This is a genomic window from Flavobacterium tyrosinilyticum, from assembly GCF_023656565.1.
Classification (GTDB): domain Bacteria; phylum Bacteroidota; class Bacteroidia; order Flavobacteriales; family Flavobacteriaceae; genus Flavobacterium; species Flavobacterium tyrosinilyticum.
This window is the reverse complement of the sequence record NZ_JAMOKG010000002.1, coordinates 426,633-484,303: the sequence shown is the minus strand read 5'-3', so window position 1 is coordinate 484,303 and position 57,671 is coordinate 426,633. Positions and strand designations below refer to the sequence as shown.

Sequence of the window (57,671 nt, the reverse complement as noted above, 5' to 3'; positions counted from 1 at the left end):
CCTTTTTCTTTAAGACCGCTTTGCAATGCATTTACGTTTTCCCAAAGTTTGTCTTTAATTGCAGAAGATTTACGCAATAACTCTAAACGCTTTAAAGAACCAATTGTTTGAATCATTGGTAAAGCTTTAGCAAACATTTGAGAACGTAAATTATATTTCAAGTAATCAATAACTGTTTTATCAGCCGCTACGAAAGCACCAATGTTAGCCATAGATTTTGCAAAAGTAGAGAAGTAAACATCAATTTGATCTTGAACTCCTTGCTCCTCACCTGCTCCAGCACCAGTTTTACCTAAAGTACCAAAACCGTGAGCATCATCTACTAATAATCTGAAATTGTATTTTTTCTTTAATTCAGCAATTTCTTTTAATTTTCCTTGCTGTCCGCGCATTCCGAAAACACCTTCAGTAATAAATAAAATACCTCCGCCTGTTTCTTCTGCCATTTTAGTAGCACGCTGCAGGTTTTTCTCCATACTTTCCAAATCATTGTGTTTGTATGTGAAACGTTTACCCATATGCAAACGAACACCATCAATGATACAAGCATGTGAATCTACATCATAAACAATAATGTCATTTTTAGTAACCAAAGCATCAATGATAGACACCATTCCTTGGTAACCAAAATTTAATAAATAAGCAGATTCTTTCATTACGAACTCTGCTAATTCATTCTCTAATTGTTCGTGGTACGTAGTGTGTCCAGACATCATACGAGCTCCCATCGGATACGCTGCACCAAATTGAATTGCTGCATCAGTATCTGCCTGACGAACTTCTGGATGATTAGCTAAACCTAAATAATCATTTAAACTCCAGTTTAAAATATTTTTTCCGTGAAATTGCATTCTAGGACCCAACTCTCCTTCTAACTTTGGGAAAACATAATAACCTTCTGCTTGAGAAGCCCATTTTCCTAAAGGTCCTTTATTGTCCTGAATTCTTTCGAATAAATCTTTTACCATAATATATGTAGTAATTTTTTTTACTTAATCAGCGAGCAAAAATAATCATTATTAATTTAAAATGAAGAGCCTCAATTATTTTTATTAAAAAATATTCTGCTAGAAAAGAAATATAAGATTTTACATCTATTTATTTAATCTCCAAAAAGCTCTTTAGCTCTGTAATTATGTAAAAACATGATTAATATCATAATAAAGGACAAAGAAGTCTTTTATTTTTGTTTAGAAATTTAAAGCAAAACTAAATCTAAATATATTATGAAAAGAACTAACAAAACCTGGATTAAAACGAGCTTTCTTATCTGCTCTTTATTTACGCTGCTAATTTTAGGAAGCTGCAAAAAAAATGAAGACAAGTCGTATGCAAATATTATGACTGAAGGCGAAATGGATGCCGAACTTACAGCTCCTCCTCATGTTCCTAAACCAGTCGGAAGCAGAACAGCGATGAAACTGAAACTAAACATGGAAATTAAAGAACAAGAAGGAACAATGACTGACGGTGTAAAATATACCTATTGGACATTTGGAGGTTCTGTTCCAGGAAGCTTTATTAGAACTCGCGTTGGCGACGAAGTAGAATTTCACTTAAAAAACCATCCCGATAACAAACTGCCTCACAATATCGATTTACACGCTGTAACTGGCCCGGGAGGTGGAGCAACCTCATCTCTTGTAGCTCCAGGACACGAAAAAGTATTCAGCTTTAAAGTTATAAATCCTGGATTGTATGTTTATCACTGTGCTACTGCTCCTGTGGGAATGCACATTGCAAATGGTATGTACGGATTAATTTTGGTTGAACCAGAAGGCGGACTTCCTCCTGTTGATAAAGAATACTATGTAATGCAGGGTGATTTTTATACTCAAGGCGAATATGGTGCAAAAGGTCTTCAGCCGTTTGACATGAATAAGGCGGTTAAAGAAACTCCTGATTATGTTGTATTTAATGGAAAAGTTGGTGCTTTAACAAATGGTGGTGAATTAACCGCAAAAGTTGGCGAAACTGTTCGTTTGTTTGTTGGAAATGGCGGACCAAATTTAGTTTCTTCTTTTCACGTTATTGGAGAAATATTTGACAATGTGCATGTTGAAGGTGGAAGTACAGTAAATAAAAATGTTCAGACTACTTTAATTCCTGCTGGTGGTGCGGCAATTGTCGATTTTAAAGTAGAAACTCCGGGAACTTTTATTCTGGTTGATCACTCTATTTTTAGAGCATTTAATAAAGGGGCTTTGGGAATGCTTAAAGTTGAAGGAAAAGAAAATAAAAACATTTACTCAGGAACCATTCAAGAGGGTATTTACTTGCCTGAGGGCGGAACAATACAAAAAATGCCTGGAACGGCAGCAACAAAAGTTACTGTTCCGAAACGTACTGCTGAAGAGAAAGTTAAAATTGGTAAAGAAATCTTTGGAACAACATGTTTCGCTTGCCACCAATCTGAAGGACAAGGAATTCCAAGTACTTTTCCTCCTCTAGCAAAATCAGATTATTTAAATGCCGATTCTAAACGTGCAATTAAAACAATTCTTCATGGTTTGACTGGAGAAGTAACCGTTAATGGTAAAAAATACAACAACGTAATGCCTGCTCAGAATTTATCTGATGATGAAATTGCAAATGTATTGACTTACATTTATAATAGCTGGGGTAACAACAAAACAGAAGTCACACCAGAAATGGTTAAAGCTTTAAGATAACAGCAAAACTCCTAGAATGAAAAAATACATTTTCATACTTACAATTTTCTTTTTCTCTGCGGTTAGTGTCATGAAGGCTCAGGAAAAAGGGATGGCATTCATAAAAGAGGGATCTTATGTCCCTCTTTATGGAGCTGTTTCTCAAAAACCTGTTATAGTAAAACCTTTTTACATAGACATTTATCCTGTAACCAATAGTGAGTTTTTAGAATTCGTCAAAAAAAATCCTTCTTATCAAAAATCTAAGATTAAAGGAATTTTCGCTGATAAAAGCTATTTGTCTTATTGGACAACTGATTTTGATTTTGGAAATGCCAATCCTAAATCGCCAGTAACAAGTGTATCTTGGTTTGCAGCAAAAAAGTACTGTGAATGTCAAGGAAAACGATTAGCGACAATGGATGAATGGGAATATGTAGCAATGGCCGACACCAGAAAAGTCGATGCACGGACCAAAAAAGAATTCAACGAATATATTTTGTCTTGGTATGAGAAATCGAGAACGTATGAAAATGAAATTGGAAAAACTTTTAAAAATTATTGGGGAGTTTATGACATGCATGGTTTAGTTTGGGAATGGACTTCTGATTTCAACAGTATCTTTTTATCAGGAGAGTCGAGAAAAGATAAAAGCACCGATAAAAACCTCTTCTGCGGAAGCGGATCTGTAAATGCATCCGATTTAATGGATTATGCCGCATTTATGCGATATGCGTTCAGAGGAAGCTTGAAAGCACAGTATTCTACAAGAAATCTTGGATTTAGATGTGCCAGCACGACAAAACCGAAAATCTAATTTAAAATTATTTTATAATGAAAAAAATAGCATTTGCTTTTCTTCTCTTATTCTCGCTTTACAGTTGCAAAGAGTCTGATAAAAAAGAAGTAAAAGCAGAAACAAAAAAGGAAATCAGCGATTTATCAATTTACAACCTACCTTCTAAATGGACAACACAAGATGGAAAAGATATTGAATTAAAATCACTTAGAGGAAATGTTTTGGTAATGGTGATGATTTATACCAGTTGCAAATCGGCTTGCCCTAGATTAGTTGCCGATATGCGGGATATAGAATCAAAACTGGAGAAAAAGACCAAACAACATGTCAAATTGATTTTGGTTAGTATTGATCCTAATACAGATACGCCCGAAAGATTAAAATCGTTTGCAATTGAAAATAAAATGAATCAAGATCCTTGGATTTTCCTTCGTTCAACTGAAGAAAACACTCGTGAATTTGCAGCAGTTTTAGCTGTCAATTATAAAAAAATCTCTCCGATAGATTTCTCACATTCGAACATTATTAGCGTTTTCAATCCTGAAGGCGAATTAATTTTTCAACAAGAAGGTTTAGGTGTAAATAATGAAAAAACAATTGAAGCAATAAATTTGGAAGCAGGAAAGATATAGATATTTAAATAGGTTAATTAGTAAAAACAAGAGTAGGTTTAGAAATAAATTGACTCTTGTTTTTTATTTAAATCGAACTTCTATCATTAAATTTATGATTTAGAAAAGTTTGACTTCCTGCAAGGTTTCAAAAACCTTGTAGGTATCTAAACATTCAAAAGATAAAGCCTACAAGGTTTTTGAAACCTTGCAGGAAAGAAAATTTATTTTAGATATCATAATCAAAACCAATCCCAAAACCAAAAGAATACTAAAAATCAAAATACTTTGAAAATATCCTAGAATACTTCCTTTTCCAAAAAAGAAAAACCAGCCTTGCAGAAACAATAAAACTTCGGTTGAAATATATCCAAAAATAAAGCACTTCACTCCTATTTTCAATATTGAAGAATCAGCAGAAAGCATTTTATTCTGCAATAGAATTCCAAACAAAAATCCTGTTATAATTCCTAAAGTGGTCAAATGAATAAATCCGATTACAAAATTTCTGATTTGATGTGAAACTTCTGCCAGATTAGGAAAAAGAGTTAGCAATTGAATTCCTACTTTCAAAAACAAAGAACATAATGCCAAACCATAAACTATTTTAGTCGATTTATCTAAAGTACTTTTGAAATGATTTATTTGTGGTTGTAGCATTTTATAGAAATAAATAAAAGCTCCTAATTGCATTAAAACTCCCAAACCATTGATATAACTCAAAATATCATTTTCTATAAACCAGCGAACTGGAAAACAAACTGTCAATAGCGTAGAAACAACCATTAGAAAATAAAACTTCTTAAACTTTACCTCATCAATTTTATTTTGAAATTGTTTTAAAAACAAAGCTAAAATTGCCAGTATAAACCAGCCATTAAATTGAAAATGGAGAAAAAACTGAATCGCAATTTGATAAAAAGCGCTTTGTTTTCCTAACGTGCTTACAGCTGGTCCGAGGCACCAAACTCCACAAGTTGACAAAATCATAAATAGAATCGAAACCGACAAAAGTCTTTGCGATGGAGATTTATCTCTTAAACTATCTTTCCAAACCAAACGGCAAAAAACATAACTGAGTAAAATATGCATTGTCGAAAAAATAATGGAAAACAAAGCATAGCCCTGAATTGGAAAAGCGATCATCATTCCAATAACAGAAAATTCTGTCAGCCAAAATAAACGATTATAAATAGGTTTCTGCCTTTTTTCTTTCGGAATAAAAAAATGAACAATTAAAAAATAAACGATCAAATAAACCCAGCCTAACATGGCAACATGCGAATGTGCATGAAGCAGAAAACTATAGTTTAGAAAATCTAAAGAAAACAAATACATAAACCGCATTAACAATCCGAACACGCAAGCAATCAGAAAATTAAAAAAACAGCACAGTATCCACGTTTTTTGAGAATTCATATTGCAACTTTTTAAAAATAAAAACATCGATAATTATCATATTAGGAGATTATTACCGATGTTTTTTCAACTATTAAAATTAACCTTTTATTCTACTTCAACAAAGTCTTTTTCTAAAGCCACAGCTTTTGGAAACAAAATATTATTTTCCAAATGAATGTGTTTATGCAAATCTGCTTCAAACTCTTTTAGCATTGCAAAAGTTACTCTGTAAGTTGTGCAAGCATCTGCTGGTGGAGTGTAATTATCTGTCAACGCAGCTATTTCTCTAAATCGCTCGCCTTCATTATCGTGTTCGTGCATCATCATAGCAATCGGATTTGAAACTGTCCCGAAAGATGGCTGAGATAAAATTCCGTCAGACTCTTTTGTTTTCACCATTCTTTTTACAAATGGAAACAAAACCAATTCTTCTTTTTTCATGTGCTGAGATAATTCTCCTGCACAGCCAATAAACAGTTCGTTTATTTTAAATAATTCTGGATGATTTGCGCCGTGCACTTTGCATAATTTATCTAAAAACAGAAGTAAAACGTTAGTTTTTTCTTCTACATAACGGTGATGCGTTTTCTCAATATAATCTGCCAATAAATCTAAGGGCCATGAATTAAAATCAATTGTTCCGCTGTTTTCTGATTGCACAACTTGCAATACATTTTCTAATAAAGTATCGGCATCAATATTTTGTTTTTCGCATACTTCAGTAACTGTTCGGTTTCCTTTGCAGCAAAAATCTATTCTATATTTTGAAAATACTGCAGCCGTTCTAAAATCTTCAGCTACAAACGATCCTATTGTTTTGTTTTTTAAATTTTCCATGATAATCAATATTATATTTTGTGTGTTTTATTTTTTGTTTTTTAATGTCAGTTCAAATACAAACCAAGCCATTGTAATAAATCCGATTCCGAAAATAGAATCTCCAATTGCACGAAGCCATTTTAAAGTAATCATTGTAGGCTGCTGCATTAATTCTGATGAACGAGCGTACCACATTCCGTGATTAATGCTCTCAATTGCCTGCCAAACTCCAATTGGCAATAAGCTCAAAATTGCCATTAGGAATAAACCAATATTCAAAGACCAAAAAGTAATTTTTAGCAGTTTAGTATTCCAGCTTACATTTCGGTATAAACTTCTTAATACAAATAGTACCAAACCTATTCCCAACATTCCGTACACTCCAAACAATGCGGTATGTCCGTGTAAAGGCGTTGTATTTAAACCTTGCACATAATACAATGCAATTGGCGGATTAATGATGAACCCGAAGATTCCGGCGCCAAGGAAATTCCAAAAGGCCACAGAAATCATAAAGTAAATTGGCCATTTGTAATCGGCAATCCATTGCGTTGATTTTGAGATTTTATAGTTTTGATAGGCCTCAAATCCGATTAAAGTCAGCGGAACCACTTCTAAAGCACTAAATGTTGCTCCCAAAGCCATAATTGCTGTTGGCGTTCCTGAGAAATACAAGTGATGGAATGTTCCTAAAATACCTCCAGACATGAAAATAATGGTTGCAAAAAGTACATTTAAAGTAGCAGTTTTCGTTTTTAATAATCCCAAACGAACAAACAGAAACGCAATTACAACTGTTGCAAATACTTCAAAGAATCCTTCAACCCAAAGGTGAACTACCCACCATCTCCAATATTCGGCAATTGCTAAATTGGTTTGTCTTCCCCACATTAATCCTGCTCCGTAGAACATGGCAATTGCAGTACAAGAAACTAAGAACAATATGATTAGGTTTTTCTCTTCTGTTTTTTTCTTTAAAACTGGAAGTAACGGACGAATCATTAAAGCCAACCATAAAAACAGTCCAACTAAAAGGAAAATCTGCCAGAAACGACCTAAATCAACATATTCGTAACCTTGATGTCCGAACCAGAAATTCTGAACCAAATTCAGTTTTTGCATAACACCAAACCATTGTCCAGCCATTGAGCCTAAAACAATAATCAAAAGCGCAATAAACAGAAAGTTGATACCAAAACACTGAAATTTAGGATCTTTACCCGAAACTGCTGGAGCAATATATAATCCTGTTGCTAGCCAAGCTGTTGCAATCCAGAAAATTGCCAATTGCGTGTGCCATGTACGTGTTACGGCATAAGGCAGGATTTTATCTATCGGGAATCCATACAAACCATTCCCTTCCACTCCATAATGCGCTGTTATAATTCCGAAAACCATTTGTAAAACCATCAGCAGACTCACAATCCAGAAATACTTGGTCACCAAGCCCATAGATTTTGTTTTGCCTTGCTTAATAAGCGGATCTTCTTTTGGAAGCGGAAATTCTTCCTCTTCACCAGATTTTGCATGATAGAAAACTAAGATTCCAACACTTAAAATCAATAAAATAATACTTACTCCAGACCAAGCTAAAAGCTCTGTAGTGGCAGTATTCCCAACCAATTCATCTGACGGCCAATTGTGTGTATACGAAATATCTCCATCAGGACGGTTGGTAACGGTTGCCCAAGTTGCCCAGAAGAAAAAAGCATTCATTTTATGCATTCTTTCAACATCTTTAATCGAGTTTTTCGGAATCGCATATTCTTCTCTCAACTTATCAAATTGAGGATCATTTGTAAAAAGACCTTTATAATACCCGCTTAAATACTCAATCGCAGCCAAACGGTTTTCAGAAATGGTAAGCACTCCTGTTTCAGCATCATATCTATTGGTTCTTAAATCTTTCTGAAGACGAACCTTTAGAGCCGATTGTTTTTCGGCATCCAATTCATCATATTTTTGATTAAAATCTTTCTTTGCGTAGATACCCAATATAAAAACAGCCTCTCTATGAAGCCAATCTGCGGTCCAGTCTGGGGCCACATAGGCGCCGTGTCCCCAGATAGATCCCACTTCCTGGCCACCTATACTTTGCCAGATATTTTGTCCGTCTTTAATTTCGCTTTCGCTAAAGACAACTTTACCAGAATCGGTTACTATTTCTTTTGGAACTGGCGGTGCCTGCTGATAGATCTCGTAACCGTAATAACCTAGCACGGCAAATGAAATACTCATTACCAATGCAAAAACTATCCATAATTTTTTTTCTCTTTTCATTTCTTTTGGGGGGAAATTGATCAATAAAAGACAAAATTATCTTTTATTTGTTTTTAAAAAAACTCCAAACCTATTTACAGCATTTGGAGTTTATGTTATTTACTCAACAATTAATACACCTTTCATCATGGCTACGTGACCAGGGAAAGAGCAAATAAATGGGTATGATCCTTTTTTATCAATTGTAAACTCGATTGTGTCTTCTTCTCCACCACCAATTAATTTAGTGTGTGCAATGATTGAAGCTTTTTCAGATTCAGGAATATAATCAGTCGCTTTGGCATCATTAGCTTTTAAAGCAAAAGCAGCTTGATCTGTTCCTTCTTGTAAAATCACTAAATTGTGTCCCATTGCTTCTTTTGGAATTTTACCAACGTGTTTCAAAGTCAATTTGATTGGTTTTCCAGCAACAGCTTTCAATTCACTTGTATTAAACTGCATTTGGTCATTTCCTTCAATAACTAAAACATTTTCCTCTGTCGGAGCAGCTGTTGGAGCTGGTTCACCTTCAGTAGATGTTTCGGTTGTTACTGTTGATTCAGCTGGAGCTGTTTCTTTTTTACCACAAGAAGTAACTGCTAAAAATCCCATCAGGATTAATACTGAAATTTTGGTTTTTGTATTCATTTTTAAGATATTTAATAATATTAATTGTTCGCATTTGTCGCTTTGAGAAAGAAATCTCCCGATTTTACATCAGAAGCTAGCTGCTCTAAAGTTGTATTTTTAAGCATTTCTAACAGCAGTCCTCGTATTTTCTTGAACTCGTGGTGAACTGGGCACGGATGTTCTTCGGAGCATTCTTTTAACCCAATTCCGCAGCCACTATAAATTTTGTTTCCATCAATAGCATCTACAATCTGAATTAATTTAATCGATTTTGCTGCCTCTGGCGAAACTTCAAATCCGCCTCCTACTCCTTTTGTCGAATTAATTATGCCGTTTTTGGTTAAAATCTGCATAATCTTGGCTGTAAAGGGTTCTGGCGAATCAATCTCTTTCGCAACGTCTTTTATCCCAACTCTAATCCCTTTAGAAGATTTGGTTGCAATAAATATTGAAGCTCTTATTCCATATTCACACGCTTTTGAAAACATACATCCTTAATTAATTCCTGACAAAGATAGAAAGGTTTTATATAAAAGACAAATTTATCTTTAATTAATTTTCCACCTATTAAATATTATTTATAATGAAACTAATTAGTACTAATAATTACACATATTCATCATTGAATTCTTATAAAACCCAATTTTAATTTTAACTTTGAGAGTATTAAATTTTAAATATTTAACAAATGCCTTTAAGCAATTCAAAAGATTTAAAACTGGCAGTCCTTATTGATGCAGACAATGTGCCATACAGCAATGTAAAAGGCATGATGGAAGAAATTGCAAAATTGGGAACGCCCACTACGAAAAGGATTTATGCCGACTGGACAAAACCAAATGCAAATGGTTGGAAAGGCGTTTTATTAGAACATGCCATTACCCCTATTCAGCAATATAGTTACACGGTTGGAAAAAATTCATCCGATTCTGCATTAATTATTGACGCAATGGATTTGCTATACTCTGGAAAATTAGACGGATTCTGTATTGTTTCCAGCGACAGTGATTTTACACGTCTTGCCATTCGGCTTCGAGAGTCTGGCATGAAAGTAATTGGCATAGGCGAAAAGAAGACACCGAGTTCATTTATTGTAGCCTGCGACCGATTTATTTACATTGAAGTTTTAGATGGCGCCATTCAAAAGAAAAAACCAAAAACAGTTGCCACTGACACCAAAAAACCTGCTGAAAAACCTGCTGAAAAAGCACTTCATAAAATTGACAAACAGACTATTGAGCTCATTGAAGCTACCATCGAAGATATTGAAGATGATGATGGCTGGGCATTTTTGGGAGATGTCGGAAATCTGATTGTGAAGAAAAAACCAGAATTTGACCCTCGAAATTATGGTTTCTCTAAATTGACACCAATGCTTAAATCATTGACTGATATTTTGGAAATCGATGAAAGAGAGTCAGACAAAAAAGGAATCAAACACGTTTATGTACGTTTAAGATTCAACTAATTATCGCATTTATTCCCTATTTAATTTTTTAAAAACATGAGAAAAAAATTCTTTATTTACGGATTCTTATTGTTTCTAATTGTTGCTGCAATTTATTATTACACTGGACGAGGTTATTTACTCGTATTTATTATTCCGCTTTTGCTAATTGTCGGAGCTTACAATGCCTCTCAGGAAAAACATGCTATTTTAAGAAACTTTCCTGTTTTGGGTTATTTCAGATATTTATTTGAAATGATCGCGCCTGAGATTCAGCAATATTTTATCGAAAGATCTACAGACGGAAAACCTTTTTCTAGAAACCAGCGTTCATTAGTTTATCAAAGAGCAAAAAACATTGATTCGAGTACTCCGTTCGGAACGCAATTAAACTTAAATACAGAAAGTTACGAAGGAATAAAACATTCTATTTTCCCGGCAAAAGTAAACGAAGAATTACCTCGTGTTTTGGTTGGAGGAAAAGATTGTAAACAGCCTTATTCTGCTTCTTTATTTAATGTTTCCGCAATGAGTTTTGGTTCGTTGAGCGAACATGCAGTTCGCGCCATCAATATTGGAGCAAAAAAGGGAAATTTCTACCAAAATACGGGAGAAGGTGGATTAACTGAGTTTCACCTTGAAGGTGGCGGAGATATTACCTGGCAGATTGGAACAGGTTATTTTGGCTGTCGAGATGCCGAAGGTAATTTCAGTCCCGAAAACTTCTCAGAAAAAGCAAATCTTCCAAACGTAAAAATGATCGAGATTAAGCTTTCTCAAGGTGCAAAACCAGGTCACGGAGGTGTTCTTCCAGCTAAGAAAAACACAGAACAGATTGCTAAAATTAGAGGTGTTGTACCGCACACTATGATTCTTTCTCCTCCTGGACATCACGCTTTTTCTGATGCTAACGGATTAATTCAGTTTATTAAACAATTACGTGATCTATCTAATGGCAAACCAATCGGATTTAAATTATGCATTGGAAATACAGCCGAATTTGAAGCTATTTGTCAGGAAATGATCAATGAAGACACCTATCCAGATTTTATAACTGTTGACGGTGCAGAAGGCGGAACAGGTGCTGCTCCTCTTGAATTTGCAGATGGTGTCGGAATGCCTTTTGAGCCTGCATTGATTTTTGTGAATAAAACTTTGGTGCGTTTAGGTATTCGCGATAAAATGCGCATTATTGGAAGCGGAAAAATTATTTCTGGCTATTCCATTTTACACGCGATTGCTTTGGGTGCAGATATGTGTAATAGTGCGAGAGGATTTATGTTTTCTTTAGGTTGCATTCAGGCCTTACGCTGTCATAATAATGAATGCCCAACAGGAGTGGCAACTCAAAATAAAATGCTGATGAAAGGTTTGGTTGTTACCGATAAATCAGAAAGGGTATTTCACTTTCATAAAAATACACTTCACTCTGCAAATGAACTTTTAGCTGCTGCTGGAAAAACGTCATTTGCTGATGTTGATATCAACATTTTTATGCGTGGAGATGAGTTTACCAATTTATCTGAACTCTATTTCCCTGATAATTTGAAAAACGTTACCCAGTTCTCATAAAAAAATCCTCTTCAATTGAAGAGGATTTTTTTTCTATACTATTTGGGTTATAATTTCGCTGTTTCTTTACCTGCGCTGGTATTTCCTTCTAAAGCCGCTAATTCTTCTTTATCTACTACTTCTTGTGCCAAAATAGCATTATTATAAGCTAAGAAATAGACGTCGAACTTTACTCCTTCAGCAATAAGAGAAGATGAAATTTGGTCATTCTTGATCATCTCTTTTAACAAATCTGGAAAAGATTCTTTGTAGGCTAATTTGTTTGCATCGTTTTCTTCCAAATTTGTTTCAATTCTAATTTCGATTTTATTATCATTTAGAAAAGCTTTTGCCGATGTGCTCGTAATTCCACTTCCCTTTATAGAAGAAGAATTATTGTAATTACTTACATGTTCCTGAATTTTCTGCTTGGTATTTTTACAGCTTACTAAAAATAATGCAAAAGCAATTGCAAATGCGATTTGGGTAATTTTTTTCATAATTTTTTGGTTTAATATTTATTTTTTAACTCAAACATAATTAATTTATAACATAAAACCAATATGAATTTATAAAAAAGACATATGTAATTCTTTGAATGCAAACCGTTTATACTCGTAAAATGCAAATATTTGTAAGAATAAAAAAGCTATTTTAAATTTTAATTTTTAGCTGTAAATACAAAAAAGTCTCTTTAAATAAACTTTAAAGAGACTTTCAATATGTAAGAATTTAAAAATATTTTATTTTTTTTAATCGATCTATTATTTCAAAATATATTTAAGAGATTCTCCTGTGAGCACCTCTTTATCTAAAACAGTATTATCATTTGCTAAAAAGTAAACATCAAATTGAACTCCCTCTTCTATTAATTGTCTTGGAATCTGATCTTTTTCAATCATTGATCTTATCAATCTTACAAATGATATAGAAGAAGCTAATTTATTGCCTTCATTTTGGTCTAAACCAGTTTCAAATCGCAATTCAATTTTATTATCATTAATATAACCTCTTGCGGTAGTAAGCGTTACATTTTCGGCTCTAAAACTTGGAGCAATGCTTTTGTTGTACGTAACAACATATTCTTGAAGTTTCTGTTTGGTATTTTTACAGCTCGCAAGCATTAATACCATCATTATTGCGAAAGCAATTTGGCTTATTTTCTTTAGCATAATATTCTATTTTAATTTTTGAAGTCTTAATAATGCCTCAAGATAGTAATAATCTGCGTAATTTATAGAACAATCTATTTCGCTGTTTGCAGGTTTATGTCCCGTCGAATGCAGTAAAAATGCCGAATTAACATCATTACTCTGATAATCGTTTGAAAGCGACACAATCATCTTTTTTGCTTTTGTCAAATATTCAGCTTTTAAATTCTTGTCTTTTGTGTACGAACTTAATTCTAAAAGCGCTGAAGAAACAATAGCCGCCGCCGAAGCGTCACGAGGTTCGTTAGGAATATTTGGCGCATTAAAATCCCAATACGGAACTAAATCTTCTGTAGTTAATTTATCCAGATAAACACGAGCTAATTTATGGGCAAAATCTAAAAACTTAACGTCTTTTGTTTCTCTGTACGTCATTGTAAAACCATAAATCGCCCAAGCCTGACCTCGCGCCCACATACTGTCATCGCTATATCCTTGTGCTGTTCTTCCTTTTATCTTTTTTCCAGTTTCGAAATCGTAAATTACAACATGATACGAAGTGTTATCTGGTCTAAAATGATTGGCCATTGTGGTTTCAGCATGTTTAACTGCTATATCGTATAATTTTTTACTTCCTCCATTTTTTGAAGCCCAAAACAAAAGCTCCAAATTCATCATATTATCAATAATCGTATTATGCCCTCCCATTTTGTTATGAGGCCAAGATTGAATGGTTCCCACTTTCGGATTAAAAAGCGTTGCCAATGTATCTGCTGTCCTTAATATAATTTGTTTGTATTCTGGATTTTTAGTCAATCTATATCCGTTTCCAAAACTATTAAAAACCTGAAAACCTAAATCATGATCACCCGCTTTGCTGACAGATAATGGCGTTAAAAAACGACTGAATTTATCGGCTTCTTTTTCCCATTTTTTATCTTTAGTTGCTTCATACAAAAACCATAATTCTCCAGGCCAGAATCCGCTTGTCCAGTCTTTATAGCCAACAAATTTCCATTCTTTGCTTCCGTTTGGAACTGTTCTCGGAGAAGTTCCATCATCTGGAATCACTTTTAAGGTTTTTGAAGCTTGCTCTGTGCAATAATCCAATTGTTTTTTAATATTAAACGTTTTGTCTTTCTGAGAATAACATTGATTTCCTAGAAGCAACAAAGCTAAAATCAGAGTAAAAAATTTTGCATTCATGTGGTTGATAGTTTGTTTAATCGATAAATTTAGGAAATAAAGTGAATCTAATTGGGTTTTGTATTTTTGTTCGACCTAATATGTACAATTAATACCGTAATTTCTATTTTGAACAAAACCAGAATTACCTATTTCCTAGTTTTTCTAAGCATCATTTTCCTTGGAATCCTTTCTAGAAAAATTTCTTTTATCCCCTTATGGATTGGCGATTTTCTATACGCTGTCATGATTTATTTTCTGGTTCGGATATTTCTTCCCTTCAAAAATGCTTTCGCGATTGCGTTCCTTTCTCTTTTGATTTGTTATGGAATTGAATTTCTACAATTATATCAAGCCGATTGGATTGTAGCACTTAGAAAAACACTTTTTGGAAGATATGTTTTAGGCCAAGGGTTTCTTTGGGAAGATATTCTGGCTTATACTTTTGGAATTCTTGCAGTTTTTGTTTTTGAAACAATAACTTTGAATTATTTCAATCAAAAGTCTGTGTAATTTTTTCAATGTTTAAACTGTTCGCCATTGCCATGAATATTTGATGATACGTTCCTTTATTATCATACAATTCGTCATGAGTTCCTTTTTCTACGCATCTACCTTTTTCTAAAACGATAATATTAGAAGCGTCGATAATCTGAGAAATACTATGCGATATTATAATTACGGTTCTATCTTTTTTGATAGCATCCAGAGACTTTTTAATTTGTTCTGTTGCAATAGCATCCAAACTTGCTGTTGGCTCATCAAGGAAAATAATTGGCGGATTTTTGAGAAATAATCTAGCAATCGCAATACGTTGTTGTTGGCCACCTGAAAGCAAATGCGCATCAGAATCGTAACCTTTGGGCAATTGAATAACCTGGTCGTGAATATAGGCTTGCTTTGCAGCTTCTATAACTTCATCTTTTGAAGCTTCTGGTTTTCCATATAAAATATTCTCTAAAATTGTACCTTTAAAAATGTGATTTTTTTGAAGCACCAAACCAATATTTTTACGCAGAAAATCGGTATTATATTCAACTAAATCCACTCCATCCAAAAATATCTGACCAGTTGAAGGCAAGTAAAATTTATCCAATAAATTAATAATGGTACTTTTTCCAGCACCGCTTAATCCGACCAAAGCAGTGGTTTCATTTGGCTTTACAGTGAAATTAATATCATAAAGCGCCTGAGTTCCGTTTGGATATACAAAATCTACATTTTTCACTTCTATTAATCCAACAATTTTTTCCGGGATGTAATTACCGCTAGTTTCTGTCTCATGCTCTGCTTCTAAAATATCAAAGAACCCTTCAGAATAAATTAATGCATCATTTACCTCGTCATAAATTCGGTGTAATTGTCTAATTGGCGATGAAACATTATTAAAGAGCATAATATGAAACATAATCGCACCAATTGTCATTTGATTATTCAAAACAAAATAAGCCGTTAGAATAATGATAATTACTACTCCTATCTGTTCAACAAAGCTTTTTATACTTTCAAAAATAAAACTGGTTTTTCTGGTTTGCAGCTGATTTTCGGTCATTTCAAATTGTATCCTTTCATGACGATCGGCTTCTGTAGATTCGCGTACAAAAGACTTAATCACCGTTATCGATTCAATTAAACTGATGATTCCATTATTTTTAGTTTCGCGATACTTACGCATTCTTCGTCGGAATCCGCTCAATCTCGTTGCCTGCAATTGACTGATATAAAAATAAATCGGAATAATACATAAACTTACCAAACCCACATAAACATTGGCATAAAACATAATTACCAAAGCCACAAAAGCGTTTGCAAATAATGGTAAAATATCAATAAAGAAGTTTTGCACCAATCTGGTTAAACTGCTTATTCCAGCATCAATTCTAGTCTGCAGTTTTCCACTTTCATTTTCATCTGAAGTATAGAACTCCATTCTGTAACTTAGAATTTTTTCTACTATGGTCTGAGAAATATCACGCGTAATAAAAATACGGAGTTTTTCACCATAGAATTTCTGTCCAAATTGAACTACAGAATTAACCAATTCTTTAGTTAACAAAACAATACTAATTATACCAAGTAAATGAAATCCTTTGGATAATGGTTCGTGAGCTACCATCAAATTATTTATAGTATCGACAGTATATTTTAAAATTACAGCATTTACCTGTGCTGCAAACGAACCTAAGAAAGTTAATAGTAAAGTTGCAATTACCATTTTTCTGTACGGCTTTACAAAAGGCAGGATTTTTTTATAAAGTACTGATAATTGCATTTATTTGAATTTTAGCTAACATATCAAATATAAGAATTCTAAATTTGTGTTGAAAATCATTTAAACACATAATGCTATGAAACTCGTTTTCGCCTCAAACAACAAAAATAAAATCGCCGAAATTCAAAGTATGCTTCCTGAAAGCATCAAAATATTAAGTTTAGAAGAGATTAATTGTTTAGAGGACATTCCTGAAACGGCAGATACCATTGAAGGAAACGCAATTTTAAAAGCAGATTATGTAACCCAGAAATATGGTTATGATTGTTTTGCAGATGATACAGGTCTCGAAGTAAATGCTTTAAATGGAGAACCTGGCGTATATTCTGCACGATATGCAGGAGAGCAAAAAAATGCAGACGACAACATGAACAAGCTTTTAGACGCTTTAAAAAATGAAGAAAATCGTGACGCCCAATTCAAAACTGTTATAACTTTAAACCTAAATGGAAAACAATTTTTATTTACCGGAATTGCAAAAGGAGAAATTACTTTAGCCAAAACAGGTACAAATGGTTTTGGATACGACCCCATTTTTAAACCAGAAAATTTTAACGAGACCTTTGCAGAACTGCCTTTGGAAACCAAAAATACGATTGGTCACCGCGGAAAAGCAGTTCAGCAACTAATTGATTTCCTGACTACCACAAAATAATTGTTTCAAATACAACATTTTAAAGCTCAAATTTTACATTTTCAGACGTGTTTTTAGGGCAAATTCTGGATTTTTTGCAAAAAATCATTTTACCAAAATCGTAACTTTTTGATAATCAAATCATAACAAATACATAATTCTTGAAATTGCATTAGTTTATCTGAATAATTAACAGTAATTTTGCACCCTATTTTAAATACATATATGAATAAATTTGAACAATTAGGATTGAATGAATCGTTACTGAAGGCGATTTTAGATCTAGGATTTGAAAATCCGTCAGAGGTACAGGAAAAGGCGATTCCCCTATTATTGGAAAAAGACACAGATATGGTTGCGTTGGCTCAGACAGGGACAGGGAAAACGGCAGCTTTCGGTTTTCCGCTAATTCAAAAAATTGATGCTGACAATAGAAACACACAAGCATTAGTTTTATCGCCAACACGAGAACTTTGTTTACAGATTACCAACGAACTTAAAAACTACTCAAAATACGAAAAAGGTATTAATGTGGTAGCAGTTTACGGCGGGGCTAGTATTACAGAGCAAGCTAGAGAGATTAAAAGAGGCGCACAAATTATTGTGGCTACTCCAGGAAGAATGCAAGACATGATTAACAGAGGTTTAGTTAACATTAAAAATATAGATTACTGTATTCTTGATGAAGCGGATGAGATGTTGAACATGGGATTCTATGAAGACATCGTATCTATTTTATCAGATACTCCAGATGAAAAAAGCACATGGTTGTTCTCTGCAACGATGCCACAAGAGGTTGCTAGAATTGCAAAACAATTTATGAGCGAACCAGTTGAGATTACAGTTGGAGCTAAAAATTCAGGTTCATCAACAGTTTCTCACGAATTTTATTTAGTAAATGCTCGTGACCGTTACGAAGCTTTAAAACGTTTAGCTGATGCTAATCCAGACATTTTCTCTGTAGTTTTCTGTCGTACAAAAAGAGACACGCAAGCTATCGCTGAGAAATTAATTGAAGATGGATATAGCGCCGCTGCGTTACACGGAGACTTATCTCAAGCACAACGTGATGGTGTAATGAAATCGTTCCGTGGAAGACAAATTCAGATGCTTGTTGCTACTGATGTTGCTGCACGTGGTATTGACGTTGATAACGTAACTCACGTTGTTAACTATCAATTGCCTGACGAAATTGAAACATACAACCACCGTTCGGGCCGTACTGGTAGAGCTGGAAAATTAGGTACTTCTATTGTAATTGTTACAAAAAGCGAGTTACGTAAAATTTCTTCTATCGAGAGAATCATCAAACAGAAATTCGAAGAAAAAACGATTCCATCTGGAATTGAAATCTGCGAAATTCAGTTGTTACACTTAGCAAACAAAATTAAAGATACTGAAGTTGATCACGAAATTGACAACTATTTACCAGCAATCAATAATGTTCTTGAAGATTTATCTAAAGAAGAATTGATCAAAAAAATGGTTTCAGTAGAATTTAACCGTTTCATCGCATACTACAAAAAGAACAGAGATATTTCTACTCAATCTTCAGACAGACGCGAAAGAGGTGATTCTGAACCAAGAGAATTCAGCAATAATGGAGCAGTTCGTTATTTCGTGAACATTGGCTCTAGAGACAACTTCGACTGGATGTCATTAAAAGATTACTTGAAAGAAACATTAGACTTAGGTCGTGATGATATCTTTAAAGTTGACGTAAAAGAAGGATTCTCATTCTTTAATACTGATCCTCAATTTACTGATAAAGTAATGGATGTTTTAAACAACGTTCAATTAGAAGGTCGTCGTATCAATGTTGAGATTTCTAAAAATGATGGTGGTGGAAGACGTGATCACAACAACCGTGGTGGCGGAAGACGTGATTCTGGAAGAAGAGACGGAAACTTCGCTCCAAGACGTGAAGGCGGATTTAGAAGTGATAGAAATTCTTCTAGAGACGGCGGATCACGCGAAGGCGGATCTCGTGACGGAGGTTTTAGAGGCGACAGAAATTCTGCTCCAAGAAGAGAAGGCGGTTTTAGAAGCTCTGCTCCAAGAAGCGAAGGTGGCTCTGACAGAGCACCAAGACGTTCTGAAAACTTCGGCGACAGCTCAAGACCAAGAAGATCTAGAAGAGATTAATAACTTAATTTCTTAAAATACAAAATCCCAAATTCCAAACACACTTGGAAGTTGGGATTTTTTTATATACAGAATTTTACACGTTATAAATAAGTTTTACAATCCAAAACAATAGAATCTAACTCTCTATCCCTTTTTATTTAACACAAAAAAAGCAATACTGCAGCCTTTGTTAATTTTCTTATAATTAAATTCCAAGACTGCGAGATATTTAATCCCGATTTACTACTTTTAGTGCTTTAAATCAGGATATGAAATATTTCGCAGTTTTCTTTTTTACACTTCTCGCCAACATTGGTTTTGCACAAGATACGCAAGATGCACAGCCAACAGTTCCACAAAGAGTTTCAGGTTACGTTATTAATGACGACAGCAAACAACCACTGGCTGGCGTAAATATCATTAACACCAACAAAGTGCGTGGTGCAAAATCTGACGAAAAAGGGTATTTTGAAATTGACGTGCAAGTAAACGATACACTTCATTTTTCTATTCTAGGATTTCAATCACTAAGAATTAGAGTTACAAATGACTGGATTAAGAATAAAGTGACTAGAATTCAGCTTACAGAAAAAGCAATTGCTTTGGAAGAAGTTGTTATTGCTCCTTTCTCTTTGACAGGATATCTTGAAATTGATTCTAAATTAATTCCAACAAAAGAAAACTATCGTTACAGTATTTCGGGACTTACTCAAGGTTACGAAGCTGGAGAATATGCTCCAAATGCTTTTGGAAAAGTTCTCGGTTCTATTTTTAACCCCGCTGATATGCTTTATAATTTCTTCGGAAAAAATGGTAAAGAACTCAAGAAGCTGAAGGAAATGAAAAAAGATGATACGGTAAGAACGCTCTTAGAATCAAAATACGATCGTGAAACAGTTGCCGTATTATTAGGAGTAAGCAAAGATGAAATCCCTGAAATTATGCATCGCTGTAACTATTCCGATTCTTTCATCCAGACCGCAAATGATCTTCAGATTATGGACGCAATCAGCGCTTGTTATGAACAATATAAAGTATTAAAACGCAATTAAACTTTTAATACCAATAAAAGAACATCTAAATCCTCAATTTTTAAAATTGGGGATTTTTTTTGGCGTTTCGGATTTTAAAAACCTTACATTTACTTACAAAACAGCAAAATCAATATTATGGCAAAAGGTCAAGACGCTAAAAAAACAGCAAAAAAAGAACCGTTAAAAACGGCTAAAGAAAAGAAAGAAGAAAAGAGAGAAAAGAAAAATACTCCTAAGAGGGATTAATTTTTAGTCTCAGTTTACAGTCTCAGTTTACAGTTCTTCTAAACTGATTACCGAGACTGCGACTGAATACTAATATTATTTAACTGGAATATTAGAAAGGATTTCTAACACAAATTTCCAGTATTTCTGTGCAGAAGAAATACTTGCTCTTTCGTCTGGAGAGTGTGCTCCATGAATTGTTGGACCGAAAGAAATCATGTCCATATCAGGGTAATTTGTTCCTAAAATTCCGCATTCTAAACCTGCATGGCAAGCCACAACTTTAGGCTGTTCTCCATTTTGTTTTTCGTAGATCTCTTTTAAGACTTCTAAAATTTCAGAATTCACATTTGGTGTCCATCCTGGATAAGAACCAGAAAGCTCCACTTCGCACCCAACCAGTTCAAAAGCAGAACGTAAAGAATTTGCCAAATCAAATTTCGAAGATTCAACAGAAGAACGTGTTAAACATCCTACCAAGATTTCTCCATCTTTAATAACTACACGAGCAATATTATTTGAAGTTTCAACCAAATCGGCCATATCAGCGCTCATTTTGTAAACTCCATTCTGAGCCGCATAAATCGCTCTGATAATTCCTTCCTGTACACCTAAATCCATCACTTTTTCAGGCAAATCACCTTTTACGATTTCAATAGTCAAATTAGGCTCGGTTGTTTTATATTCAGCTTTGATATCAGAAATAATTTCCTGCATATCATAAACATAAGCTTCATCAAACATTTGAGAAATAACCACTTTTGCAACACTTTCTCGCGGAATTGCATTTCTAAGGCTTCCTCCGTTGATCTCTACAACTTGTAAACCAAAGTTTTCAAATGCATCAAACAACAAACGGTTCATAATTTTATTAGCGTTTCCTAAACCTTTATGAATATCCATTCCTGAATGTCCGCCATTTAAGCCTTTTACTGTAATTGTATAGCCAACAGAACCTTCCGGAACCTCTTCTTCATGATAGGTTCTAGTTGCGGTTACGTCAATTCCACCAGCACATCCAATATCAATTTCATCATCCTCTTCTGTATCCAAATTCAATAAAATCTGACCTTGTAATATACCACCTTTTAGGTTTAAAGCACCTGTCATTCCTGTTTCTTCATCAATTGTAAATAAAGCTTCAATTGCAGGATGCGGAATATCTTTACTTTCTAGAATAGCCATAATAGTCGCCACTCCTAGCCCATTATCAGCTCCAAGTGTTGTACCGCGCGCGCGAACCCAGTCACCATCCACATACATGTCGATTCCTTGCGTATCAAAATCAAAGACAGTGTCTGCATTTTTTTGATGCACCATATCTAAATGCCCTTGCATTACAATTGGCTTACGATTTTCCATTCCTGGAGTAGCCGGTTTTCTGATGATTACATTTCTGATTTCATCTTCGAAAGTTTCTAAACCCAAGCTATTTCCAAAGTTCTTCATAAACTCAATTACGCGCTCTTCTTTTTTAGAAGGACGCGGAACGGCATTTAAATCTGCGAATTTATTCCAAAGTGCTTTAGGCTCCAGATTTCTAATTTCTTGACTCATTATATTTTGTTTGATGTTTAACAATTAAGAGCTTCAAAGTTACAAAGTTTATATTTTTTTTTCGCCACAAACTTCACGAATTAGCACTAATTATCCACTTTAAAATCAAATCTCACAAATACTATTCTTTTTAGTTGTAAATAATTGTGTTTATATTTACGTATCTAAAAATTATACTGTGAAATCAAAATACGTTTTACCTTTATTTCTCTTAGTTCAAATTATTTTTTACAAAATCCTACCATACTTTCCAGACTTCGTGGAAGGCTTTTACAGCAAAAATTTATTCGTTAGAATTTCTCACTTTTCAAGAACAATCTTAGGTAAAATTCCTTTTTCTGTCGGCGATATTATTTATGCTCTTTTAATGATTTCCATAATTACTTGGTTTTGGAAAGTCAGAAAAACTTGGAAAACAGATTGGAAGGATCATGTCCTTAAAATCTTAGGTAAGATCTCTGTTTTTTACTTTTTCTTTCACCTGCTTTGGGCTTTCAATTATTACCGTAAACCTCTTTTTGAAAAAATGGAAATCAAAAGAGAATATACCGATGCTGATCTTTTGGCTTTCACTAAAAGATTAATTGCAAAGACGAATGAAGTTCAGTTTCAAATTACAAAAAATGAAAGCTCTAAAATTGTCTTTCCATATTCACAGAAAGAGTCATTTAACATGATTTTAAACGGTTATGATAATTTAGCAAAGGAACATCCTTATTTTGAATACAAAACATTAAGCGTAAAAAAATCACTGTTCAGCCTTCCTTTAACTTATATGGGATTTGGCGGTTATTTAAATCCATTTACAAACGAAGCGCAAATTAACGACTTATTGCCAATGTACACTTTTCCACTAACTACATCTCATGAAATGGCGCATCAGATTGGTTTTGCAAGTGAAAGTGAATGCAATTTTATTGGCCTTTTAGCTTCTGTCAAAAATGACAATTTATATTATCAATATGCAGGATATAGTTTTGCATTACGCTACTGTTTAGGAATCTGGCAGTTTAAAAACGAGAAAATTTTTGAAATACTAAAGAAACAAGTAAATACTGGAATTTTAAAAAACTATCAAGAAGACCAAGATTTTTGGAAAAAACATGACACCTTTATAGATAAAGGTTTTCATTTTCTATGGGATAGTTTTTTAAAAACAAATAACCAAAAAGATGGAATGAAAAGCTATAGTAAGTTTATTGATTTGACGATTAATTACTACAAAACAAGAGAATTATAGTTTTTTTTTGCCACAGATTAAATGATTAAAAAGATTTTCTAATCTCTTTTAATCGCTAGCCTAAAAACAGAAATCGTTAAAATCGGTTCAATCTGTGGCAAAAAAATTAAACTCAACTGTAACAAAAATGATTTCATAACTACTAATACATTATGAGTGAAAATCTAGAACAGTCATTTGTTGCGCAGCTGCAGGCAAATCAGAATATAATCCACAAGATTTGTAGATTATATACTGCTGGCGAAGATGCTCATAAAGACCTGTTTCAAGAGATTACCATTCAGCTTTGGAAAGCTTATCCAAAATTTAGAGGCGACAGTAAATTTTCGACTTGGACCTATCGTGTTGCCTTAAACACAGCCATTACCTTATACCGAAAAACCAAAAGAACTATATCGACCGTAGATTATGAAAATCATCAGCATTTTGTAAAAGATGTTGACTATAATTATGAAGAAGAGGAACAGATAAAGCTGATGTATAAGGCAGTTTATCAATTAAATGACATCGAAAAGGCATTAGTTTTTATGTATTTAGAAGACAAAGATTATCAAGAAATAGCTGAAACTTTAGGAATCAGCGAAGTGAATGCACGCGTGAAAATGAACAGAATTAAAGGGAAACTTAAAAAAATACTAAATCCTTAAAAATTATTATGAAAGAACTGGATTTACTAAAAAAAGACTGGCAAAAGAACTCTGATTCTTTTCAACAAATTTCTGAAAATGAAATCTATAAGATGATTCATAGAAAGTCATCTTCAATTGTAAAATGGATTTTAATCATCAGCATTTTGGAGATTTCGTTTTGGACTTTTTCCAACTTGTTTATCAATACAGATGATGTATTGCGCAAAATGAATCATCCTGAAATAGTAACAGCTTTAGAGTTTCTAACCTACTTTAATTATGTTGTAGTATTGATCTTTGTTTACATTTTCTATAAAAATTACAGAACAATTTCGACCACAATAGCAACAAAATCATTGATGAGCGCTATTTTAAAGACCAGAAAAACAGTACAATATTATGTTTGGTATAATCTCGGAATGATTGTAATTACAGCAATTTTAAGCTTCTTTATTGCTTTTGTCTACAATCCAGATATGGAGTTTCTTAGAGAAAAATTAGCGATGAACGGAAAAGCCATGTTTGTTACTATAGGAATATTATTCCTTGTAATTTTAGGTTTCTTTGGATTATTCTGGTGTTTTTACAGAATTATTTACGGAACGCTTTTACGCAGATTATACGCTAATTATAAAGAGTTGAAGAAGATAGATTTTTAATCTAAGTTGCTAAGATTTTGAGATGCTAAGGTTCTAAGTTTTCTTTAAGACACAAAGATTTTAAGTTGCAAAGGGACAAAGTTTTTCCTAAATTGAAACCTAAAAACCATAAACCAGATACAAAATCGATTTTGTCACCCTGAGCGAAGTCGAAGGGCACAACGTTAAGCTTCGACTTCGCTCAGCCAGACAAAGCAAACTTGAAACCTGAAACTTTAAACAAAAAAACTATTCTAATAATCCCAACGCCTTAATTTATTCAGTTCCTCTTGTACTTTGATTTCTTCTGCAGGAATAACTTTTAAAAATGATGGATGTTGTTCAATTGCGTATTCTACTTTTTCTACAATTTGTTCGATTGTATCGTTTTCATAATCAATATCTAAAGGTTCTTTGATAATGAAAGATTGCAGTATTCCTTTTTTCTTCATTCGAAGTCCTTTTTTATCGAATGATCTGCGGAAACCGTCAATTACAATTGGAATAACAAGCGGTTTGTGCTGTTTGATAATATGTGCTGTTCCTTTACGAACTGGTTTGAATGATTTTGTTGTTCCTTGAGGAAAAGTAATAACCCAGCCGTCTTCTAGAGCAATTCGGATGTTTTCTGTATCGTTTGGATTTACATCACGCTTTTCTGTAACATCAACGCCTTTAGAACGCCAAGTTCTCTCAACTGTAATTGCACCAACATAAGCTAAGATTCTTGGCAGTAATCCAGCCTGCATGGTTTCTTTGGCCGCTACATAATAAATATTCATTTTTGGCTGCCACAAATAGCCTATATTCTTAATAGTGTCTTGACGCCCCGATAAACTCGCGTTAAAAACATGAAACATCGCTACAACATCTGCAAAATAAGTCTGATGATTGGATATAAATAAAACATTAGTGTCTGGGAGTGTTTTAATAATTTCAGATCCTTCAATCTGCAATTCATTAAAACCTCTATATCTTCTATGAGTCATGGCACCGAGAACTCGGATCAACCATTTCTTGATGAATAATATATGCCCAAAAGGATTTCGTTTAAACAATCCCATAACTAATTTATCTTATTTTTTTGTTAGGTCGCAAACATACAAAAATTATTCTTTTAGCAACACTTTAAAACAATTTCTCCAAATAACAGTTATCCAAATGAATATCAAATCATTAAATAAACTTTATCAAATTTCTTTTGCAATAGCGACATTCAAAACATCGCGCAATTCACTCAAAATCATTGCTGTGGCGCCCCAAACAACGTGATTTTGAATATTAAAGGCAGGAACTAAGATATTTGCTCCGTAAGAAGTTGATAATCTGGCTTCAATAATTATATCATCATTTAAAAAAACAGACAAAGGCAGTTCAATAATTGCAGCCACTTCTCTTATATCTGGATAAAAAGAAAGTTCTTCTGTAGCAATTCCTAAAAAAGGGTGCACCAAAAAATTACTTGGCGGAATATACATTGGGGAAAAATGTTTAATTATATTTATTTTATCCCTCGGTACTCCAACCTCTTCATGTGTTTCTCTAAGTGCGGTAGTTTCAAAATTTATATCTTCCTTTTCATATTTTCCTCCCGGAAATGCTATCTGAGCAGAATGAACTCCATCATAAGCATTTCTAACAATCAAAACCAAATGTGTTTTTTCTTCTTTCGGATAAAACAGCATCATTACTCCCGCCATTCTGGCGTTTAATGCATCAATATCAAGATTTTTTAATCCCTCTATACGCTCTTTCGGAGCCATTTTTAAGTGTGACGTCACTGCTGGTAATTCTAGCGGAATTATATTGGGAACATATTTCAAAAAGTCTTGAAAATTCATAATCAAAGCTTATTTTTGTATTTTCAAATAAATCATAAATATACTCCAGAAAACGCAGTACCGCAAGTTTTCTAATCTTAAAGCCTAAAAAAATGTACAGCAGAGAAGAATCGCAAAGAGTAAAAAGAGAATTTTGGGTAGCTTTTGCCGAAAAACACCCTCGCAAATGGGTGCTTTATGATACAAAGATCAAAGATTTTTCTTTTAAATTTTATGTAGATAATAAAAAAGCACAGGTTTTAATTGATATCGAACACAGAAGCGATGAAAAACGTATTGCCTACTTCGAAAAACTGGAAGCTTTAAAAAATATCCTAGAGGAAGAATTTATCAAAGATTTGGTTTTTGAAAAAAATTATACTCTTGAAAGCGGCAAAAACATCAGCCGAATTTGGGTAGAAAAACTTGGCGTTGGCTTCAGTAATAAAAACACTTGGGATACTATTTTTGATTTCTTCAACGAAAATATGCACGCTCTAGAAATGTTCTATTTAGAATATGATGAGTTTATTAAAGATGTGGATTCTTTTTAGTTTCTGAGATTCTGAGACGCTAAGATTCTAAGACACTGAGCTTTTTTTATATAGCAAACCCGACAGTTTTTAAAAATCTGTCGGGTTTATTATTTTATTAAATTCAAAAGACTTAGCATCTCAGAAACTTAGACCGTAATAATATTATAAACGATGATATGATCGTCGTAATTGATATAAAGCTGTTTTCTATAATCTTGTTTTTTTCGTGTAATAATTGACAGCTTGCATTCTTTTCCATCATTATCTTTGCACATAAAAGAATATACAATATCTGTGTCGTTTTCTTCTCTTTCGATGTAATCTAAAATACTGTAAAGCTGGATTTCTTGAGAATAAACTACAATTCTATGCTTATTGGTATCTAAAACAACTGAAAGATTTACTAAATCTAGATTGGACCACTCGCCCCATTTTCCTCTTTCATTTTTTTGTAGAACGCTAAATCCTGAAGTTTTAAAATGATATGACTGACTTTTAGCTTGTTGAAGGCCTAACACTAAAAAAAGTAATAGTATATATGTGCGTATAGAATTCATAGATTATTTCTTGCAGTCAATTAAAACTCAAATGTAGTCTTTTCTTTGGATGCGACTTCAAATTCGGCTATCATTTGTCGAATAATTTCTTCAACCGGCAAAATTTCATGAATCAGACCTGCAACCTGTCCAATCTCCAATTCTCCTTCATCCAAATCTCCTTCAAACATTCCTTTTTTGGCTCTTGCGCGTCCTAAAAGATGAACCAATTCTTCTTTAGAAGGACATTTTTGATACAAATCCTGAACATCCTGATAGAACTTATTTTTTACTAATCTTACAGGAGCCAATTCTTTCAAAGTCAGCTGCGTACCTCCTTCTGTAGTATTAACTATAGTATCTTTAAAATTATTGTGTGCCGAAGATTCAAAAGATGCTGCAAAACGGCTTCCAACCTGAACACCATCTGCGCCTAAAACCATTGCAGCAAGCATTCCTCTTCCTGTTGCAATTCCGCCCGCTGCAATTAAAGGAATTCGTATTTTTTCTTTCACCATCGGAATCAAAGTCAAAGTAGTCGTTTCTTCGCGTCCGTTATGTCCGCCCGCTTCAAAACCTTCAGCCACTACAGCATCAACACCAGCATCTTGCGCTTTTAAAGCAAAAACACTGCTACTTACCACGTGAACAACTGTAATACCTCTTTCTTTCAAAAAAGAAGTCCAAGTTTTCGGATTTCCTGCAGAAGTAAAAACAATTTTAACACCTTCATCAACCACAATATTCATAATTTCTTCGATGTTAGGATATAACATCGGAATATTGACACCAAAAGGTTTGTCTGTGGCTTTTTTACATTTTTGAATGTGTTCTCTAAGAACTTCTGGATACATAGAACCTGCACCAATAAGTCCTAAACCTCCTGCATTACTTACCGCCGAAGCCAATTTGTAACCGCTATTCCAGATCATTCCACCTTGAATGATTGGGTATTTTATATTAAAGAGTTGGGTAATTTTATTCATTAAAACTATTGCTTGATTATTTTTCCTGTTTTATGCAGATTATCAGCATCAAAACTATAAATATAAAGTCCGCTTTGAAGTGATTGCAAGGAAAGAACTGGATTTGAATTATTGATTTTTTCTTCGATTAATTTTTGCCCTAAAATAGAATAAATAGTTACCGATGCGGTATTGCTTTCGTTTAAAAAAGAAAACCAAACTTCACTCTTTGCAGGATTCGGATAGACCAAAAAAGAGGCTTCAGCTATAAAATCATCAACACCTAATGCTGTACCAAAATTCGGAATTCCATATCCATAGTTATTATCCGGATTTGCATATTTATCGGCAGAAGCCAAAATCATCTGTCTAATTTCTTGGTTTGTTTTTGATGGAAAAGCTTGCCACAATGAAGCCGCCATTCCTGCCATAATCGGACATGAAAATGAAGTTCCGCTTGCTGTACCAATAGTTCCATTTGCATCAGAAACTACCGCCGATGCTCCTTGTGCCATAACATCGGGCTTAATTCTGCCATCGTAACTTGGCCCGATTGAACTTGAACTAGCTCTTACTTTGTTAGCTGTAACTGATCCAATTGCCAAAACAGACACTGCATCGGCTGGAGCACCAATGTGCTTTTCAGTTTGAGTTCCTTCATTTCCAGCAGAAGCCAAAACTAATATTCCTTTACTAAAAGCGATTTCGGCACCACGCGAAATAAAAGTGGTAATTCCGTTCATATCGCTGTATGTATGATTGTACCTAACTTCATCTCGATCAAGAAAATATCCAAGCGAAGTTGTAATAATATCTACTCCCAAAGCGTCCGCTTTCTCCGCCGCTTCAACCCAAAGTGATTCTTCAAGAGGATTCTCATCAGCAACAATTTCAGTTATAAAAAGATAGTAGGAAGCGTTTGGAGCCGTCCCTATTAAAGCATTTTCTTTGTAACCGCCCATTGTAGAAAGCACTTTCGTTCCATGATCTCCTCCAGTATAGAAATTAGCATTTCGAGTGGTAAAATCGTATCCTCCTAGAATTTTATTATTATTTCTAAGATTTTCAAATGGTTGAGCGGTATTGACACCTGGAAATCCAGCATCTAAAACAGCAATAATTTTACCTTCTCCTGTGTAATTCTGTTGATGCAAAACCTGCCCATTCAACGTCTGAATTTGATTGGCAGAATTACCATAAGCATAATCAATAGCGGTTTGTATTTGTTTTTTCGTCTGATTGATTGCAGTTTCTGAAACTTTTTTTCCCGTAGTATTTAAAGTTCTATCTGCAAATTCTACTTTCTGAACAAAAGCTAACGCTTTTAAAGCATTAATATTAGCCTGAGTTCCCTGAATATGAAGCGCATTCAGCCATTTTGACTGTGCTTTTACCGTAATTCCTGTACTTGTTGAAATCTGATTAACATACGAGGCCTCTAAAGGAGCATCTGTAATATCCAAAACGATATTCTGGTTCGTTCTTCGATCCAGAGCTCTTTGCGAAAGTACAGCTTGAGGATTGTCATAAAAAGCCTGTACATTAGGTTTTCCGTTAAAATAAACCCATGCATCTTCTTGTGCAAATACTGTAAACGAAAGAAGTATTAAAAGAAAAGTAAAGTTACATCTCATTCATCTATACTTTTTAGGGATCTTCTCCCAAATAAAGTATAAAGCTAAGAAATTACTCCCGAACCAACTAATTCATTTTCCAAATACCAAGCAACAAATTGTCCTTCTGTAATAGCAGACTGTGGTTCTTCAAACTCTACGTACATTCCGTCTTCAAATTGATGTAAAACAGCTTTCTGAAGAGGCTGACGGTAACGAATTCTAGCCATCACTTCCATTTTCTCACCCGCTTTCAAAGTCATATCTTCTCTAATCCAATGAACTTCAGATTTTCCAACAAAAAGTGCTTTTTTAAATAATCCAGGATGCTGGCTTGACAAACCTGTATAGATAGTATTAGTTTTTACATCGGTTGCAATTACAAATAAAGGATCTGTTGTTCCTCCTACATTTAGACCTTTTCTTTGTCCAACTGTAAAATAATGAGCCCCTTGGTGTTTTCCAACCACTTTTCCCATTGTTGGAAAATAGTCTAGTTTTTGAGATTCTAACTTTAATCTTTCTTCCAAAGAAAGTTCAGCCGATTTTTCAGAAGTATAAATCAGATCAGTTTTATCTACTTGAACAATTTTACCATCTTTTGGCTGTAATTTTTGCTGTAAAAATTCTGGAAGACGAACTTTTCCAATAAAACATAAACCTTGTGAATCTTTCTTTTCTGCTGTAACCAATTCCATTTCAGCAGCAATTTCACGAACTTCTGGTTTTGTTAAAGCTCCAATAGGAAACAAAGCTTTAGACAATTGTTCTTGAGACAATTGGCACAAGAAATACGATTGATCTTTATTATTGTCAACTCCAGCAACTAATTGGTAAACTGGTTTTCCGTCTACCTCAATTTCACTTTTCTGGCAATAATGTCCTGTTGCAACATAATCTGCTCCAAGACTTAAAGCGATTTTCATAAACACATCAAATTTGATTTCGCGGTTACAAAGCACGTCAGGATTTGGAGTTCTTCCTTTTTCGTATTCGTTGAACATATAATCAACGATTTTTTCTTTGTATTCCTCGCTTAAATCAACAGTTTGAAACGGTATGCCTAATTTTTCAGCCACAAGCAAAGCATCATTACTGTCTTCCAGCCAAGGACATTCATTAGAAATAGTAACAGAGTCATCGTGCCAGTTTTTCATAAAGAGGCCAATAACTTCGTATCCCTGCTGTTGCAATAAATACGCTGCAACACTAGAATCTACTCCACCTGAAAGTCCAACAACTACTCGTTTCATTTTGAAAAGTTTAATTTTTTAAGGTTGCAAAGGTACGCCAAATAATAGAAAATTTCACCATGGTTTTCATTACTTTAAGCAATCCCGCAGTAGATAAAACTTATTACTTTTTTAAGTACATTTAATCATCCATTTTTATGATATGAAAAAATACATTTATAGCTTGTTTTTCCTTTTCGTATTAACTTCGTTAAGTGCGCAGCGATTTAGCGCGTCTTTACCAAATTATGAAGCTTACAAAGCATTTAGAGGAAAACCTTTGTCTGATAAATTTTCGAATATTGAATCAGTAAAAGTCATTTACGATCTCAGAAAACAAAAAATGTATTATTTCAACAGCAGTGTTATTTTGCTTCATTATGATTTTGTAGTTAATTATTTGGGATACAACCACGATTTAGAAGTCTTCAATAACGAAAACTACAGCAACACTGAAAAGAATAGAGATTTTCTTCTCGGAAATTTAAATCATATTAAAGGAACCGATAAATGGATTTTCGAACTTGCCGCATCCGATCATATGCCTTTACCATTGATTGAACGTTTTTTTGCTATGGTCAAAAATTCTACTTTTATTGGAGAAAAACTGAAATTTTATCTGAACAATCCAGAAATGATGAATTGGTTCCAGCGCGATGAATTTAAAATCCCGTGCGTGAAATCTGATTATATTTTTGGTGAATTAAAATATCAGGAAGTTGTTCATGGCAGTAATATTGGGATTTTGCAACAATATAAAATCAAAGATTTAGAAACTACAAAACCTAGTCCTGATGAAATTATTATTTTGGACGGAACGCCTGATATTCTCCCAAATGTGCGAGGAATTATTGTCAATGAACTTCAAACTCCATTAAGCCATTTGGTTCTTTTAGGAAAAAACAGAAAGATTCCGATAATGGCGTATACGGATATTGAAAAAGACAAGAACATAAAAAGGCTACTTTCTAAAAAAGTAGAATTAAAAATTGAAGTCGATACTTTTTTCATTAAAGAAACCACTAAAAAAATTCCAACAAAATCTCCTGGAAAAAAGAAAAAGCTAGTTATAGACAATAGCGTTATAGAATTGGTCAATTTATCTGAAATTCCAAAAAAGGGAATTAATTATATTGGTTCGAAGGCACAAAACATGGCGTATTTAATTGCCATTTCTAAAGAGATTTCCTTTAAAGTTCCAGAAAATGCACATGCTATTCCGTTTTACTTTTACACAAAACATATTCAAAAAGCATCTATTTCGCCATTAATTACAGAACTTTTAGCTTTCCCTCAAAAAGATTCTGCAGTTTGGATTAATAAACAGCTTAAAAAAATTAGAGACGCTATCAAAAAAGAACCTATTGATCCTGAATTAATATCGAAATTGAATATTGCTTTTAAAGACGCCAAATTCAAAAACTTCAGATTTCGTTCGTCTACGAATGCAGAAGATTTAGATGATTTTAATGGCGCTGGATTGTACGATTCTAAAACCGGAATTTTAGGCGATTCGATCAAAACTTTCGAAAAAGCCATCAAACAAGTCTGGGCAAGTGTCTGGAATGAAGCCTCGTATAACGAACGAGAACTTTTTGGAATTGATCAGCAAAATATTGCAATGGGCGTCTTGGTGCATCGCTCTTTTCCAGATGAATTAGCAAATGGCGTAATTATTACCAAAAATATATTTAGAGAAAACTTTCCTGGAATTACAGTCAATGTTCAAAAGGGAGAAAATTCGGTTGTGAAACCCGAAAAAGGAGAAATCTGCGAACAGTTTGTAGCCTATCATTTTAACGACGGAAAAGACGAAACTGATTTTGATATTGATTATACTTCCAATTCCAATTTGAATGATAATGAACCGTTATTGACTCGAAAAGAAATGAGTAATCTATACGATGTCAGCAAAAAAATTGAAACTAAAATGTATCGCTATTGGCGCAAAAACCAATTTCATCCGGTGGATATTGAATTTAAAATTGTGGGCGAAAAGAGAGATTTATACATCAAACAAGTTCGTCCTTTTAACGATTAATAGAATACTAATAAATCTATTTCATTGCTTGCCGTATTGATTAATACAATTCTAAAGTCGAAATCTTCAATTTTAATTTTCTGCTGAATTGATTTTCGAATTACTTCTGAATTCAACGAAAAATTATCGTCAAGCGGAATTTTCACATCTACAGAATTCAGATATTTTGAAGCTTTTTTGTTGACAATAACCGAAGCGGCAATATAAAATCCGATAATAATAATTTGAAAAAACAGCAACAACTCAATCTTTTCAAACGGATACATAATGTCCAGAATTGACAATGTAATTGTGGCAAAAAGAAAGATGATAGCATTTACCGTGAAAGATTGTGTTCTAAATCGAAGTATCGAAAAAATAGCAAAAAGACCAAAACCAATTCCGACGCCGATTTCTATTTTGGTAAAAAGATAACAAAGGGAAAAAGTACAAAGTCCCACAATAACCATCAACGGATTTATAGTAGCATTATCTTTTCTGTTGGAGAAAAAATACAAAACCAAAATCGAAAAAAACAACAGTAAAAATCGTCCTAAAAGTTCTTGTAAATCCATTGGTTAGAATAAATTGGTTACTCAAAAGTAAACAATTTATTCTTTATCTATTTTATTTTTCAAGGAATGAATTCTGAACTTTTTAGGCTATTATTTTTTTGGCGCTGGTCCTTTTTCAGAAGCTTTATTCGTGTTTTTAGGATCACTCATATTTACTTCTTTCACTAATTTTCCTTTTTGATAAAACTGCCAAATTCCAGCTTTTTTACCATTTATAAATTTCCCTTTAGAAGCAACAGACTTATCTGAATCATAAAAAACAGCTGCACCATTGTATTCATTATTTACAAAGTTCGATTCTTCAAGAAGCGTTCCGTCCTGCCCTATTTTTTTATAGGGTCCTTCTTTTAAACCATTTTTATAAGTCATCTCTTCTGCAATTTGCGCATTGGGATAATAAACAGTTTTTAAACCTTCTAATTTTCCGTTTTTATAATTCTCAACCGCCATTAAAACTTTAGATGCTTTATGGTAATATTTCCATTCCCCTTCGCGAGCTTTTCCGATCTCTTTTCCTTCGCTTACTTTGTTTTTATTTTGATCAAAAAAGACAGTATACGAACTCCCATCATTGGCACTAAAATCTCTTGTTGCTAAGACATCACCTTTTTTAGTATCGTCAAAAAATTTAAAAACACCAGTTTCTTTTCCATGATCAAAAGTCCCTTCGTAGCGAGGGCGTTTAGATTCTGCATAAATGCCTTTCCAAAGTCCGTCTTTTTTTCCAGCCGCGTCAACTTTATTGGTTTCTTGAGAAAAAGCTGCTGTAGTGATTAGAAATAAAATCCAAATTTTTTTCATAAACTGTTTTTCTTTATAACATTAAAAAGCGTGTTTTATTATTGCAAAAGTATAACCAATTTTAATTTTTTACCCATTTTTAAAGTCTTAATTAGCATTTAAAATTTTGTTAAACAAAATTTAGAGCAACATGCAACAAAATCAGAGCTAAACCAACATAATTAACTAAAAATCAACATTATAAAAACAACAAATGAAGTAAATAAACATGTAATGAATATAACTTTTGTTTAACATTATGTAAATAAAGTTGAACAAAATCTTATAATTTAGCTTCACAAACTAAAAACTATATTATGAAAACATTAAAAATTAAATTAATTGCTTTTTTAGCATTAATTGCTTTCGTCAGCATTTCATGTAATAATGATGACGACGACTCGCAACAGACCCCGCAAACGATTGTATCTATTGCGAAAGCAAATCCTGATCTTAGCAGTTTAGTTGCTGCTTTAGAAAAAGCAGATCTAGCTGCTACACTGAACTCTTCTGGCTCTTATACCGTCTTTGCACCTAATAATAAAGCTTTTAGCGCTTTCCTTTCTGCAAACGGTTACGCTAATCTTAACGCAGTTCCTGTTGCTGCTTTAAAAGAAATATTACTCAACCATGTTTTAAGCACAAAAGTAAAATCTAGCGAGATTTCTACAGGGTATGTAAAAACTCTTGCGAAAGGAAATGCTTCAGCTTCAAACACCATAAGTATGTATCTTGAAAAAAACACAGGAGTTGATATTAATGGCGGAAAAACCAACGGCGGTGCAACAGTAACAACTGCAGATATTGAAGCTTCAAATGGCGTTATTCATTTGGTTGATGGCGTAATAGGATTACCAACTATTGTTAACCATGCTGTGGCTAACAAAAATTTTACAACACTTGTAACAGCATTGAGCTACAACTCTGCATCTGGTTTTGTTGGAATATTATCTGGAACTGCTAATTCTCCTTTTACTGTTTTTGCACCTACAAATACTGCATTTACAAGCTTCTTAACCGAAACTGGTTTTTCTGGTCTTTCTGCAATTCCTGCTAATGTTTTAGAAACTACTTTGAAATATCATGTAGTTGCTGGTGCAAATGTGCAATCGACTTCTTTAACAAACGGACAAGTAGTTAATACTTTTGCGAGTCAAAGTTTTACCATTGGCCTTACTGGAGGCGCAAAAATTACTGACACCAATAATAGAGTGAGTAATATTATCGCAACGGATGTCCAATGTTCAAACGGAATAATCCATGTTATTGACAAGGTTTTATTACCTAAATTTTAAATAAAACTAATTAAAATAAAAAAACCGTTTCGTTTTTTAACGAGACGGTTTTTTTATTTTATTATATAGAGAATTACTTTTTCTTATTCTGAGCTTTTGCAGCTTCTTGTTGTTCCATTACTTCTTGAAGACGCTGTTGGAACTTACTTGGCTTTTTAGGCTCTCTTTGTTTGTTTTCTTGAATCTGAGCGTGAATTTTATCACTGTCCACAATATAATTCTTGATCACAAACATAATTCCAATTGTAATTAAGTTTGAAATAAAGTTATACAAACTCAATCCTGAACCGTAGTTATTGAAGAAAATTAACATCATTAACGGTGAAACATAAATCATGATTTTCATCATTTTTGCCATATCTGGCATACCTTCCTGCTGAGGAGCTGCCATTTGCTGATCTCCAGAAGTCATTTTCATGTAGAAGAAAATCGCAATTGCAGCCAAGATTGGAAACAAACTAATGTGATCTCCGTACATCGGAATAGTAAATGGTAATTTTACAACAGAGTCAAAAGATGATAAATCGTCTGCCCAAAGAAAACTTTTTTGTCTTAATTCAAATGCCGCAGGGAAAAACTGGAACGATGCATACATAAATGGCAACTGAATCAATGCCGGAATACATCCTGCCATTGGGTTTACACCTGCTTTGTTGTACAGTTTCATTGTTTCCTGTTGTTTCTTCATTGGGTCTTTTTTGAATTTCTCTCCCAACTCAGCAATATCAGGTCTTAAAACTTTCATTTTAGCCTGAGACAAGAATGATTTATATGTAATTGGCGACATGGCCAATTTGATGATAATTGTAAAAATAATGATTGCAATACCTAACGACAATCCCATTGTTGAACTTAAGAATCCGAATAATGGAATGAAAATCCATTTGTTGATCCATCCAAAAATCCCCCATCCTAATGGAATAATTTTTTCGAAGTTTTTATCGTAAGCTTTTAATGTTTTATAATCTGCAGGACCCATGTACAAATTCATTTTGTAATCGATCTCTCCATTTGAAAACGCTAAAGGCAAATTAGCTCTAAACTGTTTGGTAAAAACAGTATCGATTTTTTCGTCTTTAACTAAATCATCAGATTGTAACTTTGAAGTTTCAAAAGGCTTTTCTGTAGATAAAATAGTCGTAAAGAAATGCTGTTTAAAAGCTATATAACTTACTTTTTCAGGAGTTTCTTCTTTTCCTTGTCCGTGCGAACTAACGTTATTGTATTTTGATTCGTTGTATTTGTAATCAATTTGTGCATAACGATTTTCGTAAGCTACACTTTTCTCATTTCTATATGTTTTTAAATCCCATTGCAAATCAATTGGTTTTGCAGAATTTAAAACTCTGTTTAATCCTTGAGAACGGATATCAAAACCAACTAAATAATCGTTTGGTTTTAAAACATATTTGTACTCTAAAAATTCATTAGCTCCAGCTTTCAAACGCATAGATAAAACTTGGTCTGCACCAATTTTCTCTAATGTTGGTTCGAAATACAGATCTTTAGAATTTAATGTTCTATTGTCTGTAGTAAGAAGCTGCAAATTTAAATTTGAGTTGTTATTTTTGATTAACTCAACTAACTGTCCAGAACCTTTTTTTAATCTTTCGAATTCTTTTAAAGTAGCTTCAACAATATAACCACCTTTATTAGCAATCTTTAATTTTAATTTTTCATTTTCGATTGTAGTAAAAGCTTCTTTTGCAGAAGGAAGTGTTGCAGAATAAGCAAATCCTCCTAAAGTTTTTTGCAATTGAGCCAATTGAACTGTATCTCCAGGAGTTACAGCTGCAGCTGGTAATGATGCCGTTTTTGCTTTATCTGCTTTTGCTTGTGCTTCTTGTTTAGCAACTAATTCTTTCTTGGCTTTTTCAGCAGCAATTTCTTTTTCAGAAGGCTGATTTTGGTACATAATCCAAATCAAAATTCCGAAGATCAATACAAAACCAATGATCGAATTGAGGTCTAATTTTTTTTCTTCCATTATAATTTAAAAAAGTTATTCGTTGAAGTCTATTAGTACTGAGTTTATCTCAAAAGTTACAAACTTCTCAAAATATTAATTACTGTTTTTTATGCGCATTTACTGCAGCAGCCACAAAGTTTACAAAGATTGGGTGCGGATTTGCAACCGTACTTTTGTATTCTGGGTGGTATTGAACACCGATAAAAAATGGGTGGTTTTCAAGCTCAACGATTTCCACTAAACCTGTATCAGGGTTAACTCCAGAAGCCTTTAAACCTGCTTTTTGCAATTCATCAGCATATTTATTGTTGTACTCATAACGGTGGCGGTGACGCTCCGAAATAGTTTTTTCTCCGTAAATTCTGTGTGCTAAAGTGTTTGGTTTAATATCACATTTCCAAGCACCTAAACGCATTGTTCCTCCTTTATCGGTTACATTTTTCTGTTCTTCCATTAAATTCACAACTGGATGAGGCGTTTTATCGTTCATCTCTGTAGAATTCGCATCAGCATAACCTAAAATATTTCTAGAATATTCGATAACAGACATCTGCATTCCTAAACAAATTCCGAAGAAAGGAATGTTGTTTTCACGTACAAAACGAACTGCTTCAATTTTTCCTTCAATACCTCTTTCACCAAAACCTGGAGCAACTAAAACTCCATCTAAAGAACCTAATTTCTCTTCAACATTATCCGCATTAATATGCTCTGAGTGAATAGAAATTACATTTACTTTTGTTTCGTTTGCAGCTCCTGCATGAATGAACGCCTCCAAAATAGATTTGTAACAATCCTGCATTTCTACATATTTCCCAACTAAACCAATGTTAACAGTTTGTTTTGGATTTTTCAATCTTTTTAAGAAAGTATTCCAGTTTTTAAGATCTGGAGATGCTTTTTTAGGTAAATCTAATTTCTTTAAAGCCACAACATCTAATCCTTCTTCAAGCATTAAATTTGGAACTTCATATATAGTAGAAGCATCAATTGATTGAATAACTGCTTCTTTTTTCACATTACAGAATAAAGCTAATTTCTGGCGCAATTCCTGAGACAATTCGTGCTCAGTTCTACAAACCAAAATATCTGCTTTAATACCGCTCTCCATTAAAGTTTTAACAGAGTGCTGAGTAGGTTTTGTTTTTAACTCACCAGCTGCAGCCAAATAAGGAACTAATGTTAAATGAATTACGATTCCGTTATTTTCACCTAACTCCCAAACTAATTGACGAACAGATTCTATATAAGGTAAAGATTCGATATCACCAACTGTACCACCAATTTCAGTAATTACAATATCATAGTCGCCAGATTTACCTAGCAATTGCATTCTGTCTTTGATTTCGTTTGTGATATGAGGAACAACCTGAACTGTTTTTCCTAAAAATTCTCCTCTTCTTTCTTTTTCAATAACCGAAAGATAAACTCTTCCTGTAGTAACATTATTAGCCTGAGAAGTAGGAACGTTCAAGAAACGCTCGTAGTGTCCTAAGTCTAAGTCTGTTTCAGCTCCATCATCTGTCACATAACATTCTCCGTGCTCATACGGGTTTAGTGTCCCCGGATCTACGTTAATATATGGATCAAATTTTTGAATAGTCGTGCGATATCCTCTTCCTTGTAACAATTTTGCCAAAGATGCCGCGATAATCCCTTTTCCTAATGAAGAGGTCACACCTCCTGTAACAAAAATATATTTTGTTTGATTCATTCTGTTGTTGTTTGTAAGTAGTTGTGTAAAAAACTTGGCAAAAGTACAAATTTAATTAGACAATTTATACAATAGACTTCTTAGATTTTTAGAATTTTAGAATGCTGATTTTTTAACTTTTTCAAATCAAAAGAAAACTTTCCTATATATTAATTTTTATCTATTGTTTAAAAGAATTTCAGTCATTATAATGAAATTTTTATCTAATTATATAAAAATCCCATAATCACAAAAAGCATGTTACATTGGCTTGGGATATTGCTTCTTAATATTTCGAATTAATTCTTCTAATCCATTCAACTTCAATTCATAAATAAGCTGCAGTTGCTGACCAAGCTCTCCTTTTGGGAATCCTTTATTATGATACCAAACCACATAATACTCAGGCAAATCAATTAAGTATTTACCCTCGTATTTCCCGAAAGGCATTTTGGTGTGCGCTAATTTTATGAGTTGTTTTTTGTCTTGATCCATAGTTTTTTGTTGTAGAAAAAAGAAGCAAGATGAAAGACCAATGCTTTCTTCTTGCTTCAATTAGTTGCAAAGCTATTATTTATTTACCACAGATTAAAAAATAGTTTTCAGTCGCAGTCGCAGTTTACAGTTAAAACAAAACCGAACATAAAAACTAAAACTTATCAAGAGCCATTGTTCATTTGCCACAGATTAAAAGAATTTCCACAGATTAAAAAACTTAGAATCTCAGAACCTTAGAATCTTAGCATCTTTTTAAAAAAAAAGAAGCAAGAAAAAAGAACTTATTTGCGCTCCCTCTTCCTGCTTCAAAAATATCATTTAAGACTTATTACTAATTTCTAAAAACGCTAAAAAAACTTAGCATCTTAGCATCTCAGAACCTTAGCATCTTAGTAGTGCCATCTCACAAAAGCTTCCATTGCAGCATACGTTGCTAACCCTAATTGGTGATACAAAGCTGCTGTTTCGCGGTTTCTGTCTTCTGCTCTCTGCCAGAACTCTCTTGCATCTGTTCCTTGAAAAACAACTCCATCTTTTTGAGATTGGTGCTTGAAGATTCCATGACGTTTTTCTAGAACCTGATCTGGACTCATTGGAACAGCCATCTCAACCTCGTCAATTCCCCATTCTTGCCAAGCTCCACGGTACAACCACAACCAACAGTCGTTCATGAACTCTTTTGGTTTTAAAACTTTTACAGCCTCAAAAATCGCATCCAAACAAACTTTGTGTGTTCCGTGTGGATCTGCTAAATCTCCCGCTGCGTAAATCTGGTGTGGTTTAATTTTCTCAATCAAATCAACCGTCAACTGAACATCTTCTGGTCCGATTGGTTTCTTCTCGATTGTACCTGTTTCATAGAAAGGCAATTCCATAAAGTGAATCTGCTCGTCTGGAAGACCAACAAAATGACTTGTAGCTCTCGCCTCTCCTTTTCTGATTAAACCTTTAATGTAACGAACCTCTGGAATATCAATTTCGCTGTTCTTTTTGTTCTGCAAGAATGCTTCTGCCTTTTTATAGATATTATCAGCTTCTTCGCTTTTTATTCCAAATTTCTCGTTGTAATCAATTACGAATCTTGCAAAACGAAGCGCTTCATCATCAGCAACGGCAATATTTCCAGAAGTTTGATAAGCAACGTGCACCTCATGTCCTTGCTCTTGCAAACGCATAAAAGTACCTCCCATACTGATAATATCATCATCTGGGTGTGGACTAAAAATCAACACACGTTTTTTAGCCGGCTCAGCTCTTTCAGGACGATTTGAGTCGTCTGCATTTGGCTTTCCACCTGGCCAACCTGTAATTGTATTTTGTAATTTATTAAATATCTTAATATTAGTATCGTAAGCTGGACCCGAATCTGCCAACAAATCGCTCATTCCGTTTTCGATATAATCAGCATCTGTAAGCATTAAAATTGGTTTTTTAAGATCTAATGCCAATCCTAAAACTGCTTTACGAGTCAATTTATCTGTCCAAACAATTTTTTCAACCAACCAAGGCTTGTTAATTCTTGTTAGCTTAGAAGAAGCTTCTTTATCTAAAACAAAAACCGCATTGTTATGCTCTTGCAAAAATGAAGCAGGAACTCGGTTTGTAACTTCATCTTCAACAGATTTTTTTACAATGTTTGCTTTTCCTTCACCCCAAGCCAATAAGATTACTCTTTTTGCTTCCATGATTTTTTTAACTCCAAGTGTAATTGCAGTTCTTGGCGTATTATTTAAACCAAAGAAATCTTTACTTGCCGCAACTCTTGTAATATGATCTAAAGCCACTAGACGAGTTTTAGAGTTTTGAAGTGAACCAGATTCATTAAATCCGATGTGTCCGTTTCCTCCAATTCCCAGAATCTGAAGATCGATTCCACCTAAAGCTTCAATTTTAGCTTCATATTCGTGGCAATAATCTGCGATTTGCTCTTTTGTCAAAAGTCCGTCTGGAACATGAGCGTTTTCAGGTAAAATATCGACATGATCAAACAAAAGTTCCTTCATGAAACGAACATAACTATTGATTGAATTGGGTTCCATTGGATAATATTCATCCAAGTTAAAACTGATTACATTTTTAAAACTCAAACCTTCTTCTTTGTGCAGACGCACTAATTCGGCATATAATCCTTTTGGAGAAGAACCTGTTGCCAAACCAAGAATACATGGCTTTCCTTCTTTTTCTTTTTCTTTGATTAATGTTGCAATTTCTTGCGCTACTTCTTTTGAAGCATCTGTTGAGTTTTCAAAAACAACTGTATTAATGTTTTCGAATCGTTTTTCGAAACCTGTTGCTTTGTCGATTTTACTTTTTAACATGATATATTAATTTTTTATTTTTGTTCAACTATTCCATTTCCTGTATTTATGCCCTTTTATAGCATAAAACAAAATCATTGCATAAGAAGGTAATAACATTAAATATGCCAACTGATTACCGCTTTTTGAAATACCTTGCATATTTTTTGCAATATTCGCAGAATTGATGCTTTCAGTAATCATTCCGTAAAACAGTGGAAAAACTGCTCCACCGATAATTCCCATAATCAAAATAGCACTACCAATCTTGGTATAACCTCCTAAATCCTGCAAAGCCATTGGCCAAATTGCTGGCCAGCACAATGCATTTGCCAATCCTAAAAGCGCTACTAAAAGTATCACCAATGGTATATTTGGAGTTCCAGGAAATGCAATCATTATTTTTGGCGAAATCATAACAATTGCCAAAACCAACACCAAGCCTAGTATTCCTGACACTTTTAAAGCAGTGACCTGAGAAAGATATTTAGGAATCAATACTATTCCAAGAACGTATCCGATAACCATTGCTGACATGGTAAATGAGGTTAGTTTAAGATAGAAATTCCCTTCTTCACCATAAACTCCATGTTGTTTTCCGAAAGCTCCAATAGAATCTCCTGCCAAAACTTCGGCAGACAAATACAGCATTAAAGTAATTACTCCTAAAACAAGCTGCGGATATTTAAATGCATTTTTAATCTGTTGAAAAACACTTAGATTCGAAACATTTCCTTCTTCATCCAAATCAATTTCTGGAAGAGGAGAAAATTTAACCATCAAGGCTAAAACTGTAATAATCAACCCCATATAAAGATACGGCGTTTGCAATTGCAAAGCAAGAGAATTTAACGCAGTAGTTTTTGCAACTTCATCCATCGCCGCAATTTTGTCTGCGGTAAAGTCCTGCATATTAGACAAAACCAAAACCGTAAGAACGATTGGCGCTACAAACCCAGCGAGTTTATTTGCAATTCCTAAAACACTGATTCTTGCCGCAGCACTTTCTCTTGGACCAATTACAACAACATACGGATTTGATGCTGTCTGCAAAACTGCCAAACCAGTTCCCATTATAAATAATGCTAATAAAAATAGTAGAAATGTACGGCTTGAAGCCGCTGGATAAAACATAAAAGCTCCTGCGGCGATAATTAGCAATCCTAAAGAGATTCCGTTTTTATATCCCACTTTTTCAATAATATAAGAAGAAGGAACTGCCATTACGAAGTAGGCAATATAAAATGCGAAAGTCACAAAATAAGCTTGCGAAGAAGTTAATTCGCAGGCTAATTCAAAAAACGGGATTAATGGTCCGTTAAGCCAGGTTACGAATCCTAGAATAAAAAACAATAAGGTTAAAATTACCATCGGAACAATGGCGCTTTTTTTCTCTACCTGTAATGTACTTTGAATGTTTGTCATAATTTTTGGTTGATTAGTTTATAGATTTATTTAATTCAAAATCTAAATTAGAATCAACTCTCACATTATTGATTGCGTAATTTATGCAAATATCTGCATTTTTTTTGCAAAACAAAAGTACTACATTAAATTTCCTTATTCTCTAATTTAGATATGAAAGTTTTGTTAATTTTTGCTATTCCAGTTTAAATCAGGGTAATATTTTGCCAAATATGTTTTTACGTCGGCAATATCTTCTTTGGCTGTTAGGTCTGGAACGTGCTCAGAAAACGGAATTCCGATCGTTGTATTCGGATTTTCCTTAACGGAGTTCAAAAGCACCGTTGGAAGCTCCTTTTCATCACGCTCTGGATGCACCGGACAATTTTTAAGATGTATACACAAGGTCTTGCCATTAAACTTAAAAGCATTCATACTCACACGTATCTTTCCTTCTGCGTCCTTATATTGTTCCAAATCTTCTTCTGTAGGTTTTTCTAAAATATCCAACAACTGATTATTTACATCTAATTTTGCAATTGCAAAACGAGAAATACGCTCCAACGGAAAATCCATTGCATCGCGATCGTAACTAATAAAAGCATTTGGACTTTCCGTTTCTCTCAAAGCGCGCAACGCTTCAGCCGAATACAAATTATCGCTATTGCAAACCGAATAAAACTGTGAATTCAATTCCGGATATTGCTCTACTGCCTGAAACAAAGCGTCTGCAGTTCCAAAAGGCTTTACTCTTCCTTCAGGAATATATTGAATCGCAAATGAAATATTGAGTCCATGAAAATCATTATTCTTCATTTTACTTCCGTAAAACTCTTTAAACAATTCTCCTTGCTCACCTATTATAATATAGATGTTTTCATAGCCTGCTTTTTTGGCATTCCATAAAAGATAATCCATAAGAGGTCTTCCGCTTGCGCCAACACCTATTAAACCTTTACTCCTTTCGTTAGCTTGTGCGATTTCTTCTGAAGAAAGATTATGGGTAACCGCTTCTTTTTTCATACGAGAAGAAGCTCCACCGGCTAGAATTACTAAATTGTTGTGCATTTTATTTTAATTTTCAATATTATCAATAATTCGTACTCCGGGATCAACATTTACCGCGTAAGCTTCTTGCGCTCCAGCATCTAAAATCGCCTTAATAATCCCATCTTCATTCTTTGGATCGGCAATCACCACAATGCTTCCGCCGCCGCCAGAACCTACAATTTTTGCTCCGTATGCACCTGCTTTCAATGCAGCATTAACCATTGCGTCAATTCTCGGAACGGTTATTTTCAGTAAATCCCGTAAAACTTCATGATGCCCATTCATTAAAGCACCAATTTTTTTAAGATCCAAAACTGGTTTTTCAAATTCTTTTAAAGCTTCCTTAGTGTACTGATAGTTCTTAACAGCAGCCTCAAAAAACGGAATTAGAAGATCTGGCAAACAATTTCTGTATTTATCCAAATCCTCTATTTCAGATGTATTCAAATCAAACTGTGGATAATTCTGCTTTACAATATCAATAGCCATTAAAGCATTTCCTTTTAATTCACCAAGCAATCCAATAGTTTCCTTTGGAACACCTGAAACTCCAGTAATCAAACCTTTTAACTCTGTTCCTATTACATTAAAAGAAAACGGCTTTTGGGTATTAATATAAACGATATTTCCAACACCAATACTAAAATGATCCATCATTCCGCCAGGTTCTCCGTGTTCTACAACTTCAGATTCGTAACCTAATTTAGAGAGAAATTCAGGCGTAACTTCTTGATCTATTCCGAAAGCTTCTATAAGGAAACGAATCCAAGCCATCAGTAAAGCCGACGAACTCGATGTTCCCGAATTAATCGGAATATCTCCAGTAATTGTAATGTCATAACCAGATTTTGGTTTACAACCATATCTTCGCAATACTCGCAACGCAGATGCAAAATAATCTCTTGGTTCTAATTTTTCGAAAGCCTCGTATATATCGATAACTCGAATTTCATTAATATCAACCATATTCAGAACAAAAGTTTTGGTCTGATTTTCTTTTGCAATTAATTTAATATTTCGATCTATCGCACAGGCTATAACAGGCAACCCTAAATAATCTTGATGATCTCCAAAAAGACAGGTTCGGCCGGGAGCTAATGAGGTAATTTTTTTCACTTAAACACTTTGTGTTAAAATACTTTATTTCAATAAATTAAAGCATTATTTGGTTATAGATTTATTTTAGTTTTTCGGTTTTTATTTCACGAAACTAGAGATTATATTTTTATAAAACAAGAAAAAATATAAAAATGTGCTCGAACACACTACTTTTATGTTCTCGAGCACATTTATTAATTCTTACATAAAAAATGCTTTTATTAGCTCAAAGTTTTTATATTTGTCTACATGGACAAAAAGTACACAATTAAGGATATAGCACAAATGGCTGGAGTTTCTAAGGGAACTGTAGACCGCGTGCTGCACAATAGAGGAAAAGTTTCTCCTGCTGCACTCGAAAAAATCAATGAAGTTTTGAATGTTATTGATTATGAGCCCAACTTAATTGCACGAAATCTGAAAAGCACAAAAGTGTATCGTATTTGCGTTTTACTTCCTGATCCTGTATTTGATCCGTACTGGCTTCCTTGTGTTAACGGAATTCAGGATGCCATTACAGAATTCAAAGCTTACAATGTCGTTATAGAAATACATTACTTTAATCCAGAAAGCACCAAATCTTTTTTAAAGACAAATGAAACTATTATATCGCAATCACCAGATGCCGTTTTACTGACTCCGCTTTTTCATAAAGAAACCATCGAAATCATAAATCAATATGACGAACTGGGGATTATGGTCAACACCTTTAACAACCAGGTGGAATCTTCTTCTATTAAAAGTTTTGTGGGACAAGATTTATACAAAAGCGGCCGAGTTGCTGCCAGTTTAATGAATCTGATTCTTCCGAAAGGCCAAATCGCCATTATCCATATTGATGAAAGTCTTAAAAATGCTGTTCACATGCAGGAAAAAGAACGCGGCTTTAGAAGCTATTTTGAAGAAAAAAACCTTTCTAATTTCTCTTTAACCACTTTAAAAGTGAAATATTCCAATATTGAAACTAAGCTACCAGCTTTCATAAATGAAAATCCAGATTTAAGTGGCATTTTCATCACCACTTCAAAAGCTTACCAAATTGCCTCTACACTTTCAAACGTAACAGACAAAAAGATTGCTTTGATTGGATATGATTTAATTGATAAAAATGTTAGTTTTTTAAATCAAGGATTGGTTCACTTCTTAATCCATCAAAATCAAAAAAGACAGGCTTATTTAGGCGTAAGCACTTTGGCAGATCACTTTATCTTTAGAAAAGACATTCCGGAAACTATTTTGCTTCCTATTGATATTATCAATGTAGAAAATGCTTCTTTTTATGTTAGCTAATGTGGTTTGCCGCTAAGACGCTAAGGCACGAAGTTTTTTTGAATCTCGCAAAGTCGCAGAGGCGCAAAGTCTTTTTTATACTTTCAATACTTTAATCGTATACTGGCTTGGCTTAATACAATCAACCTAAGGACTTGCTATTTTTAGTCTCTCGCAGATTTTGCAGATTTACGCAGAAAAAATGAGTAAAAAATCTGCTGAATCTGCTAAATCTGCGGGATGTTTTTTTCTTAATTTAATCATATTGAGATATAGCATAGGCTTCAACCAAGGGCGCAGATTTCTTGATTGTATTCCCGTGGTTGAAACCACGGGCTATGTTTGAAAATAAAGTCGGAAAAATTCTTTTAATAGCTTTAGACAAACATTACTAATTTAGGCTAGAGCCATTTCTTTACCCTATTCAACCTCCAGTTTTAGCTGGAAGCAATTCAAATTACATTTTCCCTTAAAAAAACTTTGCGCCTCTGCGACTTTGCGAGATTCAAATAAAAAAGTAAAAAACTTGTGCCCTAGCGCCTTTGTGGCAAACTTTATGGCGAATTATTTCATCAAAACGAACTTCCCAAAAGAAGAAGCGATATGAAAATTCGGCTCTGCAGTATTGGGATCGACCCACGTAATCCAAGTTGGTTCGTAATTTCCGTTTTCATCTTTAGAGAATTTAGCTCGGTAAACTCCAACTTCGATAATATTATCATGAATTAAATCCAATTCTTTTAAAGACGCAATACTAATTCTTCCCACAACCGTAAACGAATTTTGTGCTTTTACCGACTGTATTTCCAACTGTTTTTCTGGCCATCTCCAATTGTAATCAAAATTCCAATTCGGATAAGCTTCAAAATCCAAAATACGTTCATCTACATCCATTTCCAAACAATAATACGGACTTAGTTTTTCATCTTTTCTAAAAAACAGCTCTACTCTATCCGAATTACAAATACTGTCTGTAGAATTGTCTTTTCGATCAATATAAACCTCTGAATCAAAAACTTGAAAATTAAAATAGAGATAATCCCAATCCCAAAGCGCGCGGAATTCAATCTTTAAAACTGGATCATTATTCCATGGTGAAGTAAAATCGGTTAAACAATTTGCTTTTTCCCAAAAAACAGGATCCATAATTTCGCTTACGTTTTTTTTACTTTTATCGATAATTTCTACGTGGTATTCTTTCAAAATTCTTCTTCTTAAAATCTGTTAATTTTTCATTTTCAAAAAAGGTCAAAATGACCATTAATTCATTTCGCGATTTCGGCCTTTTTATCCGTGACCAATATACTTCAAAAATCCAATAAAAAAACAAAGCGAATTCATAATTAAAACTAAAAATACGTTCCTTTTCAGCATAAGAAAAGACTGCTTAATTTTTATGTTTTTCGTTTAGTGATTGCGAAATTCATAAGTTTTTAATAAATCCTTATTTATAATTCAAAAAACTACTAATATCACACATACTGTTTTTTCTAAATCATTTTAAAAATATCACAGCAATTTAAGTCAAAAAAAACGATTCGAACAATTTTATGTGCTCGAGAACATAAATTTTGTGTGTTCGAGCACATTTTTTGTGTTTTTTCTTGTTTTATAAAAATATAATCTCTAGTTTCGTCAGAGATTAATCTTAAAACTAAGTTAATTATGCAAAAATTAGGGTGATTTTTAACCCTTAAAAAAGAAGAAAATAGAACTAGACAAGCCGTGTTTAGCGCAAAAGCAAAACCTCTTATTTGCAGAGAAAACAAATTAATCAACACATAACTAAAAAAACCAAAATGAATTCCACGATCAAAAAAGAAATCTAAAACCTACAAACAAGAAAAAAACAATTAAACATTAACCAAAACCAATTTAAAGTATGAAATTATTAACCCAAAAAAAGCCAAGAGATTTTCGGATTAACAATTTATCCCGCAAAGAAATCGGAATAACGGTTCTCTCGTTATTAGTTTTTACATTTCAAGCTTCTGCAGCTCCTTCTATAAATACTTCAGATAATAACAAAACAGCGCTGTATTTTGAAAAAACAGTAAAAGGTACTGTAACAGATCAGAACGGTTTACCTCTTCCAGGGGCAAATGTTGTGGTTAAGGGAACTACAAAAGGTGTTCAGACGGATGTTGACGGAACTTTTGCTATTACAGTTCCAGATAATGCAACAAAATTGGTGATTACTTTCATCGGTATGGAAGATCAAGAAGTTAGTATTGGAAGCGCTCCTCTAAAAATTGTCATGAAGGAAGCAGGACAAAAACTAGATGAAGTAGTAATTGGATACGGAAAATCTAAGAAAAAAGACCTTACAGGTTCTGTGAGTTCGCTTAGCAAAGACAATTTAAACTTAGGCGGAACGGTTGCAAACGTTGGGCAAGCTCTTCAAGGACGTGCTTCTGGAGTGCAGGTTCAGCAAAACAGTTATGCACCAGGAACAAATCCGCAGGTTGTAATTAGAGGAGGAAACTCAATCAATACCTCTAATGCTCCGCTATACGTAGTGGACGGATTCATTACTAGTACTGGAGGTTCTATTAGTCCAAACGACATTGAAAATATTCAGATTCTTAAAGATGCCGCTTCTACAGCAATTTATGGTGCTCGTGGAGGAAATGGGGTAATTTTGATTACTACTAAAAAAGGAAAAGCTGGAAAAATGAATGTTGAGGCCGAGATTTCTGATGGTTTTCAAAACATCATAAAAGAGCCTTCTTTATTGACTGGGCAGCAATATGCCGATTATCAGAATGCTCTTAATGCTGAAAACGGAAGACCGCCACTTTTCCCTTCAAGTTTTCCTGTTGCCAATACGAATTGGTTTGACGCTGCAACTCGTCCTGGAGAAGTGCTTAACAGAACGCTTACTTTTAGCGGAAGCGACCAAACTTCTAAATTCTTTCTTTCTGGAAACTATTTAAAACAAACTGGAGCTATCGTAAACACTGATTTTGAAAGATACAGCGTGAGAATGGGTGCAGAAAAGAAATTCAACGATAAGCTAAACATGGGAATGAATGCTTATGGCGCTGTTGCTGAAGGAAATAATAGCGATTTTGGCGATAATATTTTATCTCCAATGTTCTCTATCCAAACAGCTCCGCCAGCTATTCCGATTTATAATGCAGATGGTTCGTATTATAAATTTCAAGGAAAAGACAATGCTTTAGCACTTTTACTTGAGCCTACAGATCATACAATCAATAGATTGGTAAACGGAAACATGTTTTTAGATTATCAGATCATTAAAGGTTTAACGTATCACTTTGGTGCGGGTGCAGAATGGCAGGAAAACATTCAAGGAAAATATACTCCAAGTACTTTAGTAGCGGGAGCAGCTTTGAAAGGTTCTGGTTCTGAGGAAAACATAACATATTTCAGATGGAGTACAGAGCAATATTTGACTTATAAATTTGACATCAAAGAAAAACATGCTATAACAGCAATGATTGGTACTTCAAACCAAAAAGACACATTTGAGAGAGTAAGAGCTGCTGGTACAGGTTTCTCAAGCGACTTGTTGACTTATTACAATTTGCAGGGAGCTTCAGTGTATTTAAAACCTGAAACAGAAAAAACAGAAACGAAATTGACTTCTTATTTTGGAAGGTTAAATTATGCGTTCAACGATAAATACTTAGCCACTTTTACAATTAGAAAAGACGGTTCTTCTCGTTTTGGACCAAATAACCGATTCGGTATTTTCCCTTCTGGAGCTGTTGCTTGGAAAATCTCTAATGAATCTTTTATGCAAAACGTAAAAGCAATTTCTGAACTTAAATTGAGAGCGAGTTATGGTATTACAGGTAGTGACGGTATTGGAGACTACTCTTATATGAGCCGTTTATCTTCTTGGGGTGTAACTATTGCACCAGATGAATTTGTGGCAGGAACAGAACCAGCCAACTTAGCTAACCCAAATCTAAAATGGGAAGAAACAGCTCAAACTGATATTGGTTTAGATTTAGGTTTATTTAATGACAAACTTTCAATTACATTCGATTATTACAAAAAAAGAACAACAGATGCTCTTTTAAATGTTCCTGTTGGAGGATGGTGGGGATTTGGCACTCAGAGAGTTAATGCAGGAGTTATTGATAACCAAGGTATTGAGTTAGGAATAAGCACTACAAACTTTAGAACGGATAAATTTACTTGGACTACCTCATTAAACGTAGCGTACAATAAACAAGAAGTAGTATCTCTAGCAGATAACGTAAAAATCATTAGTACAAACACTTCAAACCCAAGTGGAACAGTTTCTGGTCAAGAATTTACAAGATTGGAGCCTGGAAAAGAAATGGGAGTTTTATATGGTTATAAATATGCAGGGGTCATCAAAACTGGAGAAACTTATGCTCCTCAGCCATTATCTGCCCCTGGAGATCCTAAATATGTAGACGTTGATGGTGATGGACAAATTACAGCAAAAGACAGAACGTATTTAGGAAATACTATTCCTCATTATGTTGCAGGTTTCAATAACGATTTTAAGTATAGAAATTTCGATATGAATATCTTTTTCCAAGGCGCTTTTGACTATTCAGTTTACAATATGACTAAAATGGTTGGTGAGTCTTCTACAAGCACAGATGTACTAAACCGTTGGGTTGCTGGAAAAAACGAAAATACAGATATTCCTAGAGATGGCTATTACAAAAGCACTTACGGAAGTTATGTGAATTCTAAATTTGTTGAAGAAGCTTCTTACTTGCGTCTAAAAAATGTTTCTATCGGATACACAATTCCTGAAAGTGCATTAAAAACGGTGAAATTTATTGATAGTATCAGATTATATGCAATCGGACAAAATTTATTGACGATTACAAACTATTCTGGAAATGATCCTGAGGTAAATGGCCATACCACTAGTGCTACTGCGCAAAATATTGGTGGTGGAATCGACTTTAACTCATTCCCAGCTTCAAGAACTTTTATACTTGGAATTAAAGTTGCAATTCACTAGTCTAAAATGCTTTATAGTAACATTAAATTGATTAAAATGAAAAAATATACAATCTTATTACTTTTACTTACCGCTGGGACACAATTTTCGTGTAACCAAGATTTGGATCCTACGGTATACAGCAGTTTGACTAATACCAACGGGTATCAGACAAAATCGGATGCTATTGCAGCTATCAATTCCATTTATGGAAGATTAAAAGGACCTTCTGTAGGCGATAACTTTTCGTATTGGGCTACAAGACATTTTGCTCTAACAGATATTGCTACAGATTTAGGACACTGCCAATTTGGAGGAGATCCAGGACAATTATCATTAGGAACTTGGAACTCAGCAAACGGTCTTCTAAAAGAAGACTGGAACGCAATGTATAAATTGATTGCCAATGCCAACAATGCGATTTTCAACATTACACCAATGGGCGGTATTACAGCTGCTGAAAAAGCACAATTTATTGCAGAAGCTAAATTCTTAAGATGTTCTGCTTACATGGATTTGACAGATTCTTGGGGGCCAGTAATTTTGATTACCGAAGCGAACCTTGGAAATCCTGGGTATTTAGAACAAACTCCGCCATCATCTGTAGAAGAAATTGATGCTTTCATGATTAAAGAATTGACTGAAGCTGCCGATGTTCTTCCTCTTAATTACAAAAACAATGAAATTTACGGTACAAATGATGTAGGTCGTGCTACAAAAGGTGCTGCTCTTACATTATTAGCAAAATTATACTTGAGAAGCCATGATTGGCAAAAAGTAGCAACGCTAACCAAACAAGTAATGGATTTAAATGAATACCAGCTTTATCCTTCTTATTTAGGTTTATTTAAAGAAAGTAACAAATGGTGCAGCGAAAACATCTTCTCTTCTTTGAGTGACGCCAACACAAACGGAACAGAATTATTAAACCACTTTGGTCCTGTTGATCACCCTGTTGTTCAGAACAGATGGCAGTATTATACTGTAAACTGGGATTTCTACAACACTTTTGGTGATGAAGATGAAAGAAAACAATGTTTCTTCCCAGAATTTATGGGTACAGATGGTCTTCTTCATAAACAAGCGCCTTCGTTGGGAGCTCAACCGCCAGCTGGGGAATTATACATGCAAGACGTTTCTACAAAAAAATATGCTGACGACGAAACGACTACTTATTATGATGGTCATAGTGTAAATATTCTTCGTTATGCAGATGTTTTATTGAGCAGAGCTGAGGCATTAAACGAAATCAGCGGACCAACTCAAGAGGCTATTGACCTTATCAACCAAGTAAAAGGAAGATCACATGCAAAACTTCTGGTTTTATCAGATCATACGCAGACTAGTTTAAGAGATGCTATTTTACAAGAAAGAGGTTGGGAACTTTTCTACGAAGGAAAACGCCGTTCTGACTTAATCAGAATGAACAAATATGATGTTTTGGTAAATGCATACCACCTTAGAGTTGGTGAGGCCGCTTTAATCAAAATGCCGCAAAACAAATATTACACGTATCCACAAAGTCAGGTAGACCTTAATCCAAACTTAAGCAACGCCGACAGACAATAAAGAATATCTAAATCAAGAACAGACAGTTAAATGTCTGTCTGTTCTTGAATTTTTATAACAATAAAAGTACTTTTCTGTTTCACAAAAGAAGCTTTTCAGATGATCAAAAAATTAATACAAAAAGGAAGTTTTATTTTAGTTCTGCTTGCATTGGCAAGTTGCTCTAACAACCAAATTATCTCCAATATCAATATTGGCACTCATGGCAACAACGAATTGAAAATTCAGATCGATGTTACTACGAATGACCAAGCACAGGTATATGCAGAATATTGGTCGGACAAAAAGGGAACTCAAAGTAAAATCACCTCTCCTATTTCAAAATCAGGTCTTAAACATTCGCTGGTACTTTGCAACATAACTCCTGAAACCAATTATAGTTTTCAATTAATAACGGTTCAAAACGGTAATAAACAAACCAGTAAAGTTTATACTTTCAAATCTAGAAAACTTCCAGAATGGCTACAAAAACAATTTAAAGCCAATTGCCCGAAACCAGAATTACTACCAGAAAATTTCAAAAAAGGTTTTCTGCTTTTAGCCAAAAGAGAAACTCCAGGAACGGCCTATATTGTAGATTACAAAGGAAATTTAAGATGGTATCATACGCTTGAAGGAACTGGATTTAAAGTTACGCATTTTACAAAAGAACAAACGATTCTTTCCATTTTGGGAACAAATGATGAACCAACAAGTTATGGAAGTGAAATCCTAGAAATTAATCTTCAAGGCGATACTTTAACCCACATCAAAAAAGGGCAAGGCGATTTGAAGCAGGTTCTTCATCACGAAATCATCAAAAAATCGGCTGACGAAATTGTCGCTTTAACTGTCGAGCAAAAAATAATTGATTTAACTTCTATCGGAGGAAAAAAACAAGATACCATCAACGGAGACGGAATTATAATCTTAAATAAAAAAGGGAAACAGCTTTGGAAATGGAGTGTTTTTGATGATTTAGATCCGTTTAAAGATAAAGATTTACTAAAAACTAAAAAGGATTGGACACATGCCAACAGTTTGAGTTACGATATAGATGGAAACTTTTTAATCTCATTCTATAATAACGGTCAGATTTGGAAAGTCAATTCTAAAACAGGAAAAGTAATCTGGAAATTAGGAAAAGGCGGCACAATGAAAATGGCTCCAGATGCTAATTTCTCTCAAGCGCATGCCGCACATATCGATCAAGAAGGCAGTTTACTGTTTTTTGATAATGGTGTCGATATCAAACAATCTTCGGTTTTTGCCTTAAAAGTGGACGAAAAAAATAATGATGTAAAACTTGATTTTCATATCAAATTACCAAAAGATATATACAACGATAGAATGGGAAGTGCTTATATGATCAATAAAGACCTCTTTTTAGTTTGTTGTTCAAAAAGACACATTACCGTTTTAACAAATAAAAAAGGAGTTCTGTTATGGGCTTTAGAATCTGAAATTCCGCCATACAGAACCATCTTTATTCCTGAAGAAAAACTGAAACCTTTTCTTCTAAATTAGAAAGTGACACTCCTGCAAGGTTTTTAAAATCTTGTAGGTTTGAATACAAAACGAATACCTACAAGGTTTGCAAAACCTTGCAGGAAAATAAATAAGATTAAAAATAGTACCCATGAAAAAAACATTTCTTATCGGACTTTTTTCAGCATTATCAATGGCTGTTTTCAATTCCTGCACCAAAACCAATTCTCAAACTTTGGCTTCAAAAACAACCGAAGAAGGAGAAGAAGACGAAGGTTATATTACAATTGATACTTCTAAAATTCCTGATGATCAATTTGGAGAATCGGTTCGTTACGGAAGAGAATTAATGATGAAAACGGCTTATTACATTGGACCAAACGGAAAAAACGGACAATATTTAGGCAATAAAATGAACTGCACCAACTGTCATCAAGATGCGGGAACAAAGCCTCATGCATTCAATTTGATGTCTTCACACGATAATTATCCACAATATCGCGGGCGCGAAAACAAGGTGCTTACACTAGCAGAAAGAGTTAATAACTGCATTATGCGCCCGCATTCTGGAAAACCGCTTCCGTTGGACAGTAAAGAAATGGTAGCCTTTTTATCTTATTTTAAATGGATCAGCAAATTTGTGCCAAAAGATGGTAATTTTAAAGGAGCTAAAAATTTGGAAATAGAATTTCCCGATGTGGCTGCAAGTCCAGAAAGAGGAAAAGTTTTATTTGCTGAAAACTGCGCAAGATGCCACGGAAATAATGGTGAGGGAGTTTACAATGCTGACAAATCGGGTTACACCTACCCTCCTCTTTGGGGACAATACGGTTATCAGCCAGGTTCAAGTATGCACCGCGTAATCAAACAGGCGCAATGGTTAAAAAGCAATATGCCTTATGATAAAGTACTGCTTGGAAAACCCTATCTTACAGATAAACAAGCGCTTGATATTGCTGCTTATGTAAATGACGATTCCCAACATTCAAGACCAAACCCAAAAACATTTGATTATCCAAACAAAATGGGCAAACCAATCGATTATGCACACAGTCCGTTTAACGATAATTTCTCTGAAGAACAGCATAAATATGGGCCTTACAAACCCATTATTGCCTACTGGAAAAAACAAGGATGGAAAGCCGTTTACTAAACTCAAAATATACTATTTAACCTGATTATACAATGAAACTAAACCTAAACAACACAACGCTTTTAAGCAGAATATTGATAATGTGTTTTATCACGATCAGCATTCCTCTAACTGCACAAATAAAATATTCAGACGGAAATGACAGCTGGAATCCGAATCAATTAGGAAATCACCGCGCTGTAGTTGCTTTTTCCGGTTCAGGAAATGTTGCTAAAACAACCATCGAATGGCGAAGAAGAGACACAAATCCAGAACTTAAAAAAATTATCGTTCAGGATGCGTCTGGAAAAGAAATTCAGAACATAAAAACCGAAAATATCAATAGAGAAAACGGAACTATCTTCTTTGAACCAATTTCAGGAAAAGGAACATACTACGTTTATTATATGCCTTATGTTGATGAAGGAACTGCTAATTATCCTAAAGGAATTTATCAGAAGCCAGAAAACAAAGCCGATGCAAAATGGCTTTCTAATGTAAAAGCAAACTTAAAAGACAATGCGGCTGTAACAGAAATTCAGAGCGTAAATGCTTTCAATAGTTTTTATCCGATGGAAGTAATTGCAACAGCATCTGAAACTTCTGCTCTTGTGGCAAAAAACAGCGGAAATTCTTTCTTGGTTTTCCCAGAAGATAGAGAACATTCTATCAAATTAAAATCAGATTTACCACAAAGATGGATTCAGAAAGGCGTTCAAAACAGCTTTTCTGATACGGCAATGAAAGGTGAATATTTAGCTTTTCAATTAGGCGTTTATGCTCTTGAAGATTTAAAAAATATAAAAGTAACTTTTACCAATTTAGTAAGCACAACTGGCGCAACAATTGAAGCGAAAGATATCAGCTGTATCAACACGGACGGAACGAAATATGACGGCAATCCTTTCACCAATACTGTTTCTGTTTCAAAAGGAAAAATTCAAGCAATGTGGTGCGGTATCGATGTTCCGCAAACTGCAGCTGCTGGAACTTACAACGGAAAAGCAACTGTAACTGCTGATGGAAAATCAAA

At 34.1% G+C, this 57,671-nt stretch carries 48 protein-coding genes (2 of these 48 cut by a window edge); 21 read left to right on the top strand and 27 right to left on the bottom strand.

The window, feature by feature from the left end; translation table 11 throughout:
* Positions 1 to 968, bottom strand: partial view of a cysteate-C-fatty acyltransferase gene (capB, locus tag NCC77_RS09825; protein ID WP_095929960.1) — the 5' portion only. Its footprint begins 292 nt before the window's first position; only the first 968 of its 1,260 coding nucleotides appear in the window; it begins with the start codon at positions 966 to 968; the stop codon falls past the left edge of the window.
* A 258-nt stretch (positions 969 to 1,226) separates the two neighbouring features.
* Between capB and nirK the strand changes: the two genes are divergently transcribed.
* The 3 genes from nirK to NCC77_RS09810 are packed head-to-tail and all read left to right on the top strand — an operon-like array spanning position 1,227 to position 4,082.
* Positions 1,227 to 2,672: a copper-containing nitrite reductase gene (nirK, locus tag NCC77_RS09820; protein WP_250835409.1), complete on the top strand. Its 1,446-nt coding sequence runs from the start codon at positions 1,227 to 1,229 to the stop codon at positions 2,670 to 2,672.
* Between the two features lie 16 nt (positions 2,673 to 2,688).
* Entirely contained in the window at positions 2,689 to 3,468 is a 780-nt protein-coding gene (locus NCC77_RS09815) for a formylglycine-generating enzyme family protein (protein WP_250835408.1), read from the top strand.
* 17 nt (positions 3,469 to 3,485) lie between these two features.
* Positions 3,486 to 4,082 carry an SCO family protein gene (locus NCC77_RS09810; protein ID WP_250835407.1) on the top strand — a complete coding sequence of 199 codons (597 nt, stop codon included), beginning with the start codon at positions 3,486 to 3,488 and terminating at the stop codon, positions 4,080 to 4,082.
* Between the two features lie 168 nt (positions 4,083 to 4,250).
* On the opposite strand, the gene NCC77_RS09805 is transcribed toward NCC77_RS09810, so the two are convergent.
* The 5 genes from NCC77_RS09805 to NCC77_RS09785 form a co-directional block, all read right to left on the bottom strand.
* Complete coding sequence (locus NCC77_RS09805; protein ID WP_250835406.1) at positions 4,251 to 5,480, bottom strand: hypothetical protein; 1,230 nt, start codon at positions 5,478 to 5,480, stop codon at positions 4,251 to 4,253.
* 87 nt (positions 5,481 to 5,567) lie between these two features.
* On the bottom strand, positions 5,568 to 6,299 hold the full coding sequence (gene ric, locus NCC77_RS09800; RefSeq protein WP_250835405.1) for an iron-sulfur cluster repair di-iron protein: 732 nt from the start codon (positions 6,297 to 6,299) through the stop codon (positions 5,568 to 5,570).
* Between the two features lie 27 nt (positions 6,300 to 6,326).
* Complete coding sequence (locus NCC77_RS09795) at positions 6,327 to 8,561, bottom strand: nitric-oxide reductase large subunit (protein WP_250835404.1); 2,235 nt, start codon at positions 8,559 to 8,561, stop codon at positions 6,327 to 6,329.
* Positions 8,562 to 8,660: 99 nt separating this feature from the next.
* On the bottom strand, positions 8,661 to 9,188 hold the full coding sequence (gene azu / locus NCC77_RS09790; protein WP_250835403.1) for an azurin: 528 nt from the start codon (positions 9,186 to 9,188) through the stop codon (positions 8,661 to 8,663).
* 20 nt (positions 9,189 to 9,208) lie between these two features.
* A complete protein-coding gene (locus tag NCC77_RS09785; protein WP_250835402.1) occupies positions 9,209 to 9,658 on the bottom strand; it encodes an RrF2 family transcriptional regulator in 450 nt (149 codons plus the stop codon).
* Positions 9,659 to 9,858: 200 nt separating this feature from the next.
* Between NCC77_RS09785 and NCC77_RS09780 the strand changes: the two genes are divergently transcribed.
* Together NCC77_RS09780 and NCC77_RS09775 are read left to right on the top strand one after the other, a co-directional pair.
* A complete protein-coding gene (locus tag NCC77_RS09780; protein ID WP_250835401.1) occupies positions 9,859 to 10,638 on the top strand; it encodes an NYN domain-containing protein in 780 nt (259 codons plus the stop codon).
* 36 nt (positions 10,639 to 10,674) lie between these two features.
* A complete protein-coding gene (locus NCC77_RS09775) occupies positions 10,675 to 12,189 on the top strand; it encodes an FMN-binding glutamate synthase family protein (protein ID WP_250835400.1) in 1,515 nt (504 codons plus the stop codon).
* A 47-nt stretch (positions 12,190 to 12,236) separates the two neighbouring features.
* On the opposite strand, the gene NCC77_RS09770 is transcribed toward NCC77_RS09775, so the two are convergent.
* From NCC77_RS09770 to NCC77_RS09760, 3 genes are all read right to left on the bottom strand, one after another.
* Positions 12,237 to 12,668: a hypothetical protein gene (locus tag NCC77_RS09770; RefSeq protein WP_250835399.1), complete on the bottom strand. Its 432-nt coding sequence runs from the start codon at positions 12,666 to 12,668 to the stop codon at positions 12,237 to 12,239.
* 264 nt (positions 12,669 to 12,932) lie between these two features.
* Positions 12,933 to 13,340, bottom strand: a complete 408-nt coding sequence (locus NCC77_RS09765) for a hypothetical protein (RefSeq protein ID WP_250835398.1) — start codon at positions 13,338 to 13,340, stop codon at positions 12,933 to 12,935.
* A 6-nt stretch (positions 13,341 to 13,346) separates the two neighbouring features.
* Complete coding sequence (locus NCC77_RS09760; RefSeq protein WP_250835397.1) at positions 13,347 to 14,525, bottom strand: glycoside hydrolase family 88 protein; 1,179 nt, start codon at positions 14,523 to 14,525, stop codon at positions 13,347 to 13,349.
* A gap of 66 nt (positions 14,526 to 14,591) precedes the next feature.
* Here NCC77_RS09760 and NCC77_RS09755 point away from each other — a divergent pair, with 66 nt between their 5' ends.
* Positions 14,592 to 15,017, top strand: coding sequence for a ribosomal maturation YjgA family protein (locus tag NCC77_RS09755; protein ID WP_250835396.1), 426 nt, complete (start codon positions 14,592 to 14,594; stop codon positions 15,015 to 15,017).
* Here the strand turns inward: NCC77_RS09755 and NCC77_RS09750 are convergent.
* Positions 14,998 to 16,776, bottom strand: a complete 1,779-nt coding sequence (locus tag NCC77_RS09750) for an ABC transporter ATP-binding protein (protein WP_250835395.1) — start codon at positions 16,774 to 16,776, stop codon at positions 14,998 to 15,000. The two genes, NCC77_RS09755 and NCC77_RS09750, sit on opposite strands and share 20 nt — an antisense overlap.
* A gap of 76 nt (positions 16,777 to 16,852) precedes the next feature.
* Between NCC77_RS09750 and NCC77_RS09745 the strand changes: the two genes are divergently transcribed.
* The 3 genes from NCC77_RS09745 to NCC77_RS09735 all read left to right on the top strand — a co-directional run bounded on the left by NCC77_RS09745 (position 16,853) and on the right by NCC77_RS09735 (position 20,589).
* Entirely contained in the window at positions 16,853 to 17,431 is a 579-nt protein-coding gene (locus NCC77_RS09745; RefSeq protein ID WP_250835394.1) for a non-canonical purine NTP diphosphatase, read from the top strand.
* 204 nt (positions 17,432 to 17,635) lie between these two features.
* Positions 17,636 to 19,555: a DEAD/DEAH box helicase gene (locus NCC77_RS09740; protein WP_250835393.1), complete on the top strand. Its 1,920-nt coding sequence runs from the start codon at positions 17,636 to 17,638 to the stop codon at positions 19,553 to 19,555.
* A gap of 251 nt (positions 19,556 to 19,806) precedes the next feature.
* Positions 19,807 to 20,589 (top strand): carboxypeptidase-like regulatory domain-containing protein, encoded by a 783-nt coding sequence (locus tag NCC77_RS09735; RefSeq protein WP_095929943.1) that lies wholly within the window; start codon positions 19,807 to 19,809, stop codon positions 20,587 to 20,589.
* A gap of 303 nt (positions 20,590 to 20,892) precedes the next feature.
* Here the strand turns inward: NCC77_RS09735 and NCC77_RS09730 are convergent, their stop codons facing one another.
* Positions 20,893 to 22,353: an aminoacyl-histidine dipeptidase gene (locus NCC77_RS09730; protein WP_095929941.1), complete on the bottom strand. Its 1,461-nt coding sequence runs from the start codon at positions 22,351 to 22,353 to the stop codon at positions 20,893 to 20,895.
* A 178-nt stretch (positions 22,354 to 22,531) separates the two neighbouring features.
* On the opposite strand from NCC77_RS09730, the gene NCC77_RS09725 reads away from it, so the two are divergent.
* The 3 genes from NCC77_RS09725 to NCC77_RS09715 all read left to right on the top strand — a co-directional run bounded on the left by NCC77_RS09725 (position 22,532) and on the right by NCC77_RS09715 (position 24,881).
* On the top strand, positions 22,532 to 23,593 hold the full coding sequence (locus NCC77_RS09725) for a DUF3810 domain-containing protein (RefSeq protein WP_250835392.1): 1,062 nt from the start codon (positions 22,532 to 22,534) through the stop codon (positions 23,591 to 23,593).
* A gap of 152 nt (positions 23,594 to 23,745) precedes the next feature.
* Entirely contained in the window at positions 23,746 to 24,240 is a 495-nt protein-coding gene (locus NCC77_RS09720) for an RNA polymerase sigma factor (protein ID WP_008462500.1), read from the top strand.
* Positions 24,241 to 24,248: 8 nt separating this feature from the next.
* Positions 24,249 to 24,881, top strand: a complete 633-nt coding sequence (locus NCC77_RS09715; protein ID WP_095929939.1) for a DUF8845 family protein — start codon at positions 24,249 to 24,251, stop codon at positions 24,879 to 24,881.
* Positions 24,882 to 25,114: 233 nt separating this feature from the next.
* On the opposite strand, the gene NCC77_RS09710 is transcribed toward NCC77_RS09715, so the two are convergent.
* A complete protein-coding gene (locus NCC77_RS09710; RefSeq protein WP_250835391.1) occupies positions 25,115 to 25,924 on the bottom strand; it encodes a lysophospholipid acyltransferase family protein in 810 nt (269 codons plus the stop codon).
* Between the two features lie 126 nt (positions 25,925 to 26,050).
* Complete coding sequence (locus tag NCC77_RS09705) at positions 26,051 to 26,701, bottom strand: NUDIX hydrolase (RefSeq protein WP_250835390.1); 651 nt, start codon at positions 26,699 to 26,701, stop codon at positions 26,051 to 26,053.
* Between the two features lie 92 nt (positions 26,702 to 26,793).
* On the opposite strand from NCC77_RS09705, the gene NCC77_RS09700 reads away from it, so the two are divergent.
* A complete protein-coding gene (locus NCC77_RS09700; RefSeq protein ID WP_250835389.1) occupies positions 26,794 to 27,234 on the top strand; it encodes a DUF4268 domain-containing protein in 441 nt (146 codons plus the stop codon).
* Between the two features lie 128 nt (positions 27,235 to 27,362).
* Here NCC77_RS09700 and NCC77_RS09695 read toward each other — a convergent pair whose 3' ends face one another.
* The 4 genes from NCC77_RS09695 to mnmA are packed head-to-tail and all read right to left on the bottom strand — an operon-like array spanning position 27,363 to position 31,583.
* Positions 27,363 to 27,773 carry a hypothetical protein gene (locus tag NCC77_RS09695; RefSeq protein WP_095929935.1) on the bottom strand — a complete coding sequence of 137 codons (411 nt, stop codon included), beginning with the start codon at positions 27,771 to 27,773 and terminating at the stop codon, positions 27,363 to 27,365.
* 20 nt (positions 27,774 to 27,793) lie between these two features.
* Positions 27,794 to 28,738, bottom strand: a complete 945-nt coding sequence (locus NCC77_RS09690) for an NAD(P)H-dependent flavin oxidoreductase (protein ID WP_250835388.1) — start codon at positions 28,736 to 28,738, stop codon at positions 27,794 to 27,796.
* A gap of 5 nt (positions 28,739 to 28,743) precedes the next feature.
* Positions 28,744 to 30,351, bottom strand: coding sequence for a S8 family serine peptidase (locus NCC77_RS09685; RefSeq protein ID WP_250835387.1), 1,608 nt, complete (start codon positions 30,349 to 30,351; stop codon positions 28,744 to 28,746).
* Positions 30,352 to 30,395: 44 nt separating this feature from the next.
* Entirely contained in the window at positions 30,396 to 31,583 is a 1,188-nt protein-coding gene (mnmA, locus tag NCC77_RS09680) for a tRNA 2-thiouridine(34) synthase MnmA (protein WP_250835386.1), read from the bottom strand.
* 142 nt (positions 31,584 to 31,725) lie between these two features.
* Between mnmA and NCC77_RS09675 the strand changes: the two genes are divergently transcribed.
* Complete coding sequence (locus tag NCC77_RS09675) at positions 31,726 to 33,603, top strand: PEP/pyruvate-binding domain-containing protein (RefSeq protein ID WP_250835385.1); 1,878 nt, start codon at positions 31,726 to 31,728, stop codon at positions 33,601 to 33,603.
* Here NCC77_RS09675 and NCC77_RS09670 read toward each other — a convergent pair.
* Positions 33,600 to 34,157: a DUF4956 domain-containing protein gene (locus NCC77_RS09670; protein WP_250835384.1), complete on the bottom strand. Its 558-nt coding sequence runs from the start codon at positions 34,155 to 34,157 to the stop codon at positions 33,600 to 33,602. The genes NCC77_RS09675 and NCC77_RS09670 overlap by 4 nt on opposite strands.
* Before the next feature lie 90 nt (positions 34,158 to 34,247).
* Positions 34,248 to 34,958 (bottom strand): toxin-antitoxin system YwqK family antitoxin, encoded by a 711-nt coding sequence (locus NCC77_RS09665; protein WP_250835383.1) that lies wholly within the window; start codon positions 34,956 to 34,958, stop codon positions 34,248 to 34,250.
* Positions 34,959 to 35,254: 296 nt separating this feature from the next.
* Here NCC77_RS09665 and NCC77_RS09660 point away from each other — a divergent pair, with 296 nt between their 5' ends.
* A complete protein-coding gene (locus NCC77_RS09660) occupies positions 35,255 to 36,232 on the top strand; it encodes a fasciclin domain-containing protein (protein ID WP_250835382.1) in 978 nt (325 codons plus the stop codon).
* 73 nt (positions 36,233 to 36,305) lie between these two features.
* Here NCC77_RS09660 and yidC read toward each other — a convergent pair whose 3' ends face one another.
* The 7 genes from yidC to NCC77_RS09625 form a co-directional block, all read right to left on the bottom strand.
* The gene (yidC, locus tag NCC77_RS09655) at positions 36,306 to 38,219 is read right to left on the bottom strand and encodes a membrane protein insertase YidC (RefSeq protein ID WP_250835381.1); all 1,914 of its coding nucleotides are present in this window, start codon (positions 38,217 to 38,219) and stop codon (positions 36,306 to 36,308) included.
* 79 nt (positions 38,220 to 38,298) lie between these two features.
* Positions 38,299 to 39,915: a CTP synthase gene (gene pyrG, locus NCC77_RS09650; protein WP_095929926.1), complete on the bottom strand. Its 1,617-nt coding sequence runs from the start codon at positions 39,913 to 39,915 to the stop codon at positions 38,299 to 38,301.
* A gap of 240 nt (positions 39,916 to 40,155) precedes the next feature.
* Complete coding sequence (locus tag NCC77_RS09645) at positions 40,156 to 40,389, bottom strand: DUF3820 family protein (RefSeq protein ID WP_250835380.1); 234 nt, start codon at positions 40,387 to 40,389, stop codon at positions 40,156 to 40,158.
* A 392-nt stretch (positions 40,390 to 40,781) separates the two neighbouring features.
* Positions 40,782 to 42,710: a glucosamine-6-phosphate deaminase gene (gene nagB, locus NCC77_RS09640; protein WP_250835379.1), complete on the bottom strand. Its 1,929-nt coding sequence runs from the start codon at positions 42,708 to 42,710 to the stop codon at positions 40,782 to 40,784.
* A gap of 24 nt (positions 42,711 to 42,734) precedes the next feature.
* Entirely contained in the window at positions 42,735 to 44,114 is a 1,380-nt protein-coding gene (locus NCC77_RS09635) for a sugar MFS transporter (protein ID WP_250835378.1), read from the bottom strand.
* A gap of 165 nt (positions 44,115 to 44,279) precedes the next feature.
* Positions 44,280 to 45,161, bottom strand: coding sequence for a sugar phosphate nucleotidyltransferase (locus NCC77_RS09630; protein ID WP_250835377.1), 882 nt, complete (start codon positions 45,159 to 45,161; stop codon positions 44,280 to 44,282).
* A 6-nt stretch (positions 45,162 to 45,167) separates the two neighbouring features.
* Positions 45,168 to 46,259 (bottom strand): GHMP family kinase ATP-binding protein, encoded by a 1,092-nt coding sequence (locus NCC77_RS09625; RefSeq protein ID WP_250835376.1) that lies wholly within the window; start codon positions 46,257 to 46,259, stop codon positions 45,168 to 45,170.
* Positions 46,260 to 46,490: 231 nt separating this feature from the next.
* Here NCC77_RS09625 and NCC77_RS09620 point away from each other — a divergent pair, with 231 nt between their 5' ends.
* A complete protein-coding gene (locus NCC77_RS09620; protein WP_250835375.1) occupies positions 46,491 to 47,531 on the top strand; it encodes a LacI family DNA-binding transcriptional regulator in 1,041 nt (346 codons plus the stop codon).
* 543 nt (positions 47,532 to 48,074) lie between these two features.
* Here NCC77_RS09620 and NCC77_RS09615 read toward each other — a convergent pair.
* On the bottom strand, positions 48,075 to 48,713 hold the full coding sequence (locus NCC77_RS09615) for a sugar-binding protein (RefSeq protein WP_250835374.1): 639 nt from the start codon (positions 48,711 to 48,713) through the stop codon (positions 48,075 to 48,077).
* 679 nt (positions 48,714 to 49,392) lie between these two features.
* On the opposite strand from NCC77_RS09615, the gene NCC77_RS09610 reads away from it, so the two are divergent.
* The 5 genes from NCC77_RS09610 to NCC77_RS09590 all read left to right on the top strand — a co-directional run.
* Positions 49,393 to 52,491, top strand: coding sequence for a SusC/RagA family TonB-linked outer membrane protein (locus NCC77_RS09610; protein WP_250835373.1), 3,099 nt, complete (start codon positions 49,393 to 49,395; stop codon positions 52,489 to 52,491).
* A 36-nt stretch (positions 52,492 to 52,527) separates the two neighbouring features.
* Complete coding sequence (locus NCC77_RS09605; protein ID WP_250835372.1) at positions 52,528 to 54,039, top strand: RagB/SusD family nutrient uptake outer membrane protein; 1,512 nt, start codon at positions 52,528 to 52,530, stop codon at positions 54,037 to 54,039.
* 99 nt (positions 54,040 to 54,138) lie between these two features.
* The gene (locus tag NCC77_RS09600) at positions 54,139 to 55,545 is read left to right on the top strand and encodes an aryl-sulfate sulfotransferase (protein ID WP_250835371.1); all 1,407 of its coding nucleotides are present in this window, start codon (positions 54,139 to 54,141) and stop codon (positions 55,543 to 55,545) included.
* Positions 55,546 to 55,657: 112 nt separating this feature from the next.
* Positions 55,658 to 56,659 (top strand): c-type cytochrome, encoded by a 1,002-nt coding sequence (locus tag NCC77_RS09595; RefSeq protein WP_250835370.1) that lies wholly within the window; start codon positions 55,658 to 55,660, stop codon positions 56,657 to 56,659.
* 32 nt (positions 56,660 to 56,691) lie between these two features.
* Positions 56,692 to 57,671, top strand: partial view of a glycoside hydrolase domain-containing protein gene (locus NCC77_RS09590; protein WP_250835369.1) — the beginning only. Its footprint extends 2,023 nt past the window's final position; the window shows 980 of its 3,003 coding nt (coding positions 1-980); its start codon is at positions 56,692 to 56,694; its stop codon lies beyond the right edge, outside the window.

Bases quoted from the DNA above. Each gene is read 5' to 3' on its own strand.
- NCC77_RS09595 (WP_250835370.1), top strand. From the start codon at position 55,658: ATGAAAAAAACATTTCTTATCGGACTTTTTTCAGCATTATCAATGGCT.
- NCC77_RS09760 (WP_250835397.1), bottom strand. From the start codon at position 14,525: ATGAATGCAAAATTTTTTACTCTGATTTTAGCTTTGTTGCTTCTAGGA.
- NCC77_RS09775 (WP_250835400.1), top strand. From the start codon at position 10,675: ATGAGAAAAAAATTCTTTATTTACGGATTCTTATTGTTTCTAATTGTT.
- NCC77_RS09660 (WP_250835382.1), top strand. From the start codon at position 35,255: ATGAAAACATTAAAAATTAAATTAATTGCTTTTTTAGCATTAATTGCT.
- NCC77_RS09630 (WP_250835377.1), bottom strand. From the start codon at position 45,161: ATGCACAACAATTTAGTAATTCTAGCCGGTGGAGCTTCTTCTCGTATG.
- NCC77_RS09600 (WP_250835371.1), top strand. From the start codon at position 54,139: ATGATCAAAAAATTAATACAAAAAGGAAGTTTTATTTTAGTTCTGCTT.
- NCC77_RS09620 (WP_250835375.1), top strand. From the start codon at position 46,491: ATGGACAAAAAGTACACAATTAAGGATATAGCACAAATGGCTGGAGTT.
- NCC77_RS09710 (WP_250835391.1), bottom strand. From the start codon at position 25,924: ATGGGATTGTTTAAACGAAATCCTTTTGGGCATATATTATTCATCAAG.
- NCC77_RS09765 (WP_250835398.1), bottom strand. From the start codon at position 13,340: ATGCTAAAGAAAATAAGCCAAATTGCTTTCGCAATAATGATGGTATTA.
- NCC77_RS09610 (WP_250835373.1), top strand. From the start codon at position 49,393: ATGAAATTATTAACCCAAAAAAAGCCAAGAGATTTTCGGATTAACAAT.
- NCC77_RS09795 (WP_250835404.1), bottom strand. From the start codon at position 8,561: ATGAAAAGAGAAAAAAAATTATGGATAGTTTTTGCATTGGTAATGAGT.
- NCC77_RS09810 (WP_250835407.1), top strand. From the start codon at position 3,486: ATGAAAAAAATAGCATTTGCTTTTCTTCTCTTATTCTCGCTTTACAGT.
- pyrG (WP_095929926.1), bottom strand. From the start codon at position 39,915: ATGAATCAAACAAAATATATTTTTGTTACAGGAGGTGTGACCTCTTCA.
- ric (WP_250835405.1), bottom strand. From the start codon at position 6,299: ATGGAAAATTTAAAAAACAAAACAATAGGATCGTTTGTAGCTGAAGAT.
- NCC77_RS09695 (WP_095929935.1), bottom strand. From the start codon at position 27,773: ATGAATTCTATACGCACATATATACTATTACTTTTTTTAGTGTTAGGC.
- azu (WP_250835403.1), bottom strand. From the start codon at position 9,188: ATGAATACAAAAACCAAAATTTCAGTATTAATCCTGATGGGATTTTTA.
- NCC77_RS09675 (WP_250835385.1), top strand. From the start codon at position 31,726: ATGAAAAAATACATTTATAGCTTGTTTTTCCTTTTCGTATTAACTTCG.
- NCC77_RS09690 (WP_250835388.1), bottom strand. From the start codon at position 28,738: ATGAATAAAATTACCCAACTCTTTAATATAAAATACCCAATCATTCAA.
- mnmA (WP_250835386.1), bottom strand. From the start codon at position 31,583: ATGAAACGAGTAGTTGTTGGACTTTCAGGTGGAGTAGATTCTAGTGTT.
- NCC77_RS09805 (WP_250835406.1), bottom strand. From the start codon at position 5,480: ATGAATTCTCAAAAAACGTGGATACTGTGCTGTTTTTTTAATTTTCTG.
- NCC77_RS09735 (WP_095929943.1), top strand. From the start codon at position 19,807: ATGAAATATTTCGCAGTTTTCTTTTTTACACTTCTCGCCAACATTGGT.
- NCC77_RS09715 (WP_095929939.1), top strand. From the start codon at position 24,249: ATGAAAGAACTGGATTTACTAAAAAAAGACTGGCAAAAGAACTCTGAT.
- NCC77_RS09670 (WP_250835384.1), bottom strand. From the start codon at position 34,157: ATGGATTTACAAGAACTTTTAGGACGATTTTTACTGTTGTTTTTTTCG.
- NCC77_RS09635 (WP_250835378.1), bottom strand. From the start codon at position 44,114: ATGACAAACATTCAAAGTACATTACAGGTAGAGAAAAAAAGCGCCATT.
- NCC77_RS09645 (WP_250835380.1), bottom strand. From the start codon at position 40,389: ATGGATCAAGACAAAAAACAACTCATAAAATTAGCGCACACCAAAATG.
- NCC77_RS09740 (WP_250835393.1), top strand. From the start codon at position 17,636: ATGAATAAATTTGAACAATTAGGATTGAATGAATCGTTACTGAAGGCG.
- NCC77_RS09785 (WP_250835402.1), bottom strand. From the start codon at position 9,658: ATGTTTTCAAAAGCGTGTGAATATGGAATAAGAGCTTCAATATTTATT.
- NCC77_RS09720 (WP_008462500.1), top strand. From the start codon at position 23,746: ATGAGTGAAAATCTAGAACAGTCATTTGTTGCGCAGCTGCAGGCAAAT.
- NCC77_RS09780 (WP_250835401.1), top strand. From the start codon at position 9,859: ATGCCTTTAAGCAATTCAAAAGATTTAAAACTGGCAGTCCTTATTGAT.
- NCC77_RS09770 (WP_250835399.1), bottom strand. From the start codon at position 12,668: ATGAAAAAAATTACCCAAATCGCATTTGCAATTGCTTTTGCATTATTT.
- NCC77_RS09815 (WP_250835408.1), top strand. From the start codon at position 2,689: ATGAAAAAATACATTTTCATACTTACAATTTTCTTTTTCTCTGCGGTT.
- NCC77_RS09705 (WP_250835390.1), bottom strand. From the start codon at position 26,701: ATGAATTTTCAAGACTTTTTGAAATATGTTCCCAATATAATTCCGCTA.
- NCC77_RS09730 (WP_095929941.1), bottom strand. From the start codon at position 22,353: ATGAGTCAAGAAATTAGAAATCTGGAGCCTAAAGCACTTTGGAATAAA.
- NCC77_RS09700 (WP_250835389.1), top strand. From the start codon at position 26,794: ATGTACAGCAGAGAAGAATCGCAAAGAGTAAAAAGAGAATTTTGGGTA.
- nagB (WP_250835379.1), bottom strand. From the start codon at position 42,710: ATGTTAAAAAGTAAAATCGACAAAGCAACAGGTTTCGAAAAACGATTC.
- NCC77_RS09750 (WP_250835395.1), bottom strand. From the start codon at position 16,776: ATGCAATTATCAGTACTTTATAAAAAAATCCTGCCTTTTGTAAAGCCG.
- NCC77_RS09685 (WP_250835387.1), bottom strand. From the start codon at position 30,351: ATGAGATGTAACTTTACTTTTCTTTTAATACTTCTTTCGTTTACAGTA.
- NCC77_RS09605 (WP_250835372.1), top strand. From the start codon at position 52,528: ATGAAAAAATATACAATCTTATTACTTTTACTTACCGCTGGGACACAA.
- NCC77_RS09665 (WP_250835383.1), bottom strand. From the start codon at position 34,958: ATGAAAAAAATTTGGATTTTATTTCTAATCACTACAGCAGCTTTTTCT.
- NCC77_RS09745 (WP_250835394.1), top strand. From the start codon at position 16,853: ATGAAACTCGTTTTCGCCTCAAACAACAAAAATAAAATCGCCGAAATT.
- yidC (WP_250835381.1), bottom strand. From the start codon at position 38,219: ATGGAAGAAAAAAAATTAGACCTCAATTCGATCATTGGTTTTGTATTG.
- nirK (WP_250835409.1), top strand. From the start codon at position 1,227: ATGAAAAGAACTAACAAAACCTGGATTAAAACGAGCTTTCTTATCTGC.